The following is a 57,671-nucleotide window of genomic DNA, read 5'->3' as shown; positions in this document are numbered from 1 at the left end:
CAATGGCGAACCATACAACCGGCAACCCAAGATAGAACGACCAGCCCAATTCCTCCGGGAAAAGTTCCAGAAGCGTGAAGAGATTGATGAAGAATAGATGAAGGACATAGACGTAGGCCGTCCTTCTGCCCAGATATGTAAATGACCGTTTCTGCCGAGGCACCCATGGCAGAAAAGCAATGATGCCCAAAAGCATAATGAGGTAGAAAACCAGCCTCAGCCACGTGCCTTCCAGCATGGAATCTGCTACTTGGACGTAAGGGTGCCTGGCTAACAGTGCGTCCCTCGCTTGATCCAATGAAAAAGCAGAAAGCAGAAAGAGGCTTGCAGCTGCACTGAAAAGCGACACAACTTTCGCTTTTTGCGTCTTGAACCAATCCAGCTGTTCTTTTTTCGCGTAATGGCCCATAAGAAACAGCGGCAAGAAAACGAATGTCCGGGACAGGCTCAGGAATTCTCCAGCTCCATCCACCCAGCCGATGGCAAGCGCGATAACAGCCGACACCAAAATCGGATGCTTCAATTTGGAAAACGGCAGCAGCAATAAATTCCAGAAAAGCAGGCTCAGCAAAAACCACATCCCGAAACTCGGTGCAAAAAGATTCGCTGCGAGTTCCGGAAATGTCTGAACCAGCCCAAGCATCCACAAGTAAAAACTTTGAAATACCAAATAAGGAAGCAGAATGCCGAGCACGAGACGCTTGACGAACCGCTCTTTGTCCTTCCACACATGCTTCGTGAAATAGCCGGTTATCAGAATCAGTGCAGGCATGCGGAATGAAGCCAAAAAGTTATTTGCAAAATATAGCGCTTCGCTGCTTTCCCGTACCGGACTCAGCAGATGCCCAAGCACCACCAGCGAGACTAAAAGGAAGCGGGCATTGTCGAAATAAGGGTCCCTCCCTTTTTCTGCCGGTTTTTCGAACTTCAGCTTTTCCAAAATAAGGTGAGTTGATTTCTTCATGGCAGACCCTTTCATCCTGAAAATTTCTATACCCACAACCGCTCTGGATGATTGGTTGTCAACGCGATGCCCTGATTGAAACGGAGGACTCTATCCGCTTCCGCTTTTTGGTCCACTGTCCAGACGATAAGATCTGTGCCGTTGTTTTTCAAGATGCTGATCATTTCCTCATCAACATACTGGTGGTGCATCGATACCGCGGAAGCTCCGATTTCATTCACTTGATCGACCAGCAAAAGCGGCGAACCGAGCATCACCAGAGTCCGTTTAACTTCCGGATTAAATGCCAGACAGGTCTTTAAGCTTTTATGATCAAATGAAATCAGGCTGCACTGCGATTCTGTATTGAAATTTTGGATAAGCGTCAGCACATTCGCTTCCAGCCCCTCGTAAAGGCCAGCCATCTGTTTCAATTCAATCAGCAAATTCTTCTTGCCTCTAACCAGTTCAAGCACTTCTTCAAGCGTTGGAATCTGTTCACCTGTAAAAGCCGGATCGAACCAGCTTCCGGCATCGAGTTTCTTCAACTCAGCTAGAGTCAAATCCATCACATAACCGGAGCCGTCTGTCGTCCGGTCCACCCGGTGATCGTGGATGACGACCGGAATTCCGTCTTTTGACTGATGAACATCAATTTCAATGCTGGTGATTTTCGGTTCCTCAAGCGCCAATTCGATGGCAGCCAATGTGTTTTCCGGCGCTTTCCCTGACCAGCCCCTATGAGCAATAAGTTGTCCCATGCAAATACCTCCTCCTTATTTCACACCCGTGTAAACGAAAGCCCGAATAATATGCTTTTGTGCAAAGAAGAAAATGACCAGAATCGGCAGCACCAGCAATAGATTCCCGGCCATCACCACGTTCCAGGCCGCTCCGCCTTCCACTTGCCGCAGCATGGCGATGCCAAGCGGCAGTGTTCGTGCTTGATCCGTTGTCGTCATGACAAGCGGCCAGAAATAATCATTCCAATGCGCGATGAAACTGAATAGCGCGAGCGTGATCAAAACAGGTTTTGCTAGCGGCAGCATGATTTTGCGGATGATCTGCCATTCTGAAGCATCATCCAGGCGCGCCGCTTCGAGCAATTCCTCCGGCACTTGCATAAACGACTGGCGCAGCAGGAAAATTCCGAACGCACTGGTCGCAAACGGTAGGATCAGTCCCCAAATTGTGTCGAGGATTCCCCATGAACTGAGATTCAGGTAAACCGGCAAAAAGATTAGCTGGCTCGGAATCATCAAACAGATCATGGTCAAAGCGAAGAAAAAATTCTTCAGCGGAAATTCATAGCGCGCAAACGCATAAGCTGCTGGAATGATGGTGGCAAATTGCAGAATCAGAATCAGCAGCGTCACAACGACGCTATTCATAAAGTATTTAAGGAATGGACCCGAATTCCATGCTTCTACAAAGTTCTGCCATTGCAAAGCTTCCGGAATCCAGACTGGCGGAAACGTCATGGTCTCCCCCAGCGATTTAAAAGCGGTGCTCGCCATCCACACGAATGGAACGGCGAAAATGATGAACAACAGAACCAATCCGATTCCGTTGGCAATTTTGAAAATGGGTGATGAATTCATCTGTTTCCCCTCACTTATCGGTAATGTACTCGCTTGCTCAACACTTTGAAATAGACGACGGTCAGCACACTTAGGATGACCAGCAAAATCACGCCGGCAGCTGAAGCGTAGCCGATTTTAAAGAACTGGAACCCGTATTGATAGATGTAATAAACAAAGGTGTTGGTCGAGTTGATCGGTCCACCCGCTGTCATCAGGTTAATGGTCTCGAACACTTGGAACGAGTTGATGACACCAATGATTGTCAGGAAAAACAAAGTTGGCGACAGCATCGGCACGGTGATTTTCAAGAACCTTCTCCACGGCGGCGTGTGATCCAGTTCCGCCGCTTCATACAAGTCTTTTGGAATGCTCTGCAAACCAGCGATAAAAACGAGGGTATTGAAACCGATGCCTTTCCATACCGCCACAAGGATCAAGGAAGTGAGCGCATAATCGGGACTTGTCAGCCACATGACCGATTCCATGCCAATCAGGTTAAGGAACCAATTCAGCAAGCCGTAATCGGCATCCATGATCCACATCCACAGCATGGAAACCGATACCAGTGAAATAATATGCGGGCTGAAGATCGATGCCTGCATGAATGAGTAGACAGCACCGCCTCGGTTCAGCCAAAGAGCTAAAAGCAAGGATAAGCTGATCGTTAAAAACACAGTGAAAAACGTATAGATGAATGAGTTGGAAATGACTTCCCTGAAATCCCGGTCGCTCAGCAAATAGCTGAAATTGGAAGTTCCGACAAAGTCCTTGACCGGACTGACAAAATTCCAGTCATGAAAACTTAAATAGATCATATAGCCGATAGGATAGATGAAAAACAAACAAAAAATGAGGATCGCCGGAAAAATCATCGCATAGGGACGCAGTTTCACCCAGGAAAGGAAACCTTGCCGCTCCGCTTTCTTTTCTTCCATATCAAGCTGGACTTTAGCGAACGCCATTCAATGCCGCCTCCTTTTGGAACGGGAAATCCAATGCAGGCAATGCTGTCTGATCGGCTCCGAAAGCATACAGCTTTTCCATCGGAATCGTAGCAAAGCACTTGCCGCGCTTGGATACGGGCGCCGTAAAGCTGCGGATGTTCATCGTACCGACGCGGTTTTTCACTTTATAGACCGTTTCCGCCCCTAGCGTTTCGAGTGTCAAAATCTCACTTTCCAGTTCGATGGTATGCGGCACATGAGCGGATTCCAAAGCAAGGCCCGCATGCTCCGGCCGAAACCCGATATATGCCGCAGCTTCCGGCAGGGCATCTTGGAGTTCGTGGAATTCTTCTTTTTTGAAAACGTTCATTGGCGGCTGGCCGATGAATTCCGCCGCGAATAGATTACCCGGACTCTGATACACATCAATCGGTGCTGCTTTTTGCTGAACGACTCCTTTGTTTAAGATAATGATTTCATCGCCCATCGACATCGCTTCAACTTGGTCATGGGTAACATAGACGAAAGTCGTCCCTAATTTTTCGTGCAGCTGGATCAATTCTGTGCGCATCTGCGTGCGGAGCTTAGCATCCAGGTTAGATAGCGGTTCATCCAAGATGAAGACTTTCGGCTTCTTGACCATGGCACGTGCAAGGGCTACCCGCTGGCGCTGGCCTCCCGACAGCTTATCGGGTTTTTTGTCCAAATGATCGGACAAGCCGACTATTTCTGCGATTTCCGCAATCAACAGATTCCGTTCCTTTTTCGGCACTTTCCGGTTGGCTAGTCCAAACTCGATATTCCCTTTAACGGTCATGGTCGGATAAAGGGCATAGTTCTGAAACACCATCGCGATGTCACGCTTGCTGGGAGCGAGATCATTGACCCGCTTTCCATCAATCCAGATATCGCCTTCGGTCTGTTGCTCAAAGCCCGCGAGCATCCGCAAAATGGTGGATTTCCCACAGCCGGAAGGGCCGACTAGCACTGTAAACGAGCCATCTTTGATCGTCAGGGAAATGTTTTTGACGACCTGGTCTCCGTTAAAGGCCTTTGAGATATTGTCCAGTCTAATTTCAGCCATACGTTTCTTCCTTTCTATTGGCCATTGCCGATTCTCCATTCATCCTTTTCACCAAATGGACTAATTCATCGATTGTCTCAACGGAAACCGTCCACTCTGTCGCATCGTCATGCTTGTATTCACTGATTAGGCAAGTTTGTCCGCCAGCTTGGTGCACCGGGTACAAATCGTTCCACGGATGGTCGCCGACAGACAGGATTTCATGCGGCTCGTATCCTTCCTCCACCAGCCCTTCGAAAAGCGCTTTAATGCCATGCGGCTTATTGCCGTCGAAATGAAATTCATCAAACACCTCGTTGAGTTCCATGAAATCCACAAATTCCTGGGCAGTCGGCAATGGCGAGTTGGTCATTAATATGAGCCGCCTTCCTTCCAATTTACTGATTTCATCGAAAAGGTCCGTCCTTTTGCTGATGCAATACGCTTTCTCGAGCATCTCTAACCTAACGTCAGTGAAAGCTTGTTCTCTTATGTCAGGTGAAATCCCTTTTTTGATAGCGATCAATTGAGCAATTCCCCACGGATCGCCAAGGTACACCAGCGGAACGCTCCCATCCTGAAGCGCTTCCGTCTCGATGCCTTCCCAGTTATAAGCCGCAGTCGGCTGCAATTCTTTATGGCTATAAAAAAGCAATTCTGCCGGGTCATACATGAAACCGAGTTTGATCGGCTTTCGGCCTTCCAGCAAATCATAAGCCCAGACAACAGTTTCATCGATTTCCGCTTCCGGAAAGCGATTTGCCATCATTTTCGAAATATAGCGTCCCATAAAGGAATAATCCTGATAAAGTGTTCCGTCCATATCAAATACCAATGCCTTGATGTCTTTCATCCAGTTCATGCCGGTGCCCTCCTGATTTGAAAAAAAAGCACGGTGAAGTGCTTTCTTTTTGATTGGTTATTTTAAGACCGCATTGGCCTTTTCAGCCGCTGTATCCAAAACTTCCTCTGTCGGAATGCTCTCATCCAAGATGCCGCGGGTCATTTCATCAATCATGATTTTTACAACTTCCGGGTAATTTTCAGCCATTGGACGCGCCACGCCGTTTTCAAGCTGATCAACTGCCACTTTGAATTGCGGCTTTTCTTCGTAAAGTGCCTGCATCTTCTCAGATTCCGCAGCCGATAAGCGGCTTGGCAGGTAGCCAGTGAATTCAGAAGCATACGCCGTTTGTTCAGTGGCAGTCATGAATTTGATGAATTCCCAAGCTGCCTGCTGCTTTTCTTCATCCAAGCCGCTCGTCATCACCAAGTTAGCGCCGCCAGTCGGCACTTTCGTTTCTTTGCCGCTTGGCATGAAATACGTTTGCAGTTCAAATCCTTTTTCTTCAGCCAGCTGCAGAAGGTACGATAAGTCTGCAGTTGATGCGAAATGCATGCCGGCATGTCCGTTAACGAAATCCTGTCTCGCCTTTTCACCCGCTTCCGTGCCTGCAGAAACTTTCATCGTTCCTTCATTGGACATGTTTCTGAACAAATCAAAGGCTTCTGCACCCTCTTTACTGTTGAATGCCACTTCTGTCCCATCTTCATTCATCGTTGATCCGCCAGCCTGAGCGATGAAAGCTTCATAGAACCAGATATCAATCGGCAAGGACATCCCGACCCGGCCATTGCCGTCTGTGAATGCCGCTGCATACTCTTCGAACTCTTCCCACGTACCAGGACCTTTCAGATCAAGTCCCGCTTCTTCTGCCAAAGTCGTATTCATATACATGATTGGCGTACTTCTCAAATACGGCAGTCCATATAATTTATCATCGACGTATGAATTCCCCATCAGCCCCGGGTTAAAGTCATCCATATTGATTTCTTCGTCGTTTTCAACAAAAGACGTCAAATCCTGTGTCATGCCTGATTTCGCAAAGACGCCGATGGAGGCGATTTCGTTCTGCGTCACTTCCGGTGCGTTCCCTGCAGCAAAAGCCGCTTGTGTCTTCGCATGAAGCTCGTCATAAGTACCCTGGAATTCCGCAGTTACATGAATTTTGTCTTGGGATTCATTGAATTGTTTCACTAAGTTTTCATTGTTCTCCCCGATTTTGTCGCCCCAAGCGTACCAATAGGTCAATTCCACTTTGCCGTCAGAAGCTTCAGCGGAGTTCGCTTCCGCGCTTCCGTCACTTTCCGAACCGCCGCATGCCGCAAGCACCAGCAATGTATACATCAAGATCAATAAAAAGCTTAGTTTTTTCATTTCCCTGCCTCCAATTTCTTTTTTTAGCAAACAGACTCAAGGCAAAACAAAGAGACCCCAAATAACCTTTTCGCATACATTTGTGCGAAGGCATTTGGGGTCTCTCTTAGTGCACCCTGTCATCTATCTACTTTTCAATTTGATTGTAACGCGCGCTTGTTAATCCAGTGTATGAAAAATGTAAAAGTCACCTTAACATTTCAACTGTGGAAAAGTTTTCCGCCCACAGGGCTTCATTGGAGGTGCTGATTGCAAGTGCCCCTGCCTCAAGTGAAGCTCTCACATGTTCCGGCGCAGACAGCAGACCGCCTGTAATGATCGGGATATCGAGCAGTTCGGAATAGGAGCGAATGACGCCATAAAGAGTGGCCGGCATAATTTCAATCAGATCCGGAGTCGGCTTTTGCTTGTTCTCAAGCACATTGCCGTAAACTTCCGAATCAATCATGAAGACCCGCTGAACAACGAAAAGATTCCGTTCTTTCGCTTTTTTTATCAGCGCCGGCTTGGTTGTAACAATGCCGAACGGCTTGACGTAGTTGGCAATGAAATCGAGCCCTTCATTATTCAGCAGCAGTCCGCCAATTTTTTCCGCGTGGATCAGAACGGGAATTCCTTCCTCCTGGAACAGGTCGACATAGCGTTTGACGTTCATAATAGATCCCATCAATAAAAACACAGCGGCAATCTCTTCTTTACTCGCGAGTGCCTTCTCAATCGATTTCGGGCATTTCACCGCGGCGATTTTCTTCCGCTGCTTTAGGCGGCAAATCATTTCGTCATGATCCCATCGGGTTTTCATATTCCTCAAATCCCCTTTCATCTTATGTACACCTCCCATTATAATTTCCAGAAACCGCAGGAACCGGAAATTTACAAAACTTTACAAGTTCTTTAAAGCAGCTTAGCAATATTCTGCAATACTGTGGGTGTACGCAATTGAGAGGAGATGGAGAAATGAAGATTGCAGTAATCGGCGACTTGCATTACCCGGCTTTGGACGAGGAATACGAATTTATCGAAGAGGACCGCAAAATATTCTATGAGAATTTTCTTGAGCGCTTTTTCTCAATTCCCGCAGACCTCTATGTATCCATCGGCGACTTGACAAACTTCGGCTTGAAGGAAGAGCTCGTCCAGGTTTACGATATGATTAATCGGCACGGCAAACCGTTCATCCATGTGCTCGGCAACCACGATGTCTATGCCCAAACCCGGGAAAAGGTACTTTCCCTGACCGGCCAGCAGCGTTATCATTCCATCACTTTGGAATCTGCGGTATTGGCCTTTCTTGACACGGCGAAAGAGCAGGACTTCGAAGATTGGGGCGGTACCCTCGATGCCGAACAAATCGACTGGCTCGGCAATGTGATTGAGAAGAGCGGCAATTTACCGTTGCTTGTTTTCGCACATCATCCCGTCCACGCTACCACTGCTAATTCTGAGAAAGACAAGTTATGCATTTCTTCCGATATCCCCGTATGGGAATTGTTGAATAAAAAGCAGGGCTCCGGCCTTTACGTCAACGGCCATAATCACTTCAACTCGATTGCAGAAAGAAGCCAGTGGAATTTCGTTCAGCTGGCCGCTGTATTGGATGAACAGGCCGTGCGGATCATTGAAGTGACGGATTCACAGATTTCCATCGATTCAGTCGATCTGTATGATCCGGATCTTTACACACGGGCCCAATATATCGGAAACGCCATCAGCCATTTCGGGCTTAATCCTCATCAGCTTGGTACGGAAAAAGATGTGCGGCATACCATTGTGCTATTGCCGGAGAAAGAAACAGCTGAAAAAATATAATTTGACCTATCGAAACAGGCAGGCCTTTTCCAGGTCTGCCTGTTTTTTCACTTTCTTTATGGTAAAATCTTCTAAACAGTGAAATGCGAGGCGGTGGGAAATAATGAGAAAAAGAATTCTGGTTCCTTTAGTTATCGTTATCGTGTTTATTTTGGCTATTGTCTTTTGGCGGATGAGTCAAAATGTTGATGTCGGCTATGTGATGGAGATTAGGAAAACGACAGATGGTGAACAGCGTCTCCACGTTGTTGAATTGCCGAAAGATGAAACAAAGGGCAAGACGCAAGAAGAAATTCTCGAGTTGATTGATGAAAAAAGCAGTGAAGATCCGACCTTAGGAGCCACGTACTCGATTCCGTGGATCAATCGTAACCTGAAATCGAAATACGAGCCGGGCGACCGGGTGCGCATCTACTGGCATGGATGGGTGAACCAGTCCGATCCTCCCCAAATTCCCGGAACTTCCCTCATCCTAAAATCTGAATACAATTAAAAAAGCCTTCCTTAGGGGAAGGCTTTTACTAACTAAGCAGGTAAATAGTGATGAGCAGGAACCCAATAACGAAAGGGATTTGCAGCAGCGATACAAGATACGACTTGGAATCCGGAAAGTATCTCCATTCCAAGAACGCTTCGATTATACCCAAAGCCAGGAAATAAAAAATCCAGAACCATAAAATCGCATCATCAAAAACGTCTAGAAATAAGAAGATGGCTATAAGAGCAGCCCCTAAAATAATTTCCCTTCCCCAGTTGCTGATCTTTCCGCCAGGCGTTTCCGAAAGAACGACTTTCTCGACTTTCAAGAGTTTCCGCATTAAATACTCGGCTCCGAAAAATACCGCCATCAAACCAAGAAACAAGAGAACCGTTTCCATGAATGCCGCCCCTTTCTCCCAATTTCTTTTTCTTCTACCTTCTTTATGTAGTAGTTGGAGAAAAGTTCCAAATTAAGACTAAGAATAAAAATTTTAAAAACCGCTTGTGTTTTATTTTCATCTTCTCTATACTTTAAAACGTAATGATTACTATTTAGTTTTTGAAGGAGGAATTTCCGCATGCCAGCCCAAATACCGATTACAGTGCTCAGCGGCTACCTCGGATCCGGCAAGACCACTTTGCTGAACCATATTCTGCAAAACCGTGTAGGATTGAAAGTTGCGGTAGTAGTCAACGATATGAGCGAAGTGAACATTGATGCGTCCCTCATTAAACAAGGCGGTTTTGTCAAAACCGAGGAAAAGCTGGTGGAGCTTCAGAATGGCTGCATTTGCTGCACGCTCCGCGAAGACCTTGTCCTGGAAGTTGAAAAACTGGTGGAGTCAGGCGATATCGATTACATCGTCATCGAATCTTCCGGCATCAGCGAACCCATCCCCGTTGCCCAGACCTTTACATACTTGGATGAAAGCCTGAATTCACGCCTCCTGGAACTTTGCCGCCTTGATACAATGGTGACCGTGGTGGACGGCAATGCTTTCTGGAAAGATTTCGCTTCCGGCGACACTTTGCTTGACCGAAAACAGCAAACGACAGACGAAGATGATCGGGAAATTGCAGATCTGCTGATCGATCAGATCGAGTTCGCCAATGTAATTTTATTGAATAAAACCGATTTGCTTTCGCCTTTAAAAACGCTGGAACTGAAACAAGTCATCCGCAGCTTGAATCCGGACGCGGAAGTGATCGAGACCGCATTTTCAACTGTCCCGTTGGACCGGGTGCTGAACACGAAGCTATTCGATTTCGAAAAATCGAGCCACAGCCCCGGTTGGCTGAAAGAACTTAACGGCGAACACATTCCTGAAACAGAAGAATACGGCATCACTTCGTTTGTGTACCGCAGCCAGAAGCCGTTCCATCCCGAGCGCCTCATGGCCTGGATGCTGGAATGGCCGGTGGAAGTTGTCCGCGCCAAGGGGTTTCTATGGATTGCCTCCCGTGACGATGCAGCCGTCTTGCTTTCACAAGCGGGCCCTTCACTCAGCATCGAATACGCCGGTGCCTGGGATCTCGATTATGGAGTGAAAATGACCGAACTTGTACTGATCGGCATCAGCATGGATCAACAAGAACTGACCGACTCACTCAGCCAATGCCTGCTTGCCGAAGATGAAATGCTGCAGGACTGGAATAGCTTTTATGACCCACTGCCAACATTTCAAACCTTAAAGGAGGATTGAACGATGAGAGTGAATATTACATTAGCCTGCACCGAAACCGGTGACCGCAATTACAGTACGACAAAAAACAAACGCACCAATCCGGAACGCATCGAATTAAAGAAATATTGCCCCCGCCTTCGAAAAGTGACCTTGCACCGCGAAACCAAATAAAAAAATTTTAGTTATTTTCAAATCGTAATGATTACTACTAAAGGAGACAAACCCATGGCAAAAAAATCCAAGATCGCGAAAGACCGAAAACAGCGCGAAACCGCTGCCCGTTTTGCTGAAAAACGCAAAGCCTTAAAAGAGCAAGGCGACTACGCGGCATTGTCGACCCTTCCAAAAGATGCTTCACCTACCCGCTTGAACAATCGCTGCGCATTAACCGGAAGGCCACGCGGCTATATGCGGAAATTCGGCATGTCCCGAATCGCATTCCGGGAACTCGCGCATAAAGGGCAGATTCCGGGCGTCAAAAAAGCCAGCTGGTAAACAACGAGAAACTACACAAAAAATTTCAACGAGGTGACCAATGAAGAAATTATTATTCCTAGTCCTGCTGCTTGTGCTGTTCCTTGGTGCATGCAGTTCAACAAACGATTCCTCTACAGATGCAGCTAACGGAGCCGATACTGCTAAAGACGATAAATTATCGGTTTACACGACCGTTTATCCCCTGACTTATTTCACTGAACAGATCGGCGGCGATCTGGTCGAAGTCGAATCCATCTACCCTGCCGGTTCAAACGAGCATACTTACGAGCCGACACAGCAAGACATGATTTCACTGGCAGAAGCGGATCTTGTGTTCTATATCGGGATGGGGCTGGAAGGCTTTATCGATAAAGCACAGACAACATTGAAAAACGAAAATGTGGAATTTGTCGCGACTGCAGCAACGATTCCAGAAGAGGAACTTGGCGAAGGCCATTCCCATGATCATGAAGCAGAAGATGAGCATAACCATGAACACGGGGACGAAGAGCACAATCATGATCACGAAGCTACTGAAGAACACAGCCATGAACATGAAGCTGCAGACGAGCATAACCATGAACACGGGGACGAAGAACATAATCATGACCACTCATCTACTGAAGAACACAGCCATGATCATGACCACGGCCATAGCCACGGTTCAGTCGATCCCCATGTTTGGATTTCACCGGTGTTGAGCCAACAATTGGCGGAATCGATCAAGAACGAATTGGTTGAACAAGACAACGAAAATGCCAAAACATACGAAGCGAATTACGAAGCATTAATCGAAGAGTTAAAAGAACTTGATCAGTCCTTCCAGGAAACAGCGGATGCCGCTGCGAACAAAACATTCTTTGTGTCGCATGCTGCTTTCGGCTATATTGCGGATACTTACGGGCTTGAGCAAGTAGCGGTCGCTGGCTTGAACAGCCAAGATGAGCCGTCGCAAAAAGAACTGACTCAGATTGTCGACCAGGCGAAAGAGCTGGACGTCCGCTATGTTGCTTTTGAACAGAACGTCTCCTCCAAATTGACCGAAGTCATCCAGAAGGAAATCGGTGCAGAAGCCGTCCAGCTTCATAATCTCGGCGTATTGACTGAGGAAGATGTAGCGAACAAAGAAACTTACTTTACCTTGATGGAAGAAAACCGGAAGACGCTTGAGAAGATTTTAAATTAATTCAGATGAAAAACCCAACTGTCACGTAACAGTTGGGTTTTTATATTTTCGTTATTGCGCTGTCAATCCGCCGTCTACAATGAATTCAGAACCGGTAGAATAGCTCGCTTCATCAGAAGCAAGGAACACCACCATATTTGAAACTTCTTCAGACTGCGCCACGCGCTTCAATGGAATGTGTTTTGAGAATTCCTCCACTGCCGCTTTTGTATCTTCCTGAACGACCATTGGAGTCGCGATGACGCCTGGGTGAACCGAGTTGACGCGAATACCGTAATTTGCACATTCCAATGCAGCAGCTTTTGTCATGCCGCGTACCGCGAATTTTGTATCTGTGTAGCCGATTGCACCGCCGACTAATCCATTCATCGACGAAATGTTGACGATCGAGCCGCCGCCCGCTTTTTGCATGGACGGAATGACTGTTTTCATACCAAGGAATACAGAAACCTGGTTGATTTCGACGATGCGGCGATATTCTTCCAATGTTGTCTGCAGGATTGATTTCGCTACTGAAATGCCCGCATTGTTGACCAAGATAGTGACCGGTCCAAATGCTTTTTCCGCTTCTGCTACCACATGTGCCCAGTCTTCTTCGCTTGTGACGTTCTGTTTGACGAATAACGCATTTTCGCCAAGTTCAGCGGCAAACGCCTGGCCTTTTTCTTCGTTCAAATCCGTTAAGACCACTTTTGCGCCTTCTTCGATGAATCTTTTTGCGTGAGATGCGCCCATCCCTTGAGCGGCACCTGTGATAATGGCAACTTTGCCTTCTAATCGAGCCATATAAGATTCCTCCAACTTGATAATTTATTTTATACTACACTTGTAAATTTACAGATAAATATTCCATTTGTCCATATACAGAGATTCATGTCATAATAAATTCACCATTGTCGTTCAATTTCTCGACACGAATGAGGAGGGCTTGCCGTGGCAGCCACTGAAGACCGGCGTGTATTGCGGACCCAGAAAAATTTGAAAGACGCTTTGCTCGCCTTGCTGGAAGACAAAGAACTTCGCGAACTTTCCGTTACGGAAGTCACTAAAAAAGCAAAATGCAACCGCGTGACTTTCTATGCGCATTATAAAGATTTGAATGAACTGCTGTCGGCGATTTTCGACGATTACCTGCAAGGGCTCATCGCCTATTTCCGTCAAAGCTTTCAACACCTGGACCGTTTCTCTTCGAAAGACGTCCAGCGGCATCAGCCGATTTTTGAATACATCTACCAGAATCAGCCGATTTTTTCGCTCATCATCAAAGGCGAAGTGCTTCCGGGATCGCAGAACCAATTTTGCGAAAGCCTGGTGCGGGTATCCGCTACGGAACTGGCACTCGAAGGTGAAAACGAACTGCAGATGGAGATTCCGGAACTGAATTACTACCTCACATATGGAATGCTCGGCTTTTTCATCTACTGGAGCAAACAGGACTTCCAGGATTCGCCGGAAACGATGGCGAAGAAAATCGCGGATCTGCACGGGAAAATTTACGAAGGTAGCATCGTGTTAGGCGAATAAACCACAAAAAACCCGCCGAATGCACCGGCGGGTTTGGGATATGTGGATGAAATCGGACGAATACGGGGATAACTGTCTCGTTTCGTCACCCTTTCCAACTTACCCACATGTGGGTAAGTTTTTTTGACGAGAAAAGTCAGTTATCCACAATCCTCATCGCTCATACAAATTGCTTTTTCTCTACTGCATGCTTCAACAATTCTTCCACATCAACTTCGTAGCCGATTCCTGGCCCATCCGGCACTTGGACTTGTCCGCCGGCCGCCACCACTTCCGGCTTGATGATGTCTTTTTCCCAGTAGCGGGATGATGAAGCCGTATCGCCTGGCAAAGTGAAATTGGCCAATGCCGTGATGGCGATATTATGCGCGCGGCCAATGCCGGACTCCAGCATTCCGCCGCACCACATGTCGATGTTTTCCCTCTGGCACAAATCGTGGATTTTCTTCGCTTCCGTCAATCCGCCGACGCGCCCCACTTTCATATTGATGATGCGTCCGCTGCCAAGTTCGATCGCTTGCCTCGCATCTTCATAGGAATGGATGCTTTCATCCAGGCAAATGGCCGTTTCCAAATGCTTTTGCAGCTTGGCATGGTCGATCAAGTCGCCAGCCGTCAGCGGCTGTTCGATCATCATCAAGTTGAACTGATCCAGCTCTTTCAATACGTCAATGTCATCCAAGGTATACGCAGAATTGGCATCAACCATCAGCGGAATATCCGGGAAACGTTCCCGTACCTGTCTAACCACTTCGACGTCTTTGCCAGGCTTGATCTTAATTTTAATCCGCTTATAGCCTTCTTCGGTCTTTTCTTTCACTTCGCTCAGCAAGTCTTCAATATCGTCCTTGATCCCTAAACTCACCCCGACATCAATTGCCCGCTTTTCTCCGCCGAGCGCTTCCGCAAGCGAAATGCCATTTGTTTTCGCGTATAAATCCCATACAGCCCCGTCGAGTGCGGATTTTGCCAAATGGTTCCGCTTATACGGACGGAACAATTCATGCACTTCATCCGGATGGTCCAGTTCTTTTTTCAGCAGGAGCGGAACCAGGAATTTCTCCAGCATGAGCCAGCTGGAATCCGTAAATTCCTCAATGTACAACGGAAGTTCGGCAGTGACGCACTCCCCCCAGCCTGATATGCCTTCTTCATTTTTCACCTCCACCAGGATAAACAGGCGTTCCTGCTGCGTGCCGAAACTGGTGGTAAAGGGATTTTTCATCTTCATGTTCATCTTGTACAAGTTGATTTCATCAATTTTCATTTACATCGGCCCCCAATCGATCAATACTCCGACAACAATATAAATCGTTCCAATGACATACCAGATCAATACAAGCGGAATCGCAAATTTAATCCATTTCGACCAAGGCACACCGGCAATCGCAAGCGTCGCCATCAAGACACCGGAAAGCGGTGTGATGATGTTCGTGAATCCATCGCCAAGCGAGTATGCCTGCACCGCAACCTGTCGTGGCACATCCATTAAATCGGCGAGCGGCGTCATGATCGGCATGACAATGGCAGCCTGGCCGCTTCCTGAAGTGACAATCAGATTGAACAGTCCGTTGCCGACAAACATCGCGACTGCGCCCATGACGCTTGAAAACGGTTCAAGAACCGTCGCCATCCCTTGAACGATCGTATCCAATACCATCCCGTTTTCCATGACCACAACGATGGACCGTGCCATCCCGATGATCAACGCGCCATAAACAACGCTCTTACAGCCATTCATAAACTCGGCGACCATTTCATTAGCCCCCATTTTTGAAATGATGCTTGTCAGAATCGCGATGACGATAAAGACGCCGGCCATTTCGTTAATGGCCCATTCCATTTGAAAGACTCCATACACGTAAACGGCAATGCCGGCAACCAATACGCCCAACACCCATTTGTGGACAAAAGTCAGTTCCGTTGAAGCCTCTTCCATGCTGTTTTCTTCATCCCGAGGAAACGGATTGTCTTTCAAAATACTCTTTTGCGGATCTTTCTTGATACGGTTTGCATACCAGAGAATGTAAAGAATCGTTGCCGCGACCACTGTTGCATAGATCAATAACCGATAGCCGAGCCCGGAAAACAGCGGCAATTCAGCAATCGTTTGGGCAAAGCCGGTCGTAGACGGATCCAGGAACCCGACAGCAAATCCCGAATAGGCGCCCAAATAGATGATCGAAACGCCCACGATGGCGTCCATTTTCATGGCACGGGCCAAGATGATCCCGATCGGAATAAAAGCAATCACCGCATTGACGATAATGCCCAATCCTCCAAAAACAGAAAATAGAAGAGACACAATCACGATCAGCAACCATTCCTTATTGCGCGTCTTATCGATGGTTTTCAAAATGACCGTGTTGATGGCGCCTGTGCTTTCAATGACGGCGAAAGTCCCTCCGATGATCAAGACCAGGAAAATCAATCCGGCTCCGCCGATCATTCCTTCCTGAATGGCTGTGAAAATGCCAATCGGGCTGACCGGCGTCTGATCGATTCTTTCATAACTATTCGGCACGATGACCGATGCCCCGCTTTCAACGGTTTCCCGTTCAAAGCTTCCCGCCGGAATAATATACGTTAACAACGCAGCCAGGATCAAAATTCCAAATAATATTACATAGGCATCCGGCAGCCCCCGTTTCTTCTTTTGGTTTTTAGGCTTGCTCGCCTCTACAGTCATACAATTTCCCCCATTCCAAATTTTCCAATAATTCAACTTGAATCAAATTATAATAAAGTTTATACTTAAAATCAATACAAAATAAAGTATATCCTTCAAAAAGAGGTGGACTCATGTCTCTCACTTATGTTGAGAAAACGAAACAAAAATTCCCTGAACTCTCCAAGGGGCTGAAAAAAGTGGCGGATGAACTTCTGTCAGAACCGCTATCCTTCGCGATTCATCCGGCCAAAAAAGTAGGTGCAATCATCGGAGTCAGCGAAACGATGGTCATCCGGTTCTGCCATGAAATCGGCTATGCCGGCTATTCCGACTTACAAAAGGAACTTCGGCACATCTTTTTGGATCTGGAAAAGACCGGACCGCAGAAAAAGATGGGCGAAACCGCCATTATGCAGTCTTTCTCCCAACAGCTGATGGCGGATGTCCATCGCATCCAGGATAATTTGGAGCAGTTGGATGAAGAAACGCTTGAAAAAGCCATCCAAAAAATCCTCTCAAGCGAAAAGATTCTGGTGGCCGGCTACTATCATTCCTTCGCGTTTGCCCATTGGCTATCATTCAATTTGAATTACATTCTTGGAAACGCTTCCCTGTACCGCCCGGAAACCGATGCCGGCTTGCTGAACTTGCCTGCCGATAAATCCTGCCTCATCATCTTTTCGTTTTACCGCTATGCCGTCGATACGATCACGCTGGCGAAAGAAGCGAAAGAAAAAGGCATTCCGATCATCACCATTACCGATTCACGGGTTTCACCAGTGGCCGAATTTGCGGATATCGTCATCCCGCTGAAAGTGAATTACCAAAATTCTTTTGTCGCCAAAGGGCCGGTCACGCTGTCTTTCCTTAATGCCTTGCTGATGGAAATCATCGAGCGCGGCGAAAGCCAAGGCAGCTTGCAGCCGACATACAAATACTTTATAAAGGATGAGGAGAAATAATGGAAAACACACTCGCGAAAAAAGTACAAGATACGTTCGATCACCTTCATGCAAACGCAGAAATCAGCTGGGAAGAAGTCGAGACCACCCAGTATCTGAAACAATTATTGGAGCAGCATGGCTGTACGACTGAAACATTCGAGGATTGCACCGGTGTCATCGGACGCTACGGAAATTTTGATAAAGGCTTGCCGGTTGTCGGAATTCGTGCGGACATTGACGCATTGTGGCAGGAAGTGAACGGGGAATTCCAGGCAAACCATTCCTGCGGGCACGATGCCCATATGGCAATGGTGCTCGGCGTATTGTGGAAGCTGGAAGAACACCCGGAGCTTCGGGATCAAATCGCGGTGAAATTCGTGTTCCAGCCGGCGGAAGAAAAAGGCGAAGGCGCGTTAAAGCTCGTCGACAAAGGCGCGATGGATGATGTGGATTATTTCTACGGCGTTCACCTGCGTCCGGTTCAGGAAACGGCAGCCGGCTACGCCTCCCCGGTGATTGTGCACGGCGCCGCAAAAGTTGTCACCGGCGTAATCAACGGCGACGATGCCCACGGGGCACGACCGCATCTCACCAACAATGCAATTGAAATCGGAGCCCAAATTGTCAATATGCTCAACCAGATCCATTTGGATCCGCTGCAGCCGCATTCCGTCAAAATGACGGCTTTCCACGCAGGCGGAAAAAGCGCAAACATCATCCCTGGCAAAGCGGCATTTTCACTGGATATGCGCGCGCAAACGAACGAACTGATGGCGCAATTGACCGAGAAAGTGCAGAACATCTTTGAAACCATCCGCGCCCAGTATGGCCTCGAACTGGAAGCAACTTTCGGCGAAGGCATCGCAGCGGCTGAAAAAGACCAGGAAGCGATCGATATCATGACGGACGCCATCACGGCGGTCCTCGGAGAAGACAAATTGAAAGCACCGCTGGTGACAACAGGCGGCGACGACTTCCACTTCTATAAAATCAAAAAGCCCGAACTGAAAGCGACGATGCTCGGACTTGGCTGCGGTCTCGCGCCGGGCCTTCATCACCCGAACATGAGCTTTAACCATGAATCGATGATGGACGGGGTCAACATCCTTCATGAAGCCATCCTTCAAACTTACGGATTGCACAGTTAAATTTCGGACAAAAGAACCGCCCTTCTTCACGGGCGGTTCTTTTTAATCCTGTGACTCAATCCTACTCTTCCTGTATGATGGAAAAAAGAGGTGATGTCGTGATTTTCCTGTTGATTTGGCTTCTCCTGATTGCCTATGCCGCATTTTTGGCTCCCGAAGGCGAAAGCCCGGATCCGGTATTTTCTAATATTTTAAGCGGCGAATGGGGCGAGATCGATCCGCTTGTTTTTGCGGTCTTCAATTCGCTCGGCCTGTTTCCGCTCGTGTTTTTGACGATTCTCCTGCTGCACGACCGCGGCAGATGGCCCGCTTGGCCGTTTGCCCTTTTGTCGCTTGGAACCGGCGCCTTCTCGCTGCTGCCGTATTTTGCATTCGGCGACAAGCCCTCGAAGTCGCGGACAAAAAAACGGACACCCCGTTGGCTCGTGCGTTTCCTGTCTTCCCGCTTCTGGCTGATTGTCCTTATGCTCATGTGGACAGGCAATCTACTGACCTTGCTGCAAGGATTTTCACTCGCCGCTTACCGGGAAGCATACTTCGATTCCGGCCTTGTGTCGGTCATGACCGTCGACTGGTTCGTCTTATGGGGCTTATCCGTCTATGCCACTTACCGCTTTTTCCCGGATGCGTCACGAAAAGCGCTTGCCTGGATTCCGATTCTCGGTCCCGTGCTCGTTATGTGGCTGAACAAAAACAAATTACCCAAAAACTAAAAAAGCACACCGATTCAAAAGGTCTCGATGACCCATTGAATCGGCGTGCTTTTCCTTTGAATTTATTCGAATAAAGGCGTGACCGGTTTTTCGTTGTGGACGTGCTCGATTGCTTCTGCAAGCAATGGCGCAACGGACAGGATCGTGATTTTCGGCGTGCGTTTTTCTTCAGACACATGGATGGTATTTGTCACAACCAGTTCCGTCAAAGCCGACTCTTCGACTTTTTGAACAGCGTCGCCCGACAAAACGCCATGCGTACAGCAAGCGTAGACGGCTTTTGCGCCGTTTTCAACGAGCACATTGGCTGCTTTTGAAATTGTATCTGCGGTGTCGACAATGTCGACGATGATGATGGCATTCTTATTTTGGATATCGCCGACGATGTTGACGATTTCCGGTTCGCCCGGCTGCGGACGGCGTTTGTCGATAAAGCCGATCGGCACGTCAAGGTCGTTCGCCAATTTCCGTGCACGGCTGAGTCCGCCGTTGTCCGGAGCTACGACAATCGCATTTTCCAAGCCTTTGTTCAGGAAATGCTCGGCGATGACCGTTTCACCCAGCAGCTGATCGACCGGCATATCGAAGAAGCCTTGGATCTGCGGTGCATGGAGGTCCATTGTGATGATGCGGGTCGCACCAGCCGTCTCTAGCATATTCGCTACTAATTTAGCGGTAATCGGCTCACGCGAACTCGCTTTCCGGTCTTGGCGCGCATAGCCGTAATACGGAATGACCACGTTGATCGTCTCGGCGGAAGCCCGCTTCAACGCATCGATCATGATCAAGAGTTCCATCGTATGTTCATAGCCCGGCTGTGAAGTCGACTGGACGATGAAGACTTCCGCCCCGCGCACACTTTCCTCCAAATGGATTTGCACTTCCCCGTCGCTGAAACGGGTGATCGAGCTCTTGCCCATTTCGCAGCCAAGCAAGGCGGCGATCTCCTGAGTCAGCTCAGGATTTGAATTCAAGGTGAATAATTTAAAGTTCTTTCTTAATTGATAAGGCATGTCGTGCTCCTCCTCCGCAAAAATCAATGGACTGGCCGGCAAAATAAAGCTTAACCCATTGCCGTCCAGTCTCTGTCTGTTGCTTTTATGATACCTTTTTGCGGAAGGAATAGCCAATGGATAAAAGTTCTTTCGATAAATCTACATAAACGGAACTACATTAATTGTAGAGTGATGAAATATCGACAGGAGAAGTTATTCGTTCAACTTTTATGATAGAAAAAAGTGAAATAAACATTGTTGCAGCAAGGAATTACTTCTTGTTTTTCATCTCTAAGAGGATAGGTGTTGTATTTATCAGTATTGACAGTAGTGTCAAGACCCATAGAGCCGTCGCCATCATAGGCACTACGTCAAGTAAAGCAGACCAATCTTCCGCTTTTACCCAATCGGACACCATCGTGTAATCTGCCACAACAGTCAGTGCAGTGAAGGACAACCCCATTGCCATCGCCAGCTTATACTCTTTGCCTATGGCATACAGGTATAGATTTAAAAAAGTTGCGGCTATAGCGATAATCCCTAATACGAACCACATTAACATTCCTCCATTGTTTTCTTTTGCTCATATATCCCATAATCACTTTTATTATTAATTATAACGCTAAACTTTTACAGAAGTTCCCACAAAAAAAGGCTAACCCCCTCACTTCTTACTTCTCTATCGACCTATCGTTTTCTCGCTGTAACATTCCAGCGCCATGTCCGTCTAAGTTAGAAAGGGGCTGTTTTTATGAAATTCTACTGGCTAACCGTACTGCTGTTTTATATAGCATGGTTCTTATTTTCTACAGCCAATTTTTCAGAAGTGGTTTGGTGGTCGATCTTTTCTTCGAACCGGTCGACACATACTCCCCCTATTGAGCAAATGTCTATCGTGAAAATCACAGCGATGGCCCTTATTTTCAGCAGCCTTCATTTACTGATTTCCCGCTTACACTCTAAAATAAAAACAGAATAAACCTTTAAACGAGCAAAAGCTGTGAAAACCTTATGTTTAGTTATAGAAGAAATGGATGCTGCAGTGGTTTAATAAAGAAAAACGGCAGAAGGTGAAAAAATGAAATACACTTGCCTGTGCTGCGGATACAACACATTGGATGAAGAACCGCCGGGAACGTATGAGATATGCGGAATTTGCTACTGGGAGGATGATTCCGTCCAATTTGCTGATCCGGATTATGAAGGTGGAGCGAATGGCGTTTCGCTCAGGCAAGCGCAGCGAAACTATGCGGCATTCGGTGCGTGCGATAGAGCTTCGATCGAATCTGTCCGCAAACCCAATGAAAAGGATGTAAAAGACCCTCATTGGACAGTAGTGAAAAAAGAATAAGCCATACCATATAAGTTAAAATAGAAGAGAGAATCAAACCCATTTGCCACTTGAGGAGGAAGATCTATGAAATTTGGCATCATCGGCACGAACTGGATCACAGACCGCTTCCTGAAAGCGGCCGCGCAGCACCCCGGCTTTACGCTTGGCGCCGTCTATTCCCGCAAGGAAGAAACAGGGCGCGCGTTCGCGGAAAAATACGGCGTCGATTCGGTCTACACGGATTTGGCTGAAATGTTTTCAAGCGGCGGCATCGAAGCGGTGTATATCGCTTCACCCAATTCCCTGCACGCCGGACAAAGCATCCTGGCGATTGAGCACGGCATCCACGTCCTGTGCGAGAAGCCGGCGGTGACGACGGTCGAAGAAATGGACCGCATCATCGAAGCGTCAAGAAAATACGGGACGACGTTCATGGAAGCGATGAAGTCGACCGTGACGCCGTCGTTCCTGAACATGAAAGAGCAGCTCCATAAAATCGGACCGGTCCGCCGCTTCTTCTTCCATTACAACCAGTATTCGTCGCGCTACGACAATTACAAAGAAGGCATCATCGAAAATTCCTTCAAGCCGGAACTCGGCAACGGCGCTCGCATGGACCTTGGCGTCTACGGCATCGCACCCTTCGTTCACCTGGCCGGCGCACCGGAGTCGTTCCTCCGTAACGATTACCGGCTGTCGACTGGCGCCGACGGCCAAGGCAGTATGATCCTGAACTACGGCGACAAGGAAGCGGTCGTCACCTACTCGAAGATTTCCGATTCCGTACTCCCGAGCGAAATCCAGGGCGAAGACGGCACCATCGAAATCGACCGCATCAGCGACCCGAAACGCATCACCTTGAAATACCGCGACGGCCGGACCGAAGACCTGTCCGTCCCGCACGAATTCGACACGATGTACTACGAGCTTGCAGAATTCATCCGCTGCGCGGAGAATGGGGAAATTGAGTCTCCGATTAATACGCATGCGATTTCGCGGGAGACGGTGCGGTTGTTGATGGAGTAAACGAATAGAATTTGTTCAATCAAAAAACCAGGCGCCTTATAAGGCAGCCTGGTTCTTTAGGTTAATCTTATTTAATTTATTATTCTCCAACCATGCCGTCATTGTCATTATCCCGCATATACGGGTACAGCCAATGATCGCTCATGATCGGCATGCTGAAGCCGGCCGCTTTCGCTTCTTTGATCGTCACTTGGCCATTGCCGTCTGTGTCAACGCTTGAAACGTCGCCGCCGGCCGCTGGAGCCGGTGCTGCCGGTGCGCTTTCAGGTTCAGCTTCCGCCGCTTCCGGAGCATCGCCGCCCGTTAAGCCGAGCGATTCGTTCACTTCATCCGGGTTCACGTTGTCATAGTTGTCTACGACTTTGTTGCCGTTTACCGTATACGTGTACTGGTAATGGGAAGGAATCTGCGTTTCCGTATCCGGATACGTGATGATCGCTTCAAAATCCACAGCTCCGCCCGCTTTACGGATGACGTCTTCCATATAAGCCTGGTCACCGTAACGGTTCAATGTGCTTTCCTGCGGTGTAATGTTGTAGGCATTCGATACGCCGCCAAGCGAATCCGCAATAACGTGCCCTTCGTCCAGCGTCGGACTTTCGACGCCCGGCACTTTCGCTTCGTCCGGATAATATCTGCCGGATGACGTTACTGGTTCCGTGTTATCGTCTTGCAGAATAATTTCACTCGCTATGACGCGCACAAGCTGCCCGTGTTCATTGGTGAACGCCCAATATTCCCGGTCCCCGAAACCAATGTCGACCACGACATTCGCTTCCCGGTGTCCGGATAGATCGCCGCCGTCCACTTCGATTAAGTTATAGCCTGCGAACAGGTCATCCGTGGGCGCTGCAGCTGTCTCTTCTGTCGGAGTTTCTTCCGCAACTAGTTCTTCTTCGACTGCTTCAGGAGTCGCCTCTTCGCTGCTCTCTTCTTCAACCGTGCTTACTTCCTTCACGTCTGTGTCTGTTTCTTCAACAGATGCTGTATCTTCTATGTCGGTACACCCAACCAGGAAGATGGCCATTAGAAGTAAGATCAAATAATTTAACTTCTCCATCGTTTAACGCTCCTATAATCATTTTCATCAGCAGCTCCAGTCAGGCTCAATAAAGTCTGCTAGTTTCCGCTAAAATCCATATATAAGTATAGCATTCAATAAAGAAGAATTAGCTTCTCTTAACAACATTTTCCTTAAATTTATTAATAATTTGTGAACCATCCCAAAATCTACACAATAAAAAACACTCCATTTCCGGAAGCTCTGCCTTAACAGAAGCCTCAACGAATGAAGTGCTCTTTATATCAAATGCATTGGTTATAAAATGGCTTGTATTATGTTGTTTTCTTTACTTGCTCTTTCCAATCATGCGGTCCTCTGACCCAGCCGCCGATTGCCGCTCCCATGGCAGCCATCGGCGTATCAAATTCGATATCTTCCATGACCAGCAATTGGTTATGGAGCGGGACCAGTTTTTTATCCAAAATCAGCGTTTCCCGCAGTTTGATGTACTTCTTCGGACATTTGGGCGACGTCGACGCTGCAAACTTCGATCCTTGTTTGACGACAAAGCTCGAAGCTTTATAATAGCCGACGGCATCCGCCCCTCTTTTCGACTGGATCGTCAGAAGCTCCGGCTCCTCCTCAAGGATAACTTCAGGAAACGGAGCCATTTCAAACGGAAAAACCGCTTCTTCTTTTCCTGTTTCTAAGTCCACTCTTAAAAACTGATAAAGTTCGCCATACTTTTCGTTTATTACCTTTTTCACATAGATCTCCTGTGCCATTTGATCATCTCCTCGAGTTTGTCGTTCTTTTACTCGTTATATAGAGATAATTGGCTCTAAGAGATACCTATTTGTTAATTAACCGGCAAAAGATTTGCCTTTCTTTCGAAATAAGCGTGCAACCGATAGTCTGTAATTTCTTTCGTCCAGTTATATAGGAGCTCCTTTTCAACTGCCAATGGATTTAAATGAATTTTAAATTCGTTGTTTGAATAAGTAATTAAACCGTTTGCTGCACTGCCGCTCCATTTGGTCATTGGCATTGTTGAAATCAGGTACGCGACTTTCTTTTCATCATACTGACGCAGCCTTTTCCCTTGTGCATCATTAAAATCCGTATTCAGCCGGTAATCTTTTTCCGTTAAATAGTGATGAAAGAACGGCGCGGTTTCTTCTGGTGTCACAGCATCCAGCCAATGTTCCGGCCCTTTCGACAGCATATAACTCAAAACCACCATTTTGTAGCTCTTCGTCATCCCGGTCTTTTCCAGCTCAATAAACCAATGTTTGAACTTTAACCATAAGTCTTTTTCTTCCTCATTTAATTCATCGGCATATGCCAGCATGCCGATGTAGCTTCCGAATTCCTGTTTCACGATTTTGGAATCGATGTTCGCCTGAAGATGGAACTCTAAATACGTTGGGCGCTTGCCCAGCTCTTTCTTCAAGTCGTGATAAGCGATGACAATAGATTCTTTTCGCGGGGCTCTCTTCTTCCGCATCTCTTTCAGAAGATTGATTACCTGCAAATCCAAGTTGAACTCACATGCGGCTGGCACGAACGGTTCGATGGCTTTATTGCCAACTGCTTTTTCTTGTTTGTCAAAAACGGCCAGCTTCAAATCTGCATTGCGATAGTTTCCGATAAAATCAATGATGACACAATGTGATTTTCCATCTGCCATTCGAAGGCCGCGTCCGATTTGCTGCGTATAAACCGCCAATGATTCGGTCGGGCGGATAAAAAGCAGCGTATCCACTTTCGGAATGTCTACCCCTTCGTTAAATAGATCCACTGTGAAGATCATTTCCAGTTTCCCGGCTTCCAATTTAGTTCGGGCAGTCCTTCTTTCACTCGAATGTGATCCTCCGTGGAGTGCGATTGACCGAATTCCTTTCCGTTGAAAAAAGTGATTCATAAATACGGCTTGTTTGACAGAAGAACAGAAGCCAATCGTTCTCGTTTGCTTGTACCGGTTCCATTCTTCAAAAATCTTTTCTGCAAAATCTTCGCGCAGTTGAATTTGCAGGAGTTCTTCTTCGTCGTAACGAGTACCGCGCCAAGGAATTGCCGAATAATCCGTATCATCATAGACGCCGTAGTATTGGAAAGGCGCCAGCCAGTTCCACTCAATCGCATCCAGAAAATGAATCGAGATGGCAACATTTCCATCACATAAGGCGTATACATCTTTATTGTCCATTCGATCCGGTGTCGCAGTAATTCCCAATAAAAATTGAGGTTCAAAGTGGTTTAATAACCGCTCATATGTAGGGGCAGCCGCATGATGAAATTCATCCACAACGATCAGATCGAAAGCATCTTTCTCGAACCGATTCAAATGGTAATCACTGCCCAGTGTATAAATGGAAGCAAAGATAAAATCGACTTCTGTTTTTTTCTCGGATGCATTGTAAAAAACACTCGATCGGTTTGGATGAACATGTCTAAACGACGCTTCCGCTTGAATCAAAATTTCTTCCCGGTGTGCGACAAATAACACTCGTTTAAATCTTTCTGCAAAAAATGCAGCTAAATAGGTTTTGCCAAGCCCCGTTGCAAGAACGACCATCGCCCGGCTATAGTTTTCAGCCATAGCATTTTCCAGTGCCGCTAACGCTTCCTGTTGGGCGGGCCTCGGCGTAATGTCCACTTCATACGAAGCAGCACTTTCCGCAATTTCCGGTTCTTGCGGGATACTTGGTCCAACCGTCATTTCCACTTCTTCCGCTTCCGACCATACGGGACTGATTGGATTTTTTAAATTCGCTTTTTTATGTAAAGAGCGGTATTCATCAAGGGTCTCCCGATTCAAAGGAATCGTCTGATCTGCATAAAAGCTTTTAAGGAATTGCGTCGTTGCCTCTTCAAAGGCTTCCGCATCAACAGAGGTCGGCGCAATCAAGTTCCACTCTACTCCTGTAGTCAGCGCAGAAGCAGATAAATTGGAAGAACCTACGATTAAATGAGACACATCTCTCCCTCGAAACAAATAAGATTTCGGATGAAAAGAAGTGCCCCCGCTCTTCCAAATACGCACTTCCGCTGAAGGTAACTCTTCCAGAATCATTTGCAAGGCATCAGGCTGCGTAACAAATAAATAATCGCCTACCAGTAGTTTAATCGGTACTTCCCTGTCAGCAGCTTGCTTCAAAAATGGGAGAATCTTTTTGACACCAGATTTCATAGCAAATGCCGTCACCCAGTTGATCTCAACTGCCTCTTCAGATAATCTCCCCAAGTGAGAAAGTAATTGAGACGTGACTAATTCCAGCTTAGTCATCTTCAACCTCGATAAGAAAAACGCGCTTCTCGAACCTTCCGCGCTTTTCTGCTTTTTTCTTACGCACTTCTTCCAGCTCTTCGAAAGATAAACCGTGAAGTTTTACAGCTGCATGCAGCAGTTCTAAAATATCGGCCAACTCCTCGACCGCTTCTTCATTGCTATTTGCTTCCACATACTCTGTAAGTTCTTCCGACAATTTCTTTTTTAGTTCTTTTTCATATTCTTCTCCCGATAAAATACGCATTGAAAATTCTTTATTGGTCTTCTGTATGACTTCCGGGATGTAATCACGGACTAGTTTATTGTGGATTGGCAAGGAAACTCCTCTTTTCATATTTAGAATGGCTTGAGTTAATTATATAGATAACTTAGTTTGATTCAAAAAAATATTCTAGATATGTTTTTCCAGAGCAGCTTTAAATTATTTGAGATATTAACTTTTCTATTAGAACTATTGTTATTTTAGTTTCATCTTCAAAAAATTTTTTAATAAAAGAATAAGTGCACAATAGAAATAAATATTTAGCAAAATATTGATAATATTTTCCATACTATTGTACCAACCAATTATTTAGAATATGATTATTTCAATTAAGAAAAGAGGGAATATTAATGTCTATTAATTTCAAAGGAAGATTTCATGAAAATATAAAAATTATCGATACTCTTTTAAGTCCTAGTCATCCGAATTTTGGAATTTTAATTGCTGGTGAAGACTACTTCCATTCTTCTAAACAACCTATTATTAGAGTTTATTTAATATACGAAAATAATTCAGAATGGCATATTCAGAAAGAACTTGAAGCATTTTCATTTTCCAATTATTCTATGGCCAAGCAATTCATCAGTGATTTGCCTAAAATGTCTGCTTTAGATCTACTACTTTTAATGAATGGATGGCAAAAGAACAATCCCTTTCTTCAGTAAAACACTTATACGTTATCTACCGCTAATTAAATATTTTTACTAATGCATTTCGGAAATATTTTTTAAAATATTCATTTTTTCGTATATTTCAACTGTATAATACTTAATTTAATTGCATGTTGTTAACAATATTAATAAATATTGACACTAGTTCGCTTAATATTTTTCTTTCTTATGGAATAAGATTAAAAGGTTTTGAATTCACTATAATCAATACAGTTCTTTAAAGTACACTTTTACGAACGCTTTAAAAATGGGCAAAAACGATCGAAAACAGCGTTCGTAAACGTGTCAAATGACTTTACGAACGTCCGCAAAATTGCATAGACTTTTACGAACGCTTTTCAGGTATAATGAAAGGAAAAGAATCGTTTAAAGAGGTGAATTATGGAACATCGCAAATTCGGTTACATACGCGTCAGCAGCAAGGATCAAAACGAAGGCCGTCAATTGGAGGCCATGAGAAAAATAGGCATCACTGAACGGGACATTTATTTGGACAAGCAAAGTGGAAAAAACTTTGAACGTGCGAACTATCAATTATTGAAACGAGTTATTAGAAAAGGAGACATTTTGTATATCCACTCCTTGGATCGGTTCGGCCGGAACAAAGAAGAGATCCTCCAGGAATGGAATGACCTCACGAAAAATATTGAAGCAGATATTGTAGTGCTGGATATGCCACTACTGGATACCACGCAATACAAAGACAGCATGGGGACATTTATTGCGGATCTGGTTTTGCAGATTCTTTCTTGGATGGCTGAAGAAGAACGAGAACGCATCCGCAAACGGCAGCGTGAAGGAATCGACTTAGCATTGCAAAATGGTATTCAGTTTGGCAGACCAACCGTTTTTGTTTCAGAGGAATTTAAAAAGGTTTATAGAAAGTGGAAAGCTAAAGAGCTAACAGCAGTTGAAGCCATGCAAGAAGCCGGAGTTAAAAAGACTAGTTTTTATAAATTAGTAAAAGCAGTCGAAGAAGAAATAGCCAATACTATATAATAGTAGAAACTCATATTGCAAAATTGACAATATAAACAATGAAATTTAATGGTATGTCTTAGAAATTCTAGTCAATCTAAAAACCTTAAGATGGAGTGGCATCTTAAGGTTTTTCTTATTTCAATTATTCAATCTTTTGTAGCGTATACTAAGTACAGGTATACCTGTATAATTTACAGCATATGGAATACTTCTCGCTACTATGAAAACGAAAAGTTGATTTAATTAGAATATTCATTAGGAGGAAACTTTTTGGAAGATCCTAAAATTGACTATTTAAATGTACAAAATTTGACGTTAAAGAATATGATTACTGTATATTTTGAGGAAGAAAATTTTGAGAATAAGGATATTATAGTTTTCGATTTCGGATCTATGAATCGAGTTGAACCTTTAGCAATGCTGCTTTTTTCGAGCAGATTAAGAGAATTGAGAATTAAATTTCCAGAAACAAAGTTTAGAGCTCTTAACCATGAATCCAATACCTATGCTTCGCACATGGGTTTTTTTGAAAGTTTTGGCCTAAGCTACGGTAAGAAACCCGGAGAAGCATCAGGTAGTTCTACTTATCTTCCAATCACAATGATTGATGTAAAGCAACTAAGAATAGAATCATACGAAAGTGATAATGGCATAGTCCAACAAGTGATTTGGAGAAAAGCCATAGAAATGGCCGAAATATTATGTTTTGGAAATGAAGAAATAAAACATGCCGTTTTTAGATGCTTAAATGAAATTCTCCGAAATACTGTTGAACACAGCGAAACTGAACGTGTCTGGATTTGTGCACAGTGTTGGAGCTATAAAAGAGAAATTGAAATTGCTATTCTTGACGAAGGAGTAGGAATTAATCAAACATTGAAAGTAAATCCTTACCTCACTATTCCAAATGAGCTTGCAGCTTTGACCCTCGCTATTCAGCCTTCAATTTCTGGCAAAGCTTTTATTCATAATGGAATTGAACGGGGACATTTGGACGGAGGTTGGAATCATTCAGGGTTCGGTTTATATATAGCAAGTGAAATAAGTAGAAGGAATGGCTCATTCTTTATCTGTTCCGGAGATTCTGCAATTCTTTTGAATTCTGAAGGAAGTTATTCATATCAACTTTATCACTCTGGAACCGCTGTTAGATTAAGAGTAAATATTGACCAATTAGAAACTCTTACCCGATCTGATATCGAACAAATTATTAATGAAGGAGAGTTTCATGCTGCTACTAGCTATAGTGATTTTGCTTTAACAAAAGCTTCATCAGCATCAAAGAAGTCTTTTGATTAAAACGTCTTCATTTTCTTAGTATTCAAAATTAAATATCATCAATTGATGAAAATTGCAGTTGCTTTGATGGCGCAACTGCAGGTGAAAAAGACGTGACCGATGAAGCGAAGCCAAACCGGTTTGCCGATTTCAACAATAGGGAAATCCTGGTATGGTACATTCAAGAACAGAAACACGCCCATGCCTCGAATGACCACACCCATCGAACAAAAAAAGAATACGAACGGGAATTGAGCAGCTTTATCTGGAAATTGCTTGTCCACAGCGCCACCATAGACATCGATATCGCAGAAATTCGTGGGCAATCCCTTTTCAAGTTCTTAGAATCACATCACCTGCGACACTACCAGAAGTGGCTGATGACCGAGAGCTCTCATGTATAGAAAAAAGGAAGTACAGCCCGGCAACTATTGTCCGCAAGACGAAGATTCTCAAATCGTTCTTTCAGTATTTGCATCGGGTAAGCTATATTGAAGAAAACATTGCGGATGGGCTGCGCATCGGTACGGAAGGACGAGCTGGATGGCATCGAGGCGCAGCTGACACTTCCCTTTTCCGCCATGCGTTCACTATCACATCTCGTTTGAGCGGATCTAATCGATATCATGCTGTCGCTCGGCCATGAGAAAATGGAAACCATAATGATCTATCTGGAGAAGGTGTTCGAGCAGGATCAGCATGCGGTGAATCAATGAACAGCAGATGCATTAGATGAGTTTTTATAATAAGGGAGGATAATAATGAAAGACTGGTTTTTGAAGTTAACTGGAACTTTTAGTGGAAAAGTAATTTTTTTTATTTCATTAATAGTCATAATACCATTTTTTATTGGCTTGCTTTTAAACATCCCTTTAGGAAAATATACAATTGGAACGGAAGATGCTTGGGTAGGTTTCCATGGAGGATATATTGGGGGAATCTTAGGTGGAATTGTTGCGTATTATATAGCAAAAATGCAAGTCGATGAACTGAGAAGAGAACAGAATAAAGTATTTATCGATAATTACATTAGAACCTATTTGAAAATTAATAATTATTTTAATAAAATGGAACACTTATTACATGGAACTAATTCATTACAATCTATGATGCTTGGCCATAGAAGTTATGAAGAAAGAGCAGAAAAAGAAGAGAATCAACACATGAAAACAACTGCTTTGTATATAGCCAATGATAATCTTTCAGGAGTAAAAGAAAGAGTAAATGAAGTTAAGAAATTCAAAGATGTACTCGAGGGAATACCTTCTGAATATGTGCCAATCAAAATATTTAAGGACTTCACAAATTTAATCTGGCAACTAGATAAAATACATGAAGAAATAGTAGAATTTATTACTAAGGACTATGTTTATAATCCAAATAATTTAGCTGAGTCTATCGATGAAAATCTCGATCCAAATTTTGAAAATAAATATATACAAGAAGGTATTTTAGAAAGATACGAACCAATGTATATTGAATACTCTAAACTTCAGAAGAGGATACAAGATTACTATCTAATTGAGGAAAAACTTGTTGTTCAAGATGTAGAAAATTCTAATTAAAAAATTTAATGTTATTATAAAAATTGAATTGGGGGGAACTATTTTGGAAACAGAGTTAATCATGTCTACGAAACTGACCACTTTGAAATCATTTAAATATTACATACTCTGTTATTGAAGAAAAAGAATTGTATGTAAATGCTAAGAAAATTTTTATTAATCGTTAAGTACTTCTTGAATGAATAGATTACAAATCCTAAAGTAGCAGCTGTTATTGATAAGGATAATGAATTGCGAAAATAAGCCCCCCCTTTACTATGCGACTTAGCACATTATAAAGGGGGGTGTTAACTATTTAAGGCTTGCTCTAGTGCTCTCTGATTTGAAAATCCCTCTTTCTCACAAATTAGTTGTTGCGATACCTTTAGCTTTTTCTATTTCTTTATTGTTCATACATTGTGAGTGATAGAGTGCCATTCCTTAATTAGGTTTCGATAATTTACTTTTGATCTCTCCTCCTTTTTCCTCTTGCAAGTGCTGTCTTTAATCCAGCCATTACCCATATGTGAATAATATCCCCTTAAAATTCATTTAAAATCGATAACATTCCAAACATGACTTTTCCTGCAGCCGTCCCTATTGATATCATCTTAGATACTAATAAACTCTATACCTTTTTCTCGAAGCAGTCTTGCGATTTCAGTCAGTCACTTTGTGGACTTGGCCAACTTATTTAATTTATAAACAATAAATTTATAACCAGCGCATAACATCTTAATCGCTTGCAATAATTTCGATTGATATCTTTTACTACTGACAACTTTTATTAGAATATTTTTTATATTTAAATTTCTGTAAGAAGTAAATTCAGCGATTAGTCGATTGTACTAATTCGAGCATGCCCTATAATTATAGGGCACTTTATTTTTTATTATTAGTTTGAATAGTCATATCAAAAACATCCATTTAAGATATATAGTTTTTGATATGAGTTTTGATATAAAAAAGTAATGAAAAAGAAGAAAATATCCAACTTCTTCTCATCACTCTAAAATACCATCGTTTTTGATTCATTAGATAGTAAATATCAATCCATTTAATTTCAAAAAAATGATTGTAAATTTTAAGGAATATTGTGATAATTATGTAGACCATGGTGTGCTCCTTCGAAGCGGACTACAGCCATTAATTTCGCTTAACGAAGGAATTTCACTATTTTGGGTAGTAAATTCAAAGAACGGAGGTTCTTAATAATGGGAGAAAGATTTCCTGATATCGATTGGTATTGTGATCGTTGCAACGCACATTTAAACGACCAAGATAATTTTGACGACCATAAGTACATTTGGCCATGTACGGAATGTGGATTCAAAAATAGTATTTCAAGTGCAAATATCATTGATTAAGAGGCAATAAATGAAATTATTATAAACATCTTTATAAAAATGAAGGAGATTGAAAATGGATAACAAACAATATAGTGATTCGTGGCAAAGAAAAATTACAACCAAACTGATTGGAAATTTTGAGGGAATGGACGAAGCTGAGTTTAACGCTGACTATAATAAACTTGATGATGAATACCAGTCTCGAGTAGATCGAGCTATACGTGAGTTTGCTGATGCCGCTGTCGGCGATGAGCATTGGGATTCTGATGATTGAGATACCTGCCACATACCTACGAATACTTTAATGAAGTGATCATAATTAATAAGCTCCTATACAAAGAAAATGAACCCCAAGTGTCGTCACTTTTTCAGTGACTATCATTTGGGGTTCAGTTCATTCATTTTTACATTCTTTTTCTAAAAATCGGGTATAATTTTGCCAAAACTTTATCGCAACTCGTCCCTTAATGGCACAATGACCTCATCCAGCAACTGCGTCCACTGACGTTTCATTTCTGGACCATATTTTAATGGGCTGACCGATGGGTTCGCCTTTTTGTATTCAGCAAACTGTTTACTCTCCAGAATCCCTCTAATATTTGGAACAGGTTGGGATCCAACCTCGTATTGAATCGCCGACAACTGCAGCTCGCTTTCCGAGACAAACCATGTGTCCGCGAATTCCTGAATTGCCCGGTTAAATGATTGCGTGAAGAAGCGTCTCTTCACCACAAACACATCTTCACTTTCATCCACTTCACCTGTATCAATCGCATTCAAAATCCCACGGTACACTTCTTTCACCACGGTTGATTTGTTGAGTTTCTGTAAGGCTGTTTCAATCTCTTCACGGACGTCTTGGTTATTCGCTGCGTACGTTTCCAGCAACAAGTTGATATAAGCTGAATCGATGTCGTACGTTATGCTCGCATTCTCCCCAAAAAATTCAATCTCGGAGAAGTCTGGATTGGGTTCGTCATCGTCTCCCGGTTCAATGTCCACAATTAACGAGCCTTTCACCGTATTGTACGTTCCGACATAAGCTTCCAGAGTTTCAACTTGCTCGCGTAATGCAGCGGATTTCTCCATATCGTCATTATAATCATCATAGGTCACCAAGGCTTCGTAGGCGTTACTCAACTCTTGGAAAGCTCCGATAAACTGGATACGTTCTTCAATCGGTGAATGTTCATCAATTTTCGACGGATCGGGCACTTTCGCACTCAGTAATTTGTGTGCTTTTTTGAAGCGCTTTTTCGACTCGTCATACGTCGGATACACGAGTTGATTTTCTTCTTGGGCTTCGGAATACAACTTCGTGGCAGCTCGCACATTTTCTTCCATAGTCACGGGTTTTCGGAACGTCACAATTAACCCTTTAGTCTTTCCAGGGTAGGTTCGATTGGTACGTGAAAAGGCTTGAATCAGATTCGCGTAGCTCAAGTTGCGATCCACAAACAAGGTTTGAACCGTCGGTGCATCAAAGCCCGTTAACAGTCGGTCTACGACTATGACCAGATCAACTTGCTTCCCAACCTGTTTGAATTCTGCCCGTTTCCGCGCTAACCGGTTGTTGATATCACCATTGTACCGATTGAGGTCTTCAATCGACCACGAGGTGTTGTAGTAGTCGTTGTACTCCTGAATAATAGCCTTCATTTCATCTTGGTTTTCCTTTGAATCTTCTTCATTTTCTTGCAATGAATAAGTAATCGCAATCCGGGGGAAATCAGGATCTTCAATCGTTCGTCCTGTTCGAATCGGGTGTCCTTGAAACTCGCTCATCATCCAGTCTGGATCTGCAGTCATCTTCTTAATGGCTTGATAATAGCGCTTGGCCATCTCAATCGAACTGGTGGTGAGAATCGCTGATTTCTGAGGACGTCCGTTTTGAAAGTCGAATTTTGTGTAAGCATTATCCGGCCTGAAAATCTTGTGCAGTACTTTTTCAATATGCTCATCATTATCAAAGAAGCTAGCTTCCAGATACGCTTCCTTTTCGAGTCCATCCATTTCATCAATATAATCATTCAGTTCGTTATCGCTGAGCTCTGAGAACTTCTCTTGTGGCCGCAGCTGATTAAAAATGTAATTACTGAGCGATGTCGGTTCGATCGTATCTTCATGTTCCACTTGAAAGCCGAGAACCGCACCATCATCAAGGGCATTTTTAATGGTGTACGTATGTAGTACTTCGCCGTATTGGTCATGCGTCGTGCGCGCCAAGCGACCCTTGGCTTGCTTTTTGTTTTCTTCAAAGATGGGCGTACCGGTAAAACCGAACCACGTGGAATTGGGGAAGAATTGTTTAATCTCTTCCATACCTTCCGCACTTAACGCTCGGTGGCATTCATCCACCACAAAGACGATGTGCTGGCTCATCAGCTTGTTAAAACGCTGGGTCCCTTTGTCGGCTTCTTGTTTCTCTGCATACCGGAGTGCATTTTCTAGTTTTTGCCGTGTGGTGATAATCACGGTATTCGAATTGGCACTCGATAGTAAGGTATCGCTCAACTCTTTGGAGCTTCCTGTCCCGACAATTAAGCTGTTCGATTTGGCCGTACCGGACGAAATGCCGGTATTGAATTCAGAAGCAAACTTTGTGAATTCCGAGGTCGTTTGACTATCCAAGTCTTTCCGGTCAATCAACATTACGGTGCGATCAACGCCAGCCTTGCGAGCAAGAAGCTTAGTCGAGACAAAGCTCGTTAACGTTTTCCCCGATCCCGTGGCATGCCACACATAGCCAGATTGGTGTTTAATCGCCGAAGTGAACAACGCTTCAATCGCGTGAATCTGATACGAATGCAGAACCATCAGCGCTTTGTTGTCTTGGTCTTCACTCACAATCGTGTAATTCGCAATCAACCGGTGCGCATCAGGAATGTTTAAGACTTGCTTGACGAATTCATACAGGTTATCTACTTTTCGATTATCTTTCGTACGCCAGCTAAAGAGAAATTTCTTGTGCATATCCTTTGGCAATGCATTCGCAAAATAACGCGTGGTTTGTTCATTTGAAATGACAAACAACTGAAGTGTGGCGAAAATATTATTTCGGAACATGCCTTCTTCTGCGTATTTTTTGATTTGATTGTACGCTTGGTACACGCCGTCTTTGGAGGTGGCTTGTTTCAATTCAATTTGCACAATCGGCAAGCCGTTAATGAGCAGCGTCACGTCGAACCGGCGATCACGTCCATCGTCGTCCACTTTTTGTTTCGCGATTTGATGGACTACCTCATACGTGGAGATGCCTCCCCCGATGTCTTGGTTGGAATACAAGACCAAGGACAGCGACGGGAGGGTGCTATCTTCTCGCTCTAACGTGATGCGCGCAATGCCATTCTCTCCTTTGAGCCAGCGCGCCGCATCAAACGGCGTTTTCGTTTTCGACAACAGTTCGGTTTTGATGGTCTCGAATTCTTGATCGGACAGTGGGTGTTCGCCAAGTTCCGCCAAGTTGTTCCGCGTAATCTTCGACCGCAAATTCTGCCAAAGATCTTCTTCTGATTTAAGTTCAGGCCTGTAGTTCCACTGATTATGCCCTTCGCCGAGGACTTGAATCAAACGACGTTCCACTTCGACTTCATCGGTATGTGGGATTGTGGTCATGGGTTTCCTCCTTTCGATTCGGTTAGACGAACATTTTTTGCAGGAAGGCTTGTTTGGTTTGTTTTAGGGCATCAAGTTCTTGTTCTTGGAGAGCAATGACATCATCTAGCTGTTTAAGGAATTTACCTATTTGAATTTGTTCTTCTATATTAGGAAGAAAAATGGGAAAGCTACTTAAAGCCTCTTTCGTTATTGTTTTAATTGTTCCTCCGGGAGCTTTAGTTTTTTCCCGATTAAATAGTAGCTGAATACTGTACGCAAAATAAAACGTGTCCACTGGAAACTTATAGTTTTCAAAAATCAATAATGTTCTATCGACATAAGAAGGGTATTGAGTAATAGCAACTCGGCCAATACTTCCTTGCAAAGTAACAACTACTCTTCCGGCTTCAACATATACACTCTTGGGTTGAGCTAATTTACTGATTTTTTGTTTAGTATTATCGACTAACTTGAGATTTTTATCTACATCGACAACTTGGACAAAAGGCATTCCGTGCTCCTTGTCATACCATTCCTTATTTCCATAAGGTTGTGGGAAAGAGCCTCTTCGATAATTTGCTACGTTATTTAAAGTCTCAACCTTCCAATCTTCTACAAACTCAGGAAAACGAAGTTCTGGCACAGTCTCTCCTTCTTTTGGGAACATTTTTTGTAAGAAGCCTTGTTTGGTTTGTTTGAGCGCGTCTAATTCTTGCTGCTGAAGAATAATTATTTCATCTAGTTGCTTAAAGTACTTCCCAATATTGTTCTGTTCTTCTAAGCTAACTGGAATATTGATCTCTTTATCTAAAAGTTCATTTTTAGTAATTCCTTTTATAGAAGTTCCTTGTACATTATTTAATTCTCTTTGGAGCTGGTTATATAATGAATATACGCCAAACCATTCATCAACTTTAAGATTACTTAGTGAAAGAAAATCTTGGCTTGTTGAGTACTCGAATTGCATTAACGCAATTTTTCCAACTCCAACTCTCGTCACTATTGCTATTGAATTTCCAGGAATTAGTTTAGTAGCAGAATTTTTTAATCCATTTTCAGTTATTTTTTTCTTCACAACAACTTCTGCAACATTATGTTCTTTTAAATCTGAACTTTGTATCCACGGAATATTTCCATCCCAATATTCCTTAACTGACGTCTTGGGAGTTCCGCCGCCAAAAGTTTCTTCTGAAAAAGTTATGACCTTACGCTGTTCCCAGTCTTCACTAAACTTACAAAAACGCAGCGTCGGTCTTTGATTATTTTTCACGTTTGAACACCTCTAATGCACCTTTAATCCACTCTTCATCTTCTTCGCTATGTTGAAGTGAAGAAACCATTTCATACAGGTTTGATTCGAGTTCTTCTTTTTCTTTTCGAATTTTTCGAATACTATCTCCAACCAACCCCATCTCTATAGCTTCTTCATCTTCAAACGTGTCTACATATCTTGGAATATTCAAGTTGAACTCATTCGCTTCGATTTCTTCAAAACTCGCTACATAAGAATATTTTTCAATACTCTCTCGATTTTGATACGTTTCTACAGCCTTGTCGATATTCTCAATGGACAATTTGTTCTGACTCTTTCCTTTGATGAAGTCGTGGCTTGCATCGATAAATAGAACATCCCGTTTTTCCCGATTTTTCTTCAAGATGATGACGACCGTAGGAATTGTTGTTCCAAAGAACAAGTTACCTGGCATGCCAATGACCGCGTCAATGCTACCATCCTCCAGCAATTTCTTTCGAATAACCCCTTCCGCAGCCCCCCGGAATAATACGCCATGTGGTAACACGATTGCCATCGTTCCTGAATCTTTCAAGTGGTAAAGCCCGTGCAGGAGAAACGCAAAATCGGCTTTGGATTTCGGTGCCAGTTTCCCAAATCGATTAAAGCGTGAATCATCTAAGAACGTATCGTCTGCAGACCACTTCGCTGAATATGGAGGATTCATTAACACTGAATCAAACGTATACGGTTCATCCGTTGGCCAGTCCTTGTTCAAGGTGTCACCGTTACTTAGGCGCATATCTTCTTTATCGACCCCATGCAAAATTAAGTTCATTTTGGCCAGGTTAAACGTTGTGGTGTTGAGTTCCTGTCCGTGGTACTTCACACTCTCTGGATGGTGGATATAGTTTCGGACATTCAACATCAAGGAACCTGATCCCATCGTCGGATCGTATACGCTAAATAACTTCTTGTCTTCTTGTCCCATCGCAGCAATCCTTGCCATCATGACCGAAACTTCATGAGGTGTGTAGAATTCTCCAGCTTTCTTGCCAGCTTCCGAGGCGAACTGGCTAATCAAATATTCATACGCATCCCCAATGACATCTCCGCCGTGTCCTAAGAGGTTAATTGGGTTTAATTTCTTGATGACTTCTGTAATCGTGATGTTTCGTTGTTGTGCATCGGACCCCAATTTTTTAGACGTTAAATCCACATCGTCGAATAAGCCATTGAACTGGTCGTATTTTGTCGACAAGTCAATGAATGCCTTGTTGAGATCGTTTAACTGGAATGTGTTTTGTTTTGCTTGATTCGTCAAGACATTGAAAAGGTACGCGGGCTCAATGTCATAGCCCAACGTGTCGACCAAGGTTTCAATCAAATCGCTCTTGATGTCTTCATCAGCTAATAATGTCTTATATAATTCGGTTTGCTTATCAGCAGTGTAGTATTCTTCTAACGATTCCTCTGAAAGTTCAACCACTTTTACCAGTAGTCGATCCGAAAGATATTTATAAAAAATTAGACCTAATAAATAGTTCTTGTATTCTGACGCGTCCATTTTGCTGCGCAAGTTATCTGCAGCACTAAATAATATTGTGTTTAATCCACTCATGTTGTTTTCCTCACTTTTTCTAATTGCTAGATTCATCGATCTTTAACTATCTGCAATAGGTTTTTTATTTTTGAGAATCAATTTACTATTGAGTTCTTTACTTATAAGTTCAGCTCTCTTGTTAAAAAATGTATCGTAGTCATTGTCCCAGATGCCGAAATTATTTAAATCGATCAAATGAGACTCCATGGTTTTAGATAACTCTGTATTATTTCTCTTAAAATCGCTCATGTAGATTGAAGGCGCTTTTGCTCTAATCACCCGTTTATTCAAAAAGTCATCAACAATTGTGATGTTCAGTATGTGATTGATATAATATTCATCTTCTTTGCCTTTCAAATACGCCTTGGGAAAGAAATGATGATAATTTTTGCTAGTAGCTATCTGTAGCCAGGCATTATCAATATGAACCTTTGTATTATCAGCAAATGATTTTGGTCCTTTGGATGCGAATAAGCATAGCAAAGCTTTAATAAAACTACGCCCTGTACTAAACCAACCTTGTTCAATGATTTTGTCCGCTGAAATATTTACTTCGTAATCGTAAGATGGCAGCTGGTAATCAAGAATTTTCTCGATTTTTTTAACGTCCTGCCCAAGCTTTGTTTCAACTCCGCTTGAATATCTCTCAGATAAGGCCACTCTCCAAAAAAAGTCTTGCAAATATTCTTTCTTCCTATCGAGAGGTCGATCTGGATGATAAAAGAAAAAATACGAAAAAGGTGCTAGTAAAGCATCATAGGGAAGTATTTTAGAAACTGGAATACCATATTGATTCTTGAAATAATCAATAGCCTTTTTTACAGCAAGGGTAGCTGGTTCCCAAATTTCGATAAACGAAACTTTGTCTAATTTAAGGATTTGCTTCCTCGTGCAATCCTTCTTTAAAATAAGAGAGATTGTCTGAAGAATGGTTGAGCTGGAGATTGTTTTGTAGTCCTCTCCTATATCATCCATCAATAAATCAAATTTCTCAGCCAGATCAAATTTTTTCTCTTGATCATATGTTTTAGCCACCATAATTTCAAATAGGGTCAGTGTTTTCCCACCGACGTTTAAACGTGTAAAAACTTCTGTTGCTACTTCTAAAGGGGCATTCTTCAGTACAACAGAGGAAAACTGGTACGAAGTAAACCTGGCTTTATAAAAGTCTATTTTTTCAAGACCCTCTTCTGTATAAATTTTGGCAAGAGTGGATATTTTGCCATACAGTAAATCATAAATTTTTATATAGCGGGTGGGTTTTCCCATTTCGTAATCTATCGTTACAATTTCTCCATCTTCTTCAGCTTCCAGATCTAAGTAGATGTCTGAGAAGTCTTCCATTTTTCCATTTTTATTGATACTCAAACCTTTAAAACATGTATATAAGCTTGTGATTCTTTGTTGTCCATCCAATACATACTGCGCAATGTGGCCAACAGGAGTATCAGGCAAGAGATGATTGCCGATATTGCGAACTGAACGCAACTCCTCTTGTGTTTCCCAAAGTATAAACGTACCAATCGGGAAGCCTTTTGCAATACTATCCAATAACTGCGAAGCAGCTTTTTTCTCCCACACATACTCTCTCTGAAATTGGGGTATTTTAATTCTTCCACTTTCAATGTTGTTTAGTAAAGAAGATAACCCAATACTTTGCGGCTCAGGCTGTATCATTACTTCGCCTCCCATTTAATAGCCTCATGATAGCAGTAACAATTTAACTTTTTTTCTACTTATTTTAAGTATGACTGTTTATTCGATTTTAGTGAACAGTTTTATGTACAAGTCCTCGGAGTCCTGGACCTTCAACTTCACTCCCCTTTGTTCTCAGTGCCTATCTCTACCTTATTACAAATTTGTATTAGTCTCTCAATAACTCGTCCATTTAAAATATAAATAAGTCATGATAATCCTCTATTTTTAAAACTAAATCTTTGCTTAAGTTAGAAATACATCTGACGCGTAAAATATTATGAGAAGCTGAACCTGCGCCAATAGACTCAAGCAAAATTTCTTCTTAATTTAAGAAATTACTAATTTTAGAAGGACTTCTTTATTAATTTTTGATACAAATTGCTCCACGTATATATACTTGAATCCCCTAACTTAAGAAAAACTTTTGAAGTTGTTACCTACTTGTTCTATTTTTAATGAACTTGAACAGTGGGGGTAATTGCTGCATCCATAAAAGTTTCCATATCTCCCCTTTCTTTTAGTCATATAACCCTTACAACTTGGACAAATAACTTGATCAGTAATTAATGAAATATCTCTAAAGGATTGCTGACATGTTGGATAATTTGTACAACCTAAAAATCTTTGCTTAGTCGTTGCATTTTCTTTAACCACTAGAATTCCTGTCTGACAATGTGTACATTGAGGGTTATTTTGAATCGTCTCTTCTTGTGTTACTAACTGGAAAGGTATACCTTGCTCTTTCACCAGTTCTTCTACAAAAATAGATGTATTCTTTTGCGGAGCAATTAAATAAGTCCGGTTCTTTGTTCGAGTCAGCGCTACGTAAAATAATCTTCTTTCCTCTGCGTACATAAAATCATCAGAATCAGTAAGCACGTAGTGGAGAATGCTGTCATCTGATATTTTATTAGGGAATCCAGCAGCTTTGTTTTCTAGATTTATTAGAATGACATTATCTGCTTCAAGCCCTTTCGAACGATGGACAGTCAAAAATTCAATTTTTAATTCCGGGTGATTTTTGTACTTGATAAAGGTCTTTTCTTCATTCTGAATAACCGAAAATGCTTTTTGAACATCTTCTTTCATTTTCTCCAAATCGAAGTTATTGCGGCCCAGAATCATCACACTCGACTTAGTGCCGAATTTATTTATAATGTCGTCTAAAGCTAATTTTATTGCACGATGGAAATCGCTATCATAACCATACATTACCAGAGGCTTTTCCAACCTTAAAGGAGATTCAAGCTTTTTGACAAACTGATTTTTGTTTTTCATTACAAATTTCCCGGCAATATTGATTAACTCTTGAGAATTGCGATACGTTTTTTCGATTCTTAACAATTGAGAGTAACCAAAGAACTTCTGAAAATCGATGAAGAGCTGAAGATCACTTCCTGCAAAGCGGTAAATAGATTGCCAGTCATCCCCTACGCAGATAAGTTTAGCGGCTGTTTGATCTCGCAGAGCTTTCACTAACTTGTACCGAGCAAATGAAATATCTTGGAATTCATCCACAATGATATAGTTGTAATTTGTCAGTCGAACTTGTTGGTTCTCAATGTATTCTGTCGCTTCATTAATCATATCCGCAAAATCAATTTCATTAGCCCCTGTTAAAGACTTTTGATAGTAGTGGTAAATCGGTTCAATGATTGAAAGCAGTAAGAGATTTCGCTCTTTCAAGAATCCATTTTTTTCTCGCGTTTTGATTTCACTTTCTATTTTTCTAAATTCGACCGGCTTATAATCGATGGATTTGAAGAGTCCCACGAAGGTTTGAATCAACTTTATAATTTCTCCAAAATCACGATCTTTTGTTTTTTGAGTAATATAGATCCGTTTGTATATCTCTTGTAGATTGCGTGGTCGAAGTATCACGCCTTTCTTCTTCAAAATTTCTTCTAGCTTCTTCTGTAACATTCCATTCTTATTGAAGTAAGAATAGGTTTCTAACAATACGGTTTTGTTTTGAGCGTGAAATTCTCGCTTCCATTTCATGTCTTCTAGATACTTTTTCTCTTCGATCCTCGATAGCCATGGTGCTTTATTTGTTTCTGTAATACCGAAATGTTCCAGGTACAAATCATACTCTGGCAAGTAGAAATCTGGTCGGTATTTCTTTCTATACGGATCGGTACTTGGATGTGGATATACTTTTTCATATTCGTATTTAATGCCATTCAGGTAGAGAAAGTTAGCGATGATTACTTCTTCAATACTCTTGACCTCTTCTCCAGCAATCGTGTATCGCTGGTTCTTTAAGGTCTTCGTGTCCTTCTCGACCTTTGACTTAAGAGTCTCTAGATTTGCTGTTTTGTAATGTGTATACATTTCTCCTAAGCTATCAAATTCCTCGTAATCTTTAGGAACATTTATATAGTAGCTAAAGAAATGTACTACCTTGCCCATCAAGGTCGGATTCGTCAAAATATCTTTTTCAAAGTAGTCGAGGATTCTCTCCCGAAGCTGGTCACTTACTTCAGGCACATTCTCTCGCCCTTGCTTGATTATTCGGAGCCCTAACTTGTGGAAGGTCATAGATTCTACTGGAATATTCATCTTCGTGACAATTCTTTCTTCCATCTCTAATGCGGCTTTCTTGGTAAATGTCAGCAACAAGATTTCACTGGGATCAACTTTTTTTCTTTCCACTAAGTACTTTACTTTGGCAGCAATAGTGAGCGTTTTTCCACTTCCAGCTCCCGCTAGTACTAAATTATTTACTTCATCAGTGATTACAGCTCTTCGCTGTTGAAGATCGAGAGATTTCCCATCAATATTCGATAGGAAGATTTTAGTCGCTATCATTTCCCGTTCCACAAACTCTTTATTCCATGCCTTTACTAAACTGTCTAAACGAGTATAGATGTTTATGAAATTTTTTATCGTTTCATTTGCGGAATCCTTAATACATTCATCATGAAAATTAGCGTATTTTCGCACTGTTTCCTCTCGAGAGATATCTGTAAAATATTCTTTCTTTAGTTGTTCAATCTCACTTAAAAATTCGAGTGCCGTTGGTATTTGCTGTTTTATTTTCTCTTCTCTAATTTGCTTAAGTATCTTACTTTTTTGATATTTTTTAAAAGCGCCAAACCCCACAAGAAGCATTAAAAGAATTATTAGTATCTCCACAAGTTTTCTCCCACCGTTCAATATTTTTACTGCAGTTTGTTCGCTCTATGCCATTCCAAGTACACTTTTTGATTAGCTGTAATATTGATTCTTATTTGCTGATTCAAATTAAGAAGCGGATAATTCTTTTGTTCCACTTTAGATGAAATTAAAATTTGTCCATCCGAGGAGAAGCTAATTAATCCTTTATCAAACACTCCGTCATGATTTGCACATAGCAGTAGACCATTATCAGCGTCAAGGCGTTCGTAGTTATCTGATTGACTCCACGGCTTACAATGACTCGCAATTAAAAGAGAAGAGATATCTAATCCGCATATCTCGCACTCCGAAGATCTACTTAGTAATTTTTGCTTGAATAGTCCTTGACCAATTCTTCCTTTCACAATTCTCTCGTTTTCAGTCTGATCTCTAGTTTGGTCCAATAAATCTTCAATTTCTTTTATCTCCTTGAACTCTTCTTCATTAATCTCTTTAACTGAAAGGTAATTGTTCTTTCTTGCTAAACTTAATAAATATTCTCCAAACGTTTCATCAATTTCAAACAAGTAACCCTGTGTCCCTCCTCCAGTACGAGTAAACGGAGAATATTTTGGCGGACAAAGCTTAAGTATGTCTTCTCTATGTTCTTTTATTGACACTGGATTAGGCAATTCATTGTATTCAGCCTTTACCAACCATCCAGTTCTTTCCCACGTCGTTTCATGATTAAGGAATGGATTAGGTGCTTCTATTGCTTGTTCCTTTGCCAGATTTACAGAAACTAAATGCTGACGAAACATACTAAAAATGATGTCTCCTGGTCGAACTCTCATCATACTTTCCCAATGAAAGAGTCCGCGTCCTTGATTGTTTTTTTGAGGAGCCCATAAATATTGTCCTTCTTTTTCTTCTTCAAAAGTTTTGTTTTGAAAAACTACGAAATAACTCATATTTTTTCTCCATTCCTATTTATATAGTTCATTAGTACCCATGCATTATTAACTATTTTATTTCATTATATTATAAATAACTAGAAATATCTTACAATAATTCAAGTAATGAAACTACACTCACATGTTTAATTTTCATACTAAAATATAAAGTATCCTTTAATCCAAATAAAACAAGCGGTTTTTCATCCCTTTCTGTAAAGCTTCGATATAAAACGGTTGATTCAAAATACACTCCATTGAGTCAAAGGTTTCTTTATGGTTAGTAGGTAGGTTCTACTTCCAAAAAAATCATCCGTGAAATGATGCCTGCCGATAAGTACGTGATCAACAGCTCCGGCCGCATTGGAAGTTTCGGGTCAAAGTATCCAGCGGCACTCACTACATCTTCAACCACCAGAATAGCAGCAAAGCTTATCCGGTTCGAGAGTTCTCCGTAAAACAGCTGCAGGATTTGTTGAGTAAATAACCATGGCAAAAAGGGGCTGCCCCCTAAAAGTCATTTTTCATGACCTTTTGGGACAGCCCCTTCTTTCTCGTAAACTTTTCAATTTCAATTAAATTGCAGAGATCCAACATGATTTCCATTGGGTTGTGTTTTTAAATACAAGCGTTTCCTTTTCACATTAGTCGGTGTAGCCGCTAATTCAATTCCAGATTCTCTCTTTCTAACAAATACTATGTCAATTCACCATGATAGTTTGGTTCTTGCCGTTCCTTTTGGCTTTATACAAGCTATTATCCGCCGCCTTGAAAAAGGCTTCCTTTCCTAGTCCCACTTCATAAGAGCACATCCCGATACTTACTGTCACAGATTTATGGTCCATTTCCGAATGTGTCAATCGGCTAATATCTGCTCGAATTTTATCCATTACCTGAAAAGACTCGGTTTTATTTTTCGCAGTCAAGATCACCGCAAATTCTTCCCCGCCGTACCTGAATACAAAATCATCTGTTGTTGCATTGAGTTTAAATTGTTCCCCTACTCGTTTGAGAACCATGTCCCCTATCCAATGGCCATACTGATCGTTGATCGCTTTAAAATCATCAATATCGATAATCGCTAATTGAAAAGATATTTGGTTTTCACTACTTTTCTCGATTAACCGGTCAAGGTGTTCATAAAATGTTTTGTGATTATATAAACCCGTCAGCGCATCGGTTTTATTTTCTCTATCCATCAGAATGTTGCGAACCAAAAGTTCCTCCTGGCTGCGCATCGATTCCTCTAGGTGCTTAAGCAAATAATCCCCGCGATAGATAATTCCTACAGAAATGCATATAAAACCAATAAAAATTCCTATGAATGCAAAGATATCACTTCTTGCAATTTCACTCGAAAAGGGTTCATAAAAAAAATAGAGAGAGAAAAAAGAAATCAAGCTTAATATACTGGTAAAGTATACTTTCTGTTTTTGAAAGTACAAAGCTGATATAAGCACGCTGATGATCAGCAAATAATGAATGCCTGGTGCAAATGGGAAATTGATGATGTAAACGTGCATAATGGCCAATACACCCACTGTGAGTATGTAGTCTCCCCAGCGGTTGAACAAGACATAGAACAAGTGCGTGAGTGCAAGTATCACGACCGTACACAGGGTCGGCAAAAATACGTAGGAACTCATCACTTGAAAAAAGCTTTTGTCATTATACTGATTAATTATAATTACACCCGCAGCCGATATAAAAATGATGATAAAAACCATCAACCAGGAAGTCTTCAATATTAACTTGTTCAATCCCTTTGTATCGTTCCAGTCTTTCTGTTCCTGCATGACTTCCTCCTAGCACATTAAGCTTCCTATTCCTTTTAGCAACCCTATAAATTCAGGTCGCTGACATATGGTAAAACTAGAGTCTTATGATCCTACTGCAGATCCTAGATACCTAAAAAAATCACAAGAAAATTCTCGCCTAAAAATAAATGCCACTCTGCATAATTATGGCAATAGTCTTTTGCATATCCATTCGATTGTTCCAGTTGTCTCAGGAAGTATATGTATTTTATTTTAATCAGTGTTCTAATCTTCTTTATATATACTATATCCATATATGGAAGGAAAAAGACAATAATTCTCTTTTTTATAAACTAATAAATTCTAATGTATGTTTTAACAACAGGCTCCCTCTTTTCATTGAGTCTCACTCCTTACATCAATCTGTTTTAATTATATTCCTTTAGTTACATTTTTTAGAAGTTATATTTATAATGAAGATAATATAACGTCTTCATTTAGCTCCAATCTACGCTTTTTATGTCGATATATCTATTCTATTTTAAAAGGAGTACTAAACATGACCGATAAACAAAGTTCGATGAATGTGAACAAGCATGTATTGACGCAAGATCTTCGTTTAAGGCAAGTCTCGAATACTGCTGCTTTTTTAAGAGAAGGGCTTTTTGTTCTCTCGCCGTCTGCTCAAAACCAGCATAATTGGTTTGACTTAAGCAAATCTTCCTTAGATCGCTACCAAGAAAGAACGTACAAAGGATTTCTTGTTCTTCGCTTTTTCGACAAATTGCTCGTTGCCGATCTGGACCGCTTTATCCGTGAAATGATGCCTGCCGATAAGTACGTGATCAACAGCTCCGGCCGGCCGCATTGGAAATTCCGCGTCAAAGTATCCGGCGGCACTCACTATATCTTCAATCACCAGAATAGCAGCAAAGCTTACCCGGTTCGAGAATTCTCCGTGAAACAGCTGCAGGATTTGCTGAGTAAATGACCATGGCAAAAAGGCTCTTCATTATAGAAGAGCCTTTTTCATGTAAGTCTGGTCTTTCGCTTTATTGGTCGACTACCGCTCCATCGATGCCCAATCTGGTATTAATGTCCCGGCGTTGGTACGGATAGTTTTCTTCCATTCCTTCTATTAAATCGATTCCGATTCCATTTCTTTCTGGCACTTCGATAAACCCATCCTTTGCTTCAGGGACCCACGTGACGATATCGCTTTGCTTGAATTGGTTCGCTGTGCTTGTCTCTGAGCTGGTGAATCGTTCGGTCGCTGATAGGGTGCTATGGTCGGGCAATTCCAGAATCGCTAAATTGTCTACTGCTGCTGCAATCTGGATGCAGGCGGCGGTACTCACCGGACTTAGTGGGTTATGCGGCACAATCTGCACGCCGTGCGCTTCCGCGATCGCTGCAATTTTTTTGGCTCCGGTAATTCCTCCGCATACCCCAAGGCTCGGTCTCGCATAAGACATGGCATTGCGGGATAAGAGCATTTCAAATTCTTGAATCGTATGGATTCTTTCTCCGGTTGCGATTGGAACATTCGTTTTGTCTGCGATTAAAGCCATCGAATCGAAATTATCCGGAGTGGTCGGATCTTCCAAAAAGAACGGATGGTATTTTTCTACCGCGTGGGCAAATGCGACCGCTTCCCCTGGCTTTAAGCGGCGATGCAGCTCTAAGCATAAGTCCATTTCATTGCCAACGGCTTCTCGAATCAGCCGCACCCGCTCCACCGCTTCTTCAATCATTTGGGCATAAGGCATAAAGTAAGGCTTCCCTCTTGGCTCATCCAAAAACGGAGACAGATGGCCCACCGCGTTATAGCCCAGCTCTTTTGCTTTTACACAGTCCGCCACCAGTTCTTCTGTGGTCGTTCCGATTACGTGGTAATACGTTCGGATCTTCTCTCTGCTTTTTCCGCCAAGCAGCACATAGGTGGGAACGCCAAACCATTTCCCTGCAATGTCCCAAAGCGCAACATCGATTGCGCTTAACGCCCCCATGATCGCCGCTCCTCTAAAATGGAAGCAGCGGTACATGTATTGCCAATGATGTTCAATCCGCAGCGGATCTTTTCCGATCAAGTAATCTTTAAACGAATTCACCACTTCTCTGGAAGCATCTAAGAATCCCCATGCTCCCGATTCGCCAATTCCCGTGACGCCTTCATCTGTAAATACTTTTACGTATAAGAATCGGTTTACACCGATTACTTGGACATCTGTGATTTTCATAGACTCCTCCTCGATTTTTCATTGTTGAAAGGTTTCCGTTTTGCTGGCTACGCTTTGGATCAAGCCAAATATTTGCTCAGCCGTGCCCTTCAAGTTATTAAAAGCTGTTTCAAAATCCATCGCTTCTTCCAAAGACATCGGACCGTTGGAGATTGAAAAACAAGAAGTGATGCCCAGTTTATTCAAACTGCTGGCATCTATCGGAACCGCTCCTGCTAAAGCGATGACCGGTATCCCTTGTTTCGCTGCAAGCTGCGCGACTCCAAGAGGCGCTTTGCCCATTGCCGTTTGGTCATCTAATTTGCCTTCTCCCGTTATGACAAAATCAGCTCCTTGCATCTTTTCTTCCATAGCCGTGATGTTTAATATTAGTTCAATTCCTGATTCAAGATTTGCCTGCAAAAAGCCGGCAAAAGCTCCACCTAATCCTCCAGCAGCACCGGATCCAGGCAAGTTCTGCAAATCAATGTTCAATTGATTCCGCAAAACATCCCCGAAATGTCTGAGCCCGGCATCTAGTGAAGCCACCATTTCAGGAGTCGCTCCTTTTTGCGGCCCGAATACATGGCTCGCTCCAGTAGGGCCATGCAGCACATTATTTACATCACAAGCCACTCGGAAGCGGCAATCTTTTAATTCCAAAACCGCTTGGCTCGTATCGACGGAACGAATGCTTTTTACCATCCCACCTCCGCGCGCTACTTCCTGTCCGTTTTCATCCAAAAACTGAAAGCCTAGCGCTTGGAGCATTCCTACCCCGCCGTCATTGGTGGCACTGCCGCCTAAACCGATAACAAATTCGCGGCAGCCTCTTCCAATAGCGTGGAGGATAAGTTGGCCCACTCCAAAAGTCGTCGTCAACAGCGGATTTCGCTGAGCTGTCGGAACAAGATCCAACCCGCAGGCTTCGGCCACTTCAATCACGGCCGTTTTTCCGTTTTTGATGACGCCGTACCGGGCCATTATCTCCGTTCCCAACGGACCGGTTACTGTTGTTTTTATGAATTCTCCCCCTGCAGCATGAACCAAAGCTTCTACAGTTCCTTCCCCTCCGTCAGCCAACGGCAACGCGACGATTTCTGCAAAAGGGAAAACTGTTTTTATGCCAGAGGCGATCGCTTTGCTGCCATCTGCAGAGGAAATGCTTCCTTTAAAAGAATCAATCGCTACTACTACTTTCAAACGAAACACCTTTCCTTTCCTATTCTTGAAAATAGCCCAAATCTTTGGGATAAGATTTGGGCTATTCGCAATTCTAAATATTACAAATTTTTACATCAGAAGCGGAGCCAATATGGATAGAATAATCAGCATCATTGCGCCGCCGATTCGAGAAGAAATTTGCAAGAAAGGCATTAACCCCATGCGCTCGCTTGCACTGAGTACAGCTACATCTCCAGAACCGCCCATGTCCGCCATTCCAAGCCCTGCAGAAATCGAAGATTCAACAAAGTAAAAGCCGACGAGAACTCCGACAAAACCAGCGCCCAATGTAGCAAGGATAACGGTCAATACTGTTAAAGTCATATAGCTCGGGTCCGTTACGATGCCCAGTACACTATTAAAGTCGATCATTCCGGCACTAATCGTTACCAATACAGCCGGCACCCAAGCCATGGAGATAAATTCATACCAGTCTTCTGAAGACTTCTCAATACTTTCCGGCAAAATTCTAAAGAGCTTTAACGCTGCTGCCCCTAAAATGATCCAAACATATGCATGGAGACTTGGAACAAAGGAATTCACAATTTCACCGAATACAAATAGTCCCGAAGCCAATAGCAAACCAATAGCTAAGTTCCTTAAAGATAACGGCAAGATGCCTTCTTTTTCTTTCTTTTTATCCGATTCGGCCTCTGCCGTTCTTAGCAATTTTCCGTTCCCTGTAAATTTAGCGGAAAGCGGTTTTTTTCTTTTCCCCAATCCGTTTAATCCACCAGCCACTAAAATACAAACCATATTCCCTACCATAACTGCAGGAGCGAGAAGCGCTAAATAAGTAGCGGGATCGCCATTGCCGCTTGAAGCATAAATTTCAGCCATCGGTACAGCGCCTGCTGCCATTCCGCCGCCCATGATTGGTCCTACAACAAAGAAAATCGTTTCTGTAAAGCCGAATCCGATTAAGTGTCCGACACCGCCGCCAATTAATAGCGCAGCAGCTACGCCGCCTAAAAGAGGAACAAAAAATCTTGGCCCCGTCTTCATTAGCATTTTCCGGTCCATACTTAAAATACTTCCGACAATTAAACCAGTTACAACTAATTCAGCAAATCCCCATTCGTTGTAAAAGTTATCAGCTAGCACCGCAAAACTTTCTGGGATTAGCCCCCAATATAAAAATAATGCAGGAATCAAAATGCAAAGAATCGGTCCTCCGCCAAACGTTCCGAAAACAGGTATGCTATTGCCGATCCACATTAGCAAGCCGCCTAATACCATAGTGACCGCTAAACCACTTACAATATTTCCAGGCAATAGCTCCATGTACATGCCGATTAATACAACGGCTGCAATTCCTAAAAATACCGGGGCATCGATGCCCGAAATTTTTAAACCTTTCAAACTAAAGCTTTTGGATCCTCCCACTAACGGATTTGCATTGTCGACTTCTTGAATATTGTTGCTCATTCATTTCACCCCTATTCGTTTAATTGAGAACTATTCAAATCTCTATCCCGTAAGTAAGCGTTTTCAAAAAGAATGAAGAGATAAGTATGGCATTACTTATTCTCTTCATTAAATTTTATTGGATTTCTTTAAACATTAGTATATCCCATCGTTTTTTCATTCAATTTTTCCGATTTGTAATTGTTGATCCGGGCAATGACTTCATCTGTCACTTCTTTTGTAGTATGGCTGCCTCCGATATCAGGCGTTAAGAAGCCGTCCGCCGTCACACTTTCTACGATATCGAGTAGGATTGTCCCCAAATCCTCTTCTCCGAAATGGTCTAGCATCATTTTAGCTGTCCAAATTTGGCCTATTGGATTGGCAATTCCTTTTCCAATAATGTCTGGTGCAGAACCATGGACGGGCTCAAACATGGATGGATATTTTCCATTGACGTTAATATTGGCTGCCGGAGCAATTCCTACGCTTCCCATTATGGCTGCCCCTAGGTCTGTCAAAATATCACCAAATAAATTGCTGGCCACAATGACATCAAATTTTTCTGGATGGGTGACAAAGAATGCAGCTAAAGCATCGATGTGCTGAGAATCTGTTTTAATTTCCGGGTATTCCTTCGCTACTTCTTTGAATACTTTATCCCAGAAAGGCATCGAGTAGATGATTCCGTTAGATTTTGTGGCGCTTGTTACGTGCTTATTGCGCTTCTTCGCCAATTCAAATGCATAACGCATGGCTCTTTCTGATGCTTTTCTTGAAAATACGGCGTTTTGAATAGCTATTTCATCTTCATCTTTATAGATATTGCCGCCTATTGAACTGTATTCTCCTTCGCTATTTTCACGCACCACGATCATATCGAAATCTTTAGGATTAACAAGCGGAGATTGAACCCCTTTTAAAAGTTTTGCCGGACGTATGTTGATGACTTGTTCAAATTCTCTGCGTATCTTAATGAGCAAGCCCCATAAGGACACATGATCCGGCACTAATTTTAAATTCCCTACAGCACCCAAGAAAATCGCATCAAATTCTTTTAAGATTTCTAAACCGTCTTCCGGCATCATGGCGCCATGTTCTAAATAATATTCGCAGCTCCATGGAAACTCAGTGAATTCAAATTTTAAGCTTCCGTGAAGGTCTGCCAAGGCGTGCAAGACTTCCGTTGCTGCCGGCACTACCTCTTTGCCTACTCCATCTCCAGGTATATTGGCTACTTTTATGGTTTTCATATATCTCTTCCTTTAAGCTTATTTTCGGTCGACCGGATACGGTCGACCGAATGTCTTATTTGCATATTACTAAATTACATTCATGAATGCAACACATTTTTAGGAATTTTCTAAAAACATCGAATAAAAAATAAAAAGAGCGAGAAAACTCCCGCTCTTACCAGCTTATTTAGTTGTTAATACTTTTATTAAATGATCCAGATCCATTTGCAAATGCTCCAACATGGCTTCTGCTGCCTTCTCTTCATCCCTGTTTTTAATGTGACTGAAAATATTTTTATGTTGGTTTAGAATATCGGTTGCGCGATTCTCGCCTTGAAAATTTATAATTCGGAAAAAGTACATGATGGATTTTAAATCCGTCAGCTGTTTTTTTAATCGATCGTTCTTTGTATATTCTATAATCAAATTATGGAAAGAAGCATTCATTGAAATAATGGTATTCGAATCTTTGGATTGCTGGATTGCTGACTCTGTCTCTTTTAATAAATCTTCGATTTTCAATATTTCTTCATCAATAGCTTTTTGGATCATTAATCTCACGGCAAATGACTCTAATGCTTTCCGGCAAAAATAAATTTCTTCTACGTCTTTTAAAGTCGGCTCATATACAATCATTTTCGACTTTTCATCGGTAACTATCAATCCCTCATGTTCAAGCATTCGAATAGCCTCACGAATCGGACTTTTGCTGACATTAAATTCTTTAGCAAGCTGATTTTCAATTATACGGTCGCCAGGTTTGTATTTCCCTTCAAAAATCATCTCTTTGATGGAGTGATAAAATTGTTCGTAATACGGAATTGGCTTTTCTATTGTGAAGTTATTCATAATGCACCTTCTTCTATTTTAAATTAGCTACTTTGTTACCCCTTGAAAAATCAAAGTTAAAAGTGCCACTTTCAAAATTCTGTAATATTGATTAATTTACCTAAATCTTATCACCTTTTATAAAGCTCTACAATTAAGCTGACAATTTCAAGCTTTTATGCGCTCTATAGAGCTATAAAGGTTCACAAATACTTCCGGTAATTCCCTCTCAAAAACACTTCATCAATCTGGCTCGTGAACACTTTCGTATTTAAGATCTTCTTTCCGATCAACCGGCTCGCAATCATTTCCGCTTCCGGATATTCCATGCCGAGCGTCTCGGCGATTGCTTTTACTTCTACGAGCTTGCCTTCTTTTGCATCTTCGCCTGCTTCTTTCGCTTTCCGGCTTTCTTCGAAAACATACGTGAGGACGCTTGCTTCTTCCTCGTTGAGTTTTCCGGTTGAGACGAATTTTTCGATGAAGCTTTTTTCATTGAGGATGTCTTTCAGCACTTTCGCTGCCTTGAATTGCGGCGCCTTTGATGCGGCGATCGTGATGGGTTCGCCGGTCTGAGGATTGCGCCCTTTCCGCTCTTTTTTCTCGGTCAGCTGGAAAGTGCCAAAGTCGTTGATCTTCACTTCATCGCTTTTTGCTAATGCTTCAGTGATGCGGGAAGTGATTTCGTTAAGAACTTTCGCTGCCTGGTCTTTTGAGATTTTGCTCCTATGTGAAATGGCTTGAACGAGCTCTTTTTTATTCATCTGGATTTCCTCCTATATGAGAAGGCGCATCTTGCCTTCGTTTCGATTATCTTCTATTATACATTTTCCTGTCATGTGTTTGGCTGTTTGGATTTCTCCTTGTAGAATTAACAGAAAGACCTATTCCGAATGACAGGAGGTTTTACTAGATGGAGTCGGCGACCCTTGCCCAACAAACTGAATCAATCCGATCTTTCGAGTCCACCATCCGCAAATGCGAAACAGCTTTGGCGCAGATGACCGAAAAAGGAGCCAATACAGCCTTGCTCGAAAAGCGGCTGAACGCTTTGAAGATTGGTTTAGCGATTCTTGAAAACGTTTGGCATGAACAGCCTTTCGATTGCAGTCCGCAGGAGATCAGGGAATCCCGAGAAGTTCTGTCAGGCCTTATTCCTTCTATTGAAAGGTCCTATGCCAAATCGAAAGACGGTAGTCCGCAAAAGACGCTTTTGGAACGGCGGATCAAATCCGTGAAACTGGCGATTGAAGCGATTGACGACTATTTCGATGGTTGATTTATGCGGATGTTTGCGTTAACCAGTTCGTTATGGAAAAATATAGGTGGAATCAGATTATTAACTAGCAAGAAGGAGCGTAATTTTCTTTAGCTAATTCAATGCAGTTCGCCGCATTCTAGAAAAGAGGTTAGAAAGATGAAAAAAAATCAGTTGTCTTATTTTTCTTTTCCGGTGATTTTCTTTCTCGTTTTAACGATTAAGCAATTTTTCTCAGACAGCGAGATCCAGTGGGGCGAAAATTTAAGTATTCTGGCCGCCTCTTGTATCATTCTGTTTTTGTTTTTAAGTCTCTATAATTGGTCAAAAAAGCCCTATTCGTGGAAGAAAGGGTAATCTACATAAAAAAAACGGCTCTCCAGTCTCCTGGAAAGCCGTTTTTCATTTTTCTATTTCTGAAGGCGCTCCGCGAATTCGTGCAGGCGCTCCAATGTATTGATGTTGCTGTTGCAGACTTCGTTGTCTTGGCAGACGTAGTTGCCGCGTTTGACGAAATTGTCCTGGCTGGACCCTTTCGTTTTGGCGGTGAACATGCCGACTTCGCTGTGGCGGTTGCAGATCGAGCAAATGCCGCGTTTGGCGCTGCGGGTGAAGCTGCCATGGACCGCTTCGAAGCGGCCGTCTTTTTCAAGTACCATGTACATAAGCGTCGAGCTTTCAATCCAGCTGAGGTACGAGCGTTTCTTGAAATCGACGGTGTCGAGTTTCGGCCCTTTCAGCTTTTTCGCTTTCGGGAACAGTTTCTTCAAGCCTTGGTCGGTCACGTTTTTGAACGGGATGACATAAGGGGATAGTTGTTCCAGGAAAATTTCCGCATCTGCGGTTTCCTTGACCGAAGCGAGCGGATTCAAGACCGCTTTCTGCTCGGCGTCAAGCGACGGGAACAGCTTGAAGACTTTTTCATGCGCCAAGTGGCGAAGGACGTTCAGCACTTCGGCGTCGTTGCCGGTTGCCTGTCCGTTCACGAGAATCTGCGTCTGGTCCTTGATGAAATTATATTGGTCGTTCCGGATGAACGGTTCCGGACGGTTGTCGTTTGTTCCGATTTTATCGTTGTTTTCTTTTACGTGTATCATTCGAGCCACTCCTTATGGGTTTTTGGATAAATGCTATAAGGAAGCCGTGTATAGTTCATGACACATCTGCAGGCGAATTAGTCCGTACTTCTTGCCCCACGCAAAGTTTCGCCATTCCGTATACCAGGCTTTGCATGAGTTTTTGCTGACGCTGACAATCGATTCATTGCCATCTGATATCACATCCTTTGGAGCAGGTGTATTCACTGCTCTTTCATCATACTTCAAAATTCCCCTTTTTTCCATTGAGCCAGTTTCGATAAAAATAGAATAAGACTACTTCCATTTAAACAGAATTTCCATCTATCTAGATTTTTCTTTATCAACTAAAAACCTTTTATAGTATTTTAGAGCATTACTGTACATTTTATTTCCTCTGCTATCTTTATCAATAAATTCCTGAATCGAAAAATATTTAATCGTTAGTGTTTCGAATTCTGTAGGATTATTTAGATTATAAAGAGTTCCAGACAAATGATTATATTTTTTTAAACCTTTAGAAACTGTATTTATTGCTCCTGCGTAACTTCTAATAGTAGATGGTCCCAAACTAGTCGCTTCTTCCATCCAGTTTATAAACTCTTCTTTTCTCATTTCTATCTCCTCAATTTCTTACATTTTTTATTTGCTTCAATCTTCTCTAAATACACTTTAACCTATAATTCTAAATTTTGGTAATTCTATTTTTCTAAGATATATTTTTTCACACAAAAAGAGAGCCTACTGTATTTCAGGCTCTCCCTCTTAAATTAAAAATACCACATTTTCTTATTTTTCAATTGCATCGTCTTCCCGGTACTCGAGCACATCGCCCGGCTGGCAGTCCAGCGCCTTGCAGATGGCGTCGAGAGTCGACAGGCGTACCGCTTTCGCTTTGCCGTTTTTCAGGATCGACAGGTTGGCCATGGTGATGCCCACCCGTTCCGACAGTTCCGTCACACTCATTTTCCGTTTGGCCAGCATCACGTCAATATTGATAATAATCGCCATAGTTGCACCTCACACAGTTAAATCGTTTTCAGATTTGATATCGATGGCATTCTGCAGCAGCTTTTGGAGCACCGCAGCAAAAACCGCAATGACGATCGCTCCGAACGTGATGATCATCCCGAGGCCCCCAAGGCCCGGTGCATCATCCACTTCCGCTGTATACAGGATGATCGGCAAGTTCAGAATGAACAGCACCGTAATGGCCAGCGCACAGTATTTGATGTTCTTCAGCGCCTTTACCGAGCGTTCCGAAAAAGCGATGCCTTTATCAATATACCCGAGAAGCTTCAGTGTTTGGTAGAGCGCTGCAAAATAAGCGATGGCCGATCCGTACAATGTCAGCATGAAAACGT

The 57,671-nt window shown here is 42.8% G+C and carries 56 protein-coding genes (2 of these 56 cut by a window edge); 19 read left to right on the top strand and 37 right to left on the bottom strand.

Features of this window, described 5'->3' with window-relative positions; genetic code table 11:
• The 8 genes from BN1080_RS02140 to BN1080_RS02105 all read right to left on the bottom strand — a co-directional run.
• On the bottom strand, positions 1 to 964 hold the 5' portion of the coding sequence (locus BN1080_RS02140) for an acyltransferase family protein (RefSeq protein ID WP_199876576.1). 140 nt of this gene lie to the left of the window's left edge; only the first 964 of its 1,104 coding nucleotides appear in the window; it begins with the start codon at positions 962 to 964; its stop codon lies beyond the left edge, outside the window.
• A gap of 26 nt (positions 965 to 990) precedes the next feature.
• The gene (locus tag BN1080_RS02135) at positions 991 to 1,704 is read right to left on the bottom strand and encodes a glycerophosphodiester phosphodiesterase (RefSeq protein WP_052650095.1); all 714 of its coding nucleotides are present in this window, start codon (positions 1,702 to 1,704) and stop codon (positions 991 to 993) included.
• 15 nt (positions 1,705 to 1,719) lie between these two features.
• Complete coding sequence (locus tag BN1080_RS02130; RefSeq protein ID WP_052650093.1) at positions 1,720 to 2,544, bottom strand: carbohydrate ABC transporter permease; 825 nt, start codon at positions 2,542 to 2,544, stop codon at positions 1,720 to 1,722.
• Between the two features lie 14 nt (positions 2,545 to 2,558).
• Positions 2,559 to 3,488, bottom strand: a complete 930-nt coding sequence (locus tag BN1080_RS02125) for a carbohydrate ABC transporter permease (protein WP_234398911.1) — start codon at positions 3,486 to 3,488, stop codon at positions 2,559 to 2,561.
• Positions 3,475 to 4,554, bottom strand: coding sequence for an ABC transporter ATP-binding protein (locus tag BN1080_RS02120; protein WP_052650091.1), 1,080 nt, complete (start codon positions 4,552 to 4,554; stop codon positions 3,475 to 3,477). The genes BN1080_RS02125 and BN1080_RS02120 overlap by 14 nt, the downstream gene beginning before the upstream one ends.
• Positions 4,547 to 5,395, bottom strand: a complete 849-nt coding sequence (locus BN1080_RS02115; protein WP_052650089.1) for an HAD family hydrolase — start codon at positions 5,393 to 5,395, stop codon at positions 4,547 to 4,549. Before BN1080_RS02115 ends, BN1080_RS02120 begins: the two co-directional genes overlap by 8 nt.
• Before the next feature lie 57 nt (positions 5,396 to 5,452).
• Positions 5,453 to 6,751: an ABC transporter substrate-binding protein gene (locus tag BN1080_RS02110; protein ID WP_052650087.1), complete on the bottom strand. Its 1,299-nt coding sequence runs from the start codon at positions 6,749 to 6,751 to the stop codon at positions 5,453 to 5,455.
• Positions 6,752 to 6,938: 187 nt separating this feature from the next.
• A complete protein-coding gene (locus tag BN1080_RS02105; protein ID WP_110925684.1) occupies positions 6,939 to 7,553 on the bottom strand; it encodes a glycerol-3-phosphate responsive antiterminator in 615 nt (204 codons plus the stop codon).
• 155 nt (positions 7,554 to 7,708) lie between these two features.
• Between BN1080_RS02105 and BN1080_RS02100 the strand changes: the two genes are divergently transcribed.
• Both BN1080_RS02100 and BN1080_RS02095 read left to right on the top strand, forming a co-directional pair.
• Positions 7,709 to 8,560, top strand: coding sequence for a metallophosphoesterase family protein (locus BN1080_RS02100; RefSeq protein ID WP_052650085.1), 852 nt, complete (start codon positions 7,709 to 7,711; stop codon positions 8,558 to 8,560).
• Positions 8,561 to 8,663: 103 nt separating this feature from the next.
• A complete protein-coding gene (locus tag BN1080_RS02095) occupies positions 8,664 to 9,053 on the top strand; it encodes a DUF3221 domain-containing protein (protein WP_052650083.1) in 390 nt (129 codons plus the stop codon).
• A gap of 28 nt (positions 9,054 to 9,081) precedes the next feature.
• Here the strand turns inward: BN1080_RS02095 and BN1080_RS02090 are convergent, their stop codons facing one another.
• Complete coding sequence (locus BN1080_RS02090; RefSeq protein WP_052650081.1) at positions 9,082 to 9,438, bottom strand: DUF4181 domain-containing protein; 357 nt, start codon at positions 9,436 to 9,438, stop codon at positions 9,082 to 9,084.
• 180 nt (positions 9,439 to 9,618) lie between these two features.
• Here BN1080_RS02090 and BN1080_RS02085 point away from each other — a divergent pair, with 180 nt between their 5' ends.
• Genes BN1080_RS02085 through BN1080_RS02070 form a run of 4 tightly spaced genes read left to right on the top strand, consistent with a single transcriptional unit; the run spans position 9,619 to position 12,388 of the window.
• A complete protein-coding gene (locus tag BN1080_RS02085; RefSeq protein ID WP_052650080.1) occupies positions 9,619 to 10,743 on the top strand; it encodes a GTP-binding protein in 1,125 nt (374 codons plus the stop codon).
• 3 nt (positions 10,744 to 10,746) lie between these two features.
• Positions 10,747 to 10,896, top strand: coding sequence for a 50S ribosomal protein L33 (gene rpmG / locus BN1080_RS02080; protein ID WP_052650078.1), 150 nt, complete (start codon positions 10,747 to 10,749; stop codon positions 10,894 to 10,896).
• Positions 10,897 to 10,950: 54 nt separating this feature from the next.
• Positions 10,951 to 11,220 carry a 30S ribosomal protein S14 gene (gene rpsN / locus BN1080_RS02075; RefSeq protein WP_052650077.1) on the top strand — a complete coding sequence of 90 codons (270 nt, stop codon included), beginning with the start codon at positions 10,951 to 10,953 and terminating at the stop codon, positions 11,218 to 11,220.
• Positions 11,221 to 11,260: 40 nt separating this feature from the next.
• A complete protein-coding gene (locus BN1080_RS02070) occupies positions 11,261 to 12,388 on the top strand; it encodes a metal ABC transporter solute-binding protein, Zn/Mn family (RefSeq protein ID WP_052650076.1) in 1,128 nt (375 codons plus the stop codon).
• A 51-nt stretch (positions 12,389 to 12,439) separates the two neighbouring features.
• On the opposite strand, the gene BN1080_RS02065 is transcribed toward BN1080_RS02070, so the two are convergent.
• Positions 12,440 to 13,174 (bottom strand): glucose 1-dehydrogenase, encoded by a 735-nt coding sequence (locus tag BN1080_RS02065; RefSeq protein WP_052650074.1) that lies wholly within the window; start codon positions 13,172 to 13,174, stop codon positions 12,440 to 12,442.
• A 147-nt stretch (positions 13,175 to 13,321) separates the two neighbouring features.
• On the opposite strand from BN1080_RS02065, the gene BN1080_RS02060 reads away from it, so the two are divergent.
• Entirely contained in the window at positions 13,322 to 13,912 is a 591-nt protein-coding gene (locus tag BN1080_RS02060) for a TetR/AcrR family transcriptional regulator (RefSeq protein ID WP_052650072.1), read from the top strand.
• A gap of 160 nt (positions 13,913 to 14,072) precedes the next feature.
• On the opposite strand, the gene menC is transcribed toward BN1080_RS02060, so the two are convergent.
• Complete coding sequence (gene menC, locus BN1080_RS02055) at positions 14,073 to 15,179, bottom strand: o-succinylbenzoate synthase (protein ID WP_052650071.1); 1,107 nt, start codon at positions 15,177 to 15,179, stop codon at positions 14,073 to 14,075.
• Complete coding sequence (locus BN1080_RS02050; RefSeq protein WP_052650069.1) at positions 15,180 to 16,601, bottom strand: YfcC family protein; 1,422 nt, start codon at positions 16,599 to 16,601, stop codon at positions 15,180 to 15,182. It abuts the gene before it with no gap.
• A 113-nt stretch (positions 16,602 to 16,714) separates the two neighbouring features.
• On the opposite strand from BN1080_RS02050, the gene BN1080_RS02045 reads away from it, so the two are divergent.
• From BN1080_RS02045 to BN1080_RS02035, 3 genes are all read left to right on the top strand, one after another.
• Positions 16,715 to 17,545, top strand: a complete 831-nt coding sequence (locus BN1080_RS02045; RefSeq protein WP_052650068.1) for a MurR/RpiR family transcriptional regulator — start codon at positions 16,715 to 16,717, stop codon at positions 17,543 to 17,545.
• Complete coding sequence (locus BN1080_RS02040; protein ID WP_052650066.1) at positions 17,545 to 18,675, top strand: M20 peptidase aminoacylase family protein; 1,131 nt, start codon at positions 17,545 to 17,547, stop codon at positions 18,673 to 18,675. Before BN1080_RS02045 ends, BN1080_RS02040 begins: the two co-directional genes overlap by 1 nt.
• A 98-nt stretch (positions 18,676 to 18,773) precedes the next feature.
• The gene (locus BN1080_RS02035; RefSeq protein WP_052650063.1) at positions 18,774 to 19,388 is read left to right on the top strand and encodes a hypothetical protein; all 615 of its coding nucleotides are present in this window, start codon (positions 18,774 to 18,776) and stop codon (positions 19,386 to 19,388) included.
• Between the two features lie 62 nt (positions 19,389 to 19,450).
• Here the strand turns inward: BN1080_RS02035 and BN1080_RS02030 are convergent, their stop codons facing one another.
• Both BN1080_RS02030 and BN1080_RS02025 read right to left on the bottom strand, forming a co-directional pair.
• Positions 19,451 to 20,401, bottom strand: coding sequence for a ribose-phosphate diphosphokinase (locus tag BN1080_RS02030; protein WP_052650061.1), 951 nt, complete (start codon positions 20,399 to 20,401; stop codon positions 19,451 to 19,453).
• Positions 20,402 to 20,654: 253 nt separating this feature from the next.
• On the bottom strand, positions 20,655 to 20,939 hold the full coding sequence (locus BN1080_RS02025; protein WP_052650059.1) for a hypothetical protein: 285 nt from the start codon (positions 20,937 to 20,939) through the stop codon (positions 20,655 to 20,657).
• Positions 20,940 to 21,461: 522 nt separating this feature from the next.
• Here BN1080_RS02025 and BN1080_RS02015 point away from each other — a divergent pair.
• Together BN1080_RS02015 and BN1080_RS02010 are read left to right on the top strand one after the other, a co-directional pair.
• Positions 21,462 to 21,734 (top strand): CPCC family cysteine-rich protein, encoded by a 273-nt coding sequence (locus BN1080_RS02015; RefSeq protein WP_052650055.1) that lies wholly within the window; start codon positions 21,462 to 21,464, stop codon positions 21,732 to 21,734.
• A 66-nt stretch (positions 21,735 to 21,800) separates the two neighbouring features.
• On the top strand, positions 21,801 to 22,742 hold the full coding sequence (locus tag BN1080_RS02010; protein WP_052650053.1) for a Gfo/Idh/MocA family protein: 942 nt from the start codon (positions 21,801 to 21,803) through the stop codon (positions 22,740 to 22,742).
• 79 nt (positions 22,743 to 22,821) lie between these two features.
• On the opposite strand, the gene BN1080_RS02005 is transcribed toward BN1080_RS02010, so the two are convergent.
• From BN1080_RS02005 to BN1080_RS01990, 4 genes are all read right to left on the bottom strand, one after another.
• A complete protein-coding gene (locus tag BN1080_RS02005) occupies positions 22,822 to 23,802 on the bottom strand; it encodes a DNA/RNA non-specific endonuclease (protein ID WP_052650051.1) in 981 nt (326 codons plus the stop codon).
• Positions 23,803 to 24,077: 275 nt separating this feature from the next.
• Positions 24,078 to 24,530: a DUF4357 domain-containing protein gene (locus BN1080_RS02000; protein ID WP_052650049.1), complete on the bottom strand. Its 453-nt coding sequence runs from the start codon at positions 24,528 to 24,530 to the stop codon at positions 24,078 to 24,080.
• A gap of 74 nt (positions 24,531 to 24,604) precedes the next feature.
• Positions 24,605 to 27,034, bottom strand: a complete 2,430-nt coding sequence (locus BN1080_RS01995) for a DEAD/DEAH box helicase family protein (RefSeq protein ID WP_052650047.1) — start codon at positions 27,032 to 27,034, stop codon at positions 24,605 to 24,607.
• Positions 27,027 to 27,353, bottom strand: coding sequence for a nucleoside triphosphate pyrophosphohydrolase (locus BN1080_RS01990; protein WP_052650044.1), 327 nt, complete (start codon positions 27,351 to 27,353; stop codon positions 27,027 to 27,029). The genes BN1080_RS01995 and BN1080_RS01990 overlap by 8 nt, the downstream gene beginning before the upstream one ends.
• A gap of 296 nt (positions 27,354 to 27,649) precedes the next feature.
• On the opposite strand from BN1080_RS01990, the gene BN1080_RS01985 reads away from it, so the two are divergent.
• From BN1080_RS01985 to BN1080_RS01975, 3 genes are all read left to right on the top strand, one after another.
• On the top strand, positions 27,650 to 27,964 hold the full coding sequence (locus tag BN1080_RS01985; RefSeq protein WP_052650042.1) for a hypothetical protein: 315 nt from the start codon (positions 27,650 to 27,652) through the stop codon (positions 27,962 to 27,964).
• A gap of 387 nt (positions 27,965 to 28,351) precedes the next feature.
• The gene (locus tag BN1080_RS01980; RefSeq protein WP_052650040.1) at positions 28,352 to 28,969 is read left to right on the top strand and encodes a recombinase family protein; all 618 of its coding nucleotides are present in this window, start codon (positions 28,352 to 28,354) and stop codon (positions 28,967 to 28,969) included.
• A gap of 252 nt (positions 28,970 to 29,221) precedes the next feature.
• Positions 29,222 to 30,250, top strand: a complete 1,029-nt coding sequence (locus tag BN1080_RS01975; RefSeq protein WP_052650038.1) for an ATP-binding protein — start codon at positions 29,222 to 29,224, stop codon at positions 30,248 to 30,250.
• A 38-nt stretch (positions 30,251 to 30,288) separates the two neighbouring features.
• Here BN1080_RS01975 and BN1080_RS17135 read toward each other — a convergent pair whose 3' ends face one another.
• Entirely contained in the window at positions 30,289 to 30,555 is a 267-nt protein-coding gene (locus tag BN1080_RS17135) for a hypothetical protein (RefSeq protein WP_199876575.1), read from the bottom strand.
• A 435-nt stretch (positions 30,556 to 30,990) separates the two neighbouring features.
• Between BN1080_RS17135 and BN1080_RS01965 the strand changes: the two genes are divergently transcribed.
• Together BN1080_RS01965 and BN1080_RS01960 are read left to right on the top strand one after the other, a co-directional pair.
• Entirely contained in the window at positions 30,991 to 31,794 is an 804-nt protein-coding gene (locus BN1080_RS01965) for a hypothetical protein (RefSeq protein ID WP_052650034.1), read from the top strand.
• A gap of 1,401 nt (positions 31,795 to 33,195) precedes the next feature.
• Positions 33,196 to 33,396, top strand: coding sequence for a hypothetical protein (locus BN1080_RS01960; protein ID WP_052650032.1), 201 nt, complete (start codon positions 33,196 to 33,198; stop codon positions 33,394 to 33,396).
• A 173-nt stretch (positions 33,397 to 33,569) separates the two neighbouring features.
• Here the strand turns inward: BN1080_RS01960 and BN1080_RS01955 are convergent, their stop codons facing one another.
• From BN1080_RS01955 to BN1080_RS01920, 8 genes are all read right to left on the bottom strand, one after another.
• On the bottom strand, positions 33,570 to 36,737 hold the full coding sequence (locus tag BN1080_RS01955) for a type I restriction endonuclease subunit R (RefSeq protein WP_052650029.1): 3,168 nt from the start codon (positions 36,735 to 36,737) through the stop codon (positions 33,570 to 33,572).
• A gap of 22 nt (positions 36,738 to 36,759) precedes the next feature.
• Positions 36,760 to 37,989 carry a restriction endonuclease subunit S gene (locus BN1080_RS01950; RefSeq protein WP_052650027.1) on the bottom strand — a complete coding sequence of 410 codons (1,230 nt, stop codon included), beginning with the start codon at positions 37,987 to 37,989 and terminating at the stop codon, positions 36,760 to 36,762.
• Positions 37,979 to 39,571, bottom strand: coding sequence for a type I restriction-modification system subunit M (locus BN1080_RS01945; protein ID WP_052650025.1), 1,593 nt, complete (start codon positions 39,569 to 39,571; stop codon positions 37,979 to 37,981). Before BN1080_RS01945 ends, BN1080_RS01950 begins: the two co-directional genes overlap by 11 nt.
• Positions 39,572 to 39,613: 42 nt before the next feature.
• On the bottom strand, positions 39,614 to 41,245 hold the full coding sequence (locus BN1080_RS01940) for a DUF262 domain-containing protein (protein ID WP_234398910.1): 1,632 nt from the start codon (positions 41,243 to 41,245) through the stop codon (positions 39,614 to 39,616).
• Positions 41,246 to 41,662: 417 nt separating this feature from the next.
• A complete protein-coding gene (locus BN1080_RS01935; protein WP_052650023.1) occupies positions 41,663 to 44,389 on the bottom strand; it encodes a UvrD-helicase domain-containing protein in 2,727 nt (908 codons plus the stop codon).
• Between the two features lie 26 nt (positions 44,390 to 44,415).
• On the bottom strand, positions 44,416 to 45,321 hold the full coding sequence (locus tag BN1080_RS01930) for an HNH endonuclease (protein ID WP_052650021.1): 906 nt from the start codon (positions 45,319 to 45,321) through the stop codon (positions 44,416 to 44,418).
• 262 nt (positions 45,322 to 45,583) lie between these two features.
• Positions 45,584 to 45,799, bottom strand: a complete 216-nt coding sequence (locus tag BN1080_RS01925; protein WP_052650019.1) for a hypothetical protein — start codon at positions 45,797 to 45,799, stop codon at positions 45,584 to 45,586.
• Positions 45,800 to 46,004: 205 nt separating this feature from the next.
• Positions 46,005 to 47,099, bottom strand: a complete 1,095-nt coding sequence (locus tag BN1080_RS01920) for a GGDEF domain-containing protein (protein ID WP_052650017.1) — start codon at positions 47,097 to 47,099, stop codon at positions 46,005 to 46,007.
• A 520-nt stretch (positions 47,100 to 47,619) separates the two neighbouring features.
• Here BN1080_RS01920 and BN1080_RS01915 point away from each other — a divergent pair.
• Positions 47,620 to 48,051, top strand: a complete 432-nt coding sequence (locus tag BN1080_RS01915; RefSeq protein WP_052650015.1) for a hypothetical protein — start codon at positions 47,620 to 47,622, stop codon at positions 48,049 to 48,051.
• A 61-nt stretch (positions 48,052 to 48,112) separates the two neighbouring features.
• Here BN1080_RS01915 and BN1080_RS01910 read toward each other — a convergent pair whose 3' ends face one another.
• The 6 genes from BN1080_RS01910 to BN1080_RS16935 all read right to left on the bottom strand — a co-directional run bounded on the left by BN1080_RS01910 (position 48,113) and on the right by BN1080_RS16935 (position 54,737).
• Positions 48,113 to 49,300, bottom strand: a complete 1,188-nt coding sequence (locus BN1080_RS01910; RefSeq protein ID WP_052650013.1) for a mandelate racemase/muconate lactonizing enzyme family protein — start codon at positions 49,298 to 49,300, stop codon at positions 48,113 to 48,115.
• Between the two features lie 18 nt (positions 49,301 to 49,318).
• Positions 49,319 to 50,491, bottom strand: a complete 1,173-nt coding sequence (locus BN1080_RS01905) for a glycerate kinase (protein WP_324607142.1) — start codon at positions 50,489 to 50,491, stop codon at positions 49,319 to 49,321.
• A gap of 81 nt (positions 50,492 to 50,572) precedes the next feature.
• Positions 50,573 to 51,931, bottom strand: a complete 1,359-nt coding sequence (locus BN1080_RS01900; protein ID WP_052650011.1) for a 2-hydroxycarboxylate transporter family protein — start codon at positions 51,929 to 51,931, stop codon at positions 50,573 to 50,575.
• A gap of 128 nt (positions 51,932 to 52,059) precedes the next feature.
• A complete protein-coding gene (locus BN1080_RS01895; RefSeq protein ID WP_052650010.1) occupies positions 52,060 to 53,163 on the bottom strand; it encodes a tartrate dehydrogenase in 1,104 nt (367 codons plus the stop codon).
• Positions 53,164 to 53,328: 165 nt separating this feature from the next.
• Positions 53,329 to 53,994, bottom strand: coding sequence for a GntR family transcriptional regulator (locus BN1080_RS01890; RefSeq protein WP_052650008.1), 666 nt, complete (start codon positions 53,992 to 53,994; stop codon positions 53,329 to 53,331).
• A 182-nt stretch (positions 53,995 to 54,176) separates the two neighbouring features.
• Positions 54,177 to 54,737 carry an HU family DNA-binding protein gene (locus BN1080_RS16935; RefSeq protein ID WP_110925547.1) on the bottom strand — a complete coding sequence of 187 codons (561 nt, stop codon included), beginning with the start codon at positions 54,735 to 54,737 and terminating at the stop codon, positions 54,177 to 54,179.
• 149 nt (positions 54,738 to 54,886) lie between these two features.
• Here BN1080_RS16935 and BN1080_RS01880 point away from each other — a divergent pair, with 149 nt between their 5' ends.
• Positions 54,887 to 55,252 (top strand): hypothetical protein, encoded by a 366-nt coding sequence (locus tag BN1080_RS01880; protein ID WP_052650006.1) that lies wholly within the window; start codon positions 54,887 to 54,889, stop codon positions 55,250 to 55,252.
• Positions 55,253 to 55,641: 389 nt separating this feature from the next.
• Here BN1080_RS01880 and BN1080_RS01870 read toward each other — a convergent pair whose 3' ends face one another.
• The 4 genes from BN1080_RS01870 to BN1080_RS01855 form a co-directional block, all read right to left on the bottom strand.
• Entirely contained in the window at positions 55,642 to 56,328 is a 687-nt protein-coding gene (locus BN1080_RS01870) for a FusB/FusC family EF-G-binding protein (RefSeq protein WP_052650002.1), read from the bottom strand.
• A 303-nt stretch (positions 56,329 to 56,631) separates the two neighbouring features.
• The gene (locus BN1080_RS01865) at positions 56,632 to 56,922 is read right to left on the bottom strand and encodes a hypothetical protein (protein WP_052650000.1); all 291 of its coding nucleotides are present in this window, start codon (positions 56,920 to 56,922) and stop codon (positions 56,632 to 56,634) included.
• Between the two features lie 174 nt (positions 56,923 to 57,096).
• Positions 57,097 to 57,318: a helix-turn-helix domain-containing protein gene (locus BN1080_RS01860; protein ID WP_052649998.1), complete on the bottom strand. Its 222-nt coding sequence runs from the start codon at positions 57,316 to 57,318 to the stop codon at positions 57,097 to 57,099.
• Between the two features lie 9 nt (positions 57,319 to 57,327).
• On the bottom strand, positions 57,328 to 57,671 hold the 3' portion of the coding sequence (locus BN1080_RS01855; protein ID WP_052649996.1) for a DUF2975 domain-containing protein. Its footprint extends 139 nt past the window's final position; 344 of the gene's 483 nt are visible here — the last part of the coding sequence; the start codon falls outside the window, past its right edge — the gene reads right to left on this strand; its stop codon occupies positions 57,328 to 57,330.

The sequence above is a fragment of the Planococcus massiliensis genome, from assembly GCF_000821325.1.
Lineage (GTDB): Bacteria > Bacillota > Bacilli > Bacillales_A > Planococcaceae > Planococcus > Planococcus ruber.
This window is presented reverse-complemented; position numbering and strand designations above follow the sequence as displayed.

Excerpts from the sequence above, each read along its gene's own strand:
- BN1080_RS02000 (WP_052650049.1), bottom strand. The coding sequence starts at position 24,530 with ATGGCACAGGAGATCTATGTGAAAAAGGTAATAAACGAAAAGTATGGC.
- BN1080_RS16935 (WP_110925547.1), bottom strand. The coding sequence starts at position 54,737 with ATGAATAAAAAAGAGCTCGTTCAAGCCATTTCACATAGGAGCAAAATC.
- BN1080_RS02005 (WP_052650051.1), bottom strand. The coding sequence starts at position 23,802 with ATGGAGAAGTTAAATTATTTGATCTTACTTCTAATGGCCATCTTCCTG.
- BN1080_RS02065 (WP_052650074.1), bottom strand. The coding sequence starts at position 13,174 with ATGGCTCGATTAGAAGGCAAAGTTGCCATTATCACAGGTGCCGCTCAA.
- BN1080_RS02090 (WP_052650081.1), bottom strand. The coding sequence starts at position 9,438 with ATGGAAACGGTTCTCTTGTTTCTTGGTTTGATGGCGGTATTTTTCGGA.
- BN1080_RS02025 (WP_052650059.1), bottom strand. The coding sequence starts at position 20,939 with ATGTGGTTCGTATTAGGGATTATCGCTATAGCCGCAACTTTTTTAAAT.
- BN1080_RS01955 (WP_052650029.1), bottom strand. The coding sequence starts at position 36,737 with ATGACCACAATCCCACATACCGATGAAGTCGAAGTGGAACGTCGTTTG.
- BN1080_RS02135 (WP_052650095.1), bottom strand. The coding sequence starts at position 1,704 with ATGGGACAACTTATTGCTCATAGGGGCTGGTCAGGGAAAGCGCCGGAA.
- BN1080_RS01920 (WP_052650017.1), bottom strand. The coding sequence starts at position 47,099 with ATGCAGGAACAGAAAGACTGGAACGATACAAAGGGATTGAACAAGTTA.
- BN1080_RS01940 (WP_234398910.1), bottom strand. The coding sequence starts at position 41,245 with ATGGGAGGCGAAGTAATGATACAGCCTGAGCCGCAAAGTATTGGGTTA.
- BN1080_RS01900 (WP_052650011.1), bottom strand. The coding sequence starts at position 51,931 with ATGAGCAACAATATTCAAGAAGTCGACAATGCAAATCCGTTAGTGGGA.
- BN1080_RS01930 (WP_052650021.1), bottom strand. The coding sequence starts at position 45,321 with ATGAGTTATTTCGTAGTTTTTCAAAACAAAACTTTTGAAGAAGAAAAA.
- BN1080_RS02085 (WP_052650080.1), top strand. The coding sequence starts at position 9,619 with ATGCCAGCCCAAATACCGATTACAGTGCTCAGCGGCTACCTCGGATCC.
- BN1080_RS02070 (WP_052650076.1), top strand. The coding sequence starts at position 11,261 with ATGAAGAAATTATTATTCCTAGTCCTGCTGCTTGTGCTGTTCCTTGGT.
- BN1080_RS01880 (WP_052650006.1), top strand. The coding sequence starts at position 54,887 with ATGGAGTCGGCGACCCTTGCCCAACAAACTGAATCAATCCGATCTTTC.
- BN1080_RS02125 (WP_234398911.1), bottom strand. The coding sequence starts at position 3,488 with ATGGCGTTCGCTAAAGTCCAGCTTGATATGGAAGAAAAGAAAGCGGAG.
- BN1080_RS02130 (WP_052650093.1), bottom strand. The coding sequence starts at position 2,544 with ATGAATTCATCACCCATTTTCAAAATTGCCAACGGAATCGGATTGGTT.
- BN1080_RS01890 (WP_052650008.1), bottom strand. The coding sequence starts at position 53,994 with ATGAATAACTTCACAATAGAAAAGCCAATTCCGTATTACGAACAATTT.
- rpsN (WP_052650077.1), top strand. The coding sequence starts at position 10,951 with ATGGCAAAAAAATCCAAGATCGCGAAAGACCGAAAACAGCGCGAAACC.
- BN1080_RS02010 (WP_052650053.1), top strand. The coding sequence starts at position 21,801 with ATGAAATTTGGCATCATCGGCACGAACTGGATCACAGACCGCTTCCTG.
- BN1080_RS02050 (WP_052650069.1), bottom strand. The coding sequence starts at position 16,601 with ATGACTGTAGAGGCGAGCAAGCCTAAAAACCAAAAGAAGAAACGGGGG.
- rpmG (WP_052650078.1), top strand. The coding sequence starts at position 10,747 with ATGAGAGTGAATATTACATTAGCCTGCACCGAAACCGGTGACCGCAAT.
- BN1080_RS01960 (WP_052650032.1), top strand. The coding sequence starts at position 33,196 with ATGGATAACAAACAATATAGTGATTCGTGGCAAAGAAAAATTACAACC.
- BN1080_RS01860 (WP_052649998.1), bottom strand. The coding sequence starts at position 57,318 with ATGGCGATTATTATCAATATTGACGTGATGCTGGCCAAACGGAAAATG.
- BN1080_RS02105 (WP_110925684.1), bottom strand. The coding sequence starts at position 7,553 with ATGAAAACCCGATGGGATCATGACGAAATGATTTGCCGCCTAAAGCAG.
- BN1080_RS01910 (WP_052650013.1), bottom strand. The coding sequence starts at position 49,300 with ATGAAAATCACAGATGTCCAAGTAATCGGTGTAAACCGATTCTTATAC.
- BN1080_RS02095 (WP_052650083.1), top strand. The coding sequence starts at position 8,664 with ATGAGAAAAAGAATTCTGGTTCCTTTAGTTATCGTTATCGTGTTTATT.
- BN1080_RS01945 (WP_052650025.1), bottom strand. The coding sequence starts at position 39,571 with ATGAGTGGATTAAACACAATATTATTTAGTGCTGCAGATAACTTGCGC.
- menC (WP_052650071.1), bottom strand. The coding sequence starts at position 15,179 with ATGAAAATTGATGAAATCAACTTGTACAAGATGAACATGAAGATGAAA.
- BN1080_RS01985 (WP_052650042.1), top strand. The coding sequence starts at position 27,650 with ATGTCTATTAATTTCAAAGGAAGATTTCATGAAAATATAAAAATTATC.
- BN1080_RS01865 (WP_052650000.1), bottom strand. The coding sequence starts at position 56,922 with ATGAGAAAAGAAGAGTTTATAAACTGGATGGAAGAAGCGACTAGTTTG.
- BN1080_RS02015 (WP_052650055.1), top strand. The coding sequence starts at position 21,462 with ATGAAATACACTTGCCTGTGCTGCGGATACAACACATTGGATGAAGAA.
- BN1080_RS02115 (WP_052650089.1), bottom strand. The coding sequence starts at position 5,395 with ATGAACTGGATGAAAGACATCAAGGCATTGGTATTTGATATGGACGGA.
- BN1080_RS01895 (WP_052650010.1), bottom strand. The coding sequence starts at position 53,163 with ATGAAAACCATAAAAGTAGCCAATATACCTGGAGATGGAGTAGGCAAA.
- BN1080_RS01965 (WP_052650034.1), top strand. The coding sequence starts at position 30,991 with ATGAAAGACTGGTTTTTGAAGTTAACTGGAACTTTTAGTGGAAAAGTA.
- BN1080_RS02110 (WP_052650087.1), bottom strand. The coding sequence starts at position 6,751 with ATGAAAAAACTAAGCTTTTTATTGATCTTGATGTATACATTGCTGGTG.
- BN1080_RS02120 (WP_052650091.1), bottom strand. The coding sequence starts at position 4,554 with ATGGCTGAAATTAGACTGGACAATATCTCAAAGGCCTTTAACGGAGAC.
- BN1080_RS01915 (WP_052650015.1), top strand. The coding sequence starts at position 47,620 with ATGACCGATAAACAAAGTTCGATGAATGTGAACAAGCATGTATTGACG.
- BN1080_RS01870 (WP_052650002.1), bottom strand. The coding sequence starts at position 56,328 with ATGATACACGTAAAAGAAAACAACGATAAAATCGGAACAAACGACAAC.
- BN1080_RS02040 (WP_052650066.1), top strand. The coding sequence starts at position 17,545 with ATGGAAAACACACTCGCGAAAAAAGTACAAGATACGTTCGATCACCTT.
- BN1080_RS02100 (WP_052650085.1), top strand. The coding sequence starts at position 7,709 with ATGAAGATTGCAGTAATCGGCGACTTGCATTACCCGGCTTTGGACGAG.
- BN1080_RS01995 (WP_052650047.1), bottom strand. The coding sequence starts at position 27,034 with ATGACTAAGCTGGAATTAGTCACGTCTCAATTACTTTCTCACTTGGGG.
- BN1080_RS02045 (WP_052650068.1), top strand. The coding sequence starts at position 16,715 with ATGTCTCTCACTTATGTTGAGAAAACGAAACAAAAATTCCCTGAACTC.
- BN1080_RS01980 (WP_052650040.1), top strand. The coding sequence starts at position 28,352 with ATGGAACATCGCAAATTCGGTTACATACGCGTCAGCAGCAAGGATCAA.
- BN1080_RS02030 (WP_052650061.1), bottom strand. The coding sequence starts at position 20,401 with ATGCCTTATCAATTAAGAAAGAACTTTAAATTATTCACCTTGAATTCA.